General features: G+C 68.3%; 42 protein-coding genes. 20 read left to right on the top strand and 22 right to left on the bottom strand.

Annotated elements, in window-relative coordinates:
• Window positions 1-241: 241 nt before the first annotated feature.
• The 3 genes from rpmG to ACW7G2_RS12665 all read right to left on the bottom strand — a co-directional run bounded on the left by rpmG (window position 242) and on the right by ACW7G2_RS12665 (window position 2,705).
• On the bottom strand, window positions 242-406 hold the full coding sequence (gene rpmG / locus ACW7G2_RS12675) for a 50S ribosomal protein L33 (protein WP_343259313.1): 165 nt from the start codon (window positions 404-406) through the stop codon (window positions 242-244).
• A gap of 13 nt (window positions 407-419) precedes the next feature.
• Window positions 420-656 carry a 50S ribosomal protein L28 gene (gene rpmB, locus ACW7G2_RS12670; protein WP_343259312.1) on the bottom strand — a complete coding sequence of 79 codons (237 nt, stop codon included), beginning with the start codon at window positions 654-656 and terminating at the stop codon, window positions 420-422.
• A gap of 300 nt (window positions 657-956) precedes the next feature.
• On the bottom strand, window positions 957-2,705 hold the full coding sequence (locus ACW7G2_RS12665) for a DUF885 domain-containing protein (RefSeq protein WP_456976339.1): 1,749 nt from the start codon (window positions 2,703-2,705) through the stop codon (window positions 957-959).
• Between the two features lie 383 nt (window positions 2,706-3,088).
• On the opposite strand from ACW7G2_RS12665, the gene ACW7G2_RS12660 reads away from it, so the two are divergent.
• The 3 genes from ACW7G2_RS12660 to ACW7G2_RS12650 all read left to right on the top strand — a co-directional run bounded on the left by ACW7G2_RS12660 (window position 3,089) and on the right by ACW7G2_RS12650 (window position 9,199).
• Window positions 3,089-6,226: a TonB-dependent receptor domain-containing protein gene (locus ACW7G2_RS12660; RefSeq protein WP_456976337.1), complete on the top strand. Its 3,138-nt coding sequence runs from the start codon at window positions 3,089-3,091 to the stop codon at window positions 6,224-6,226.
• Window positions 6,227-6,305: 79 nt separating this feature from the next.
• Window positions 6,306-7,901, top strand: coding sequence for an alkaline phosphatase D family protein (locus ACW7G2_RS12655; RefSeq protein ID WP_456976335.1), 1,596 nt, complete (start codon window positions 6,306-6,308; stop codon window positions 7,899-7,901).
• The gene (locus ACW7G2_RS12650) at window positions 7,901-9,199 is read left to right on the top strand and encodes a ComEC/Rec2 family competence protein (RefSeq protein WP_456976333.1); all 1,299 of its coding nucleotides are present in this window, start codon (window positions 7,901-7,903) and stop codon (window positions 9,197-9,199) included. Before ACW7G2_RS12655 ends, ACW7G2_RS12650 begins: the two co-directional genes overlap by 1 nt.
• A 32-nt stretch (window positions 9,200-9,231) precedes the next feature.
• Here ACW7G2_RS12650 and ACW7G2_RS12645 read toward each other — a convergent pair whose 3' ends face one another.
• From ACW7G2_RS12645 to ACW7G2_RS12630, 4 genes are all read right to left on the bottom strand, one after another.
• Window positions 9,232-10,164, bottom strand: a complete 933-nt coding sequence (locus ACW7G2_RS12645; protein ID WP_456976331.1) for a ParB/RepB/Spo0J family partition protein — start codon at window positions 10,162-10,164, stop codon at window positions 9,232-9,234.
• Entirely contained in the window at window positions 10,161-10,949 is a 789-nt protein-coding gene (locus ACW7G2_RS12640) for a ParA family protein (RefSeq protein WP_456976329.1), read from the bottom strand. Before ACW7G2_RS12640 ends, ACW7G2_RS12645 begins: the two co-directional genes overlap by 4 nt.
• A gap of 107 nt (window positions 10,950-11,056) precedes the next feature.
• Entirely contained in the window at window positions 11,057-11,698 is a 642-nt protein-coding gene (gene rsmG / locus ACW7G2_RS12635) for a 16S rRNA (guanine(527)-N(7))-methyltransferase RsmG (protein WP_456976327.1), read from the bottom strand.
• Between the two features lie 25 nt (window positions 11,699-11,723).
• Window positions 11,724-12,314, bottom strand: a complete 591-nt coding sequence (locus tag ACW7G2_RS12630; RefSeq protein ID WP_456976325.1) for a 4'-phosphopantetheinyl transferase family protein — start codon at window positions 12,312-12,314, stop codon at window positions 11,724-11,726.
• A gap of 86 nt (window positions 12,315-12,400) precedes the next feature.
• Between ACW7G2_RS12630 and ACW7G2_RS12625 the strand changes: the two genes are divergently transcribed.
• Complete coding sequence (locus ACW7G2_RS12625; protein ID WP_456976323.1) at window positions 12,401-13,786, top strand: AMP-binding protein; 1,386 nt, start codon at window positions 12,401-12,403, stop codon at window positions 13,784-13,786.
• 40 nt (window positions 13,787-13,826) lie between these two features.
• Here the strand turns inward: ACW7G2_RS12625 and serA are convergent, their stop codons facing one another.
• Window positions 13,827-15,062 (bottom strand): phosphoglycerate dehydrogenase, encoded by a 1,236-nt coding sequence (serA, locus tag ACW7G2_RS12620; RefSeq protein ID WP_456976321.1) that lies wholly within the window; start codon window positions 15,060-15,062, stop codon window positions 13,827-13,829.
• A 97-nt stretch (window positions 15,063-15,159) separates the two neighbouring features.
• On the opposite strand from serA, the gene ACW7G2_RS12615 reads away from it, so the two are divergent.
• A complete protein-coding gene (locus tag ACW7G2_RS12615) occupies window positions 15,160-16,545 on the top strand; it encodes an FAD-binding oxidoreductase (RefSeq protein ID WP_456976319.1) in 1,386 nt (461 codons plus the stop codon).
• 235 nt (window positions 16,546-16,780) lie between these two features.
• On the opposite strand, the gene xth is transcribed toward ACW7G2_RS12615, so the two are convergent.
• Window positions 16,781-17,551: an exodeoxyribonuclease III gene (gene xth / locus ACW7G2_RS12610; RefSeq protein ID WP_456976317.1), complete on the bottom strand. Its 771-nt coding sequence runs from the start codon at window positions 17,549-17,551 to the stop codon at window positions 16,781-16,783.
• 119 nt (window positions 17,552-17,670) lie between these two features.
• On the opposite strand from xth, the gene ACW7G2_RS12605 reads away from it, so the two are divergent.
• Window positions 17,671-18,216 (top strand): gamma carbonic anhydrase family protein, encoded by a 546-nt coding sequence (locus tag ACW7G2_RS12605; RefSeq protein ID WP_456976315.1) that lies wholly within the window; start codon window positions 17,671-17,673, stop codon window positions 18,214-18,216.
• A gap of 3 nt (window positions 18,217-18,219) precedes the next feature.
• Here ACW7G2_RS12605 and aroE read toward each other — a convergent pair whose 3' ends face one another.
• From aroE to ACW7G2_RS12590, 3 genes are read right to left on the bottom strand one after another with little or no spacing between them, the layout of a single operon-like run.
• Window positions 18,220-19,086: a shikimate dehydrogenase gene (gene aroE / locus ACW7G2_RS12600; RefSeq protein ID WP_456976313.1), complete on the bottom strand. Its 867-nt coding sequence runs from the start codon at window positions 19,084-19,086 to the stop codon at window positions 18,220-18,222.
• 48 nt (window positions 19,087-19,134) lie between these two features.
• The gene (hemB, locus tag ACW7G2_RS12595) at window positions 19,135-20,127 is read right to left on the bottom strand and encodes a porphobilinogen synthase (RefSeq protein WP_456976311.1); all 993 of its coding nucleotides are present in this window, start codon (window positions 20,125-20,127) and stop codon (window positions 19,135-19,137) included.
• 50 nt (window positions 20,128-20,177) lie between these two features.
• Window positions 20,178-21,203, bottom strand: coding sequence for a chorismate transformation enzyme, FkbO/Hyg5 family (locus ACW7G2_RS12590; RefSeq protein ID WP_456976309.1), 1,026 nt, complete (start codon window positions 21,201-21,203; stop codon window positions 20,178-20,180).
• A gap of 107 nt (window positions 21,204-21,310) precedes the next feature.
• Here ACW7G2_RS12590 and ACW7G2_RS12585 point away from each other — a divergent pair, with 107 nt between their 5' ends.
• The 10 genes from ACW7G2_RS12585 to ACW7G2_RS12540 all read left to right on the top strand — a co-directional run bounded on the left by ACW7G2_RS12585 (window position 21,311) and on the right by ACW7G2_RS12540 (window position 29,313).
• Window positions 21,311-21,580, top strand: a complete 270-nt coding sequence (locus tag ACW7G2_RS12585; RefSeq protein ID WP_456976307.1) for a phosphopantetheine-binding protein — start codon at window positions 21,311-21,313, stop codon at window positions 21,578-21,580.
• On the top strand, window positions 21,577-22,305 hold the full coding sequence (locus tag ACW7G2_RS12580) for a ketosynthase (protein WP_456976305.1): 729 nt from the start codon (window positions 21,577-21,579) through the stop codon (window positions 22,303-22,305). The genes ACW7G2_RS12585 and ACW7G2_RS12580 overlap by 4 nt, the downstream gene beginning before the upstream one ends.
• 69 nt (window positions 22,306-22,374) lie before the next feature.
• Entirely contained in the window at window positions 22,375-23,148 is a 774-nt protein-coding gene (locus ACW7G2_RS12575; RefSeq protein ID WP_456976303.1) for a lysophospholipid acyltransferase family protein, read from the top strand.
• Between the two features lie 76 nt (window positions 23,149-23,224).
• Entirely contained in the window at window positions 23,225-23,557 is a 333-nt protein-coding gene (locus ACW7G2_RS12570; RefSeq protein ID WP_456976301.1) for a hypothetical protein, read from the top strand.
• The gene (locus ACW7G2_RS12565; protein ID WP_456976299.1) at window positions 23,554-24,558 is read left to right on the top strand and encodes an LpxL/LpxP family acyltransferase; all 1,005 of its coding nucleotides are present in this window, start codon (window positions 23,554-23,556) and stop codon (window positions 24,556-24,558) included. The genes ACW7G2_RS12570 and ACW7G2_RS12565 overlap by 4 nt, the downstream gene beginning before the upstream one ends.
• A complete protein-coding gene (locus ACW7G2_RS12560; RefSeq protein ID WP_456976297.1) occupies window positions 24,536-25,135 on the top strand; it encodes a LolA-related protein in 600 nt (199 codons plus the stop codon). Before ACW7G2_RS12565 ends, ACW7G2_RS12560 begins: the two co-directional genes overlap by 23 nt.
• Complete coding sequence (locus ACW7G2_RS12555; RefSeq protein WP_456976295.1) at window positions 25,135-27,522, top strand: MMPL family transporter; 2,388 nt, start codon at window positions 25,135-25,137, stop codon at window positions 27,520-27,522. Before ACW7G2_RS12560 ends, ACW7G2_RS12555 begins: the two co-directional genes overlap by 1 nt.
• Complete coding sequence (locus ACW7G2_RS12550; protein WP_456976293.1) at window positions 27,519-27,962, top strand: phosphotransferase; 444 nt, start codon at window positions 27,519-27,521, stop codon at window positions 27,960-27,962. The genes ACW7G2_RS12555 and ACW7G2_RS12550 overlap by 4 nt, the downstream gene beginning before the upstream one ends.
• A 70-nt stretch (window positions 27,963-28,032) precedes the next feature.
• Window positions 28,033-28,770, top strand: coding sequence for a 3-oxoacyl-ACP reductase FabG (gene fabG, locus ACW7G2_RS12545; RefSeq protein WP_456976291.1), 738 nt, complete (start codon window positions 28,033-28,035; stop codon window positions 28,768-28,770).
• A gap of 99 nt (window positions 28,771-28,869) precedes the next feature.
• Complete coding sequence (locus tag ACW7G2_RS12540) at window positions 28,870-29,313, top strand: hypothetical protein (protein ID WP_456976289.1); 444 nt, start codon at window positions 28,870-28,872, stop codon at window positions 29,311-29,313.
• 155 nt (window positions 29,314-29,468) lie between these two features.
• Here ACW7G2_RS12540 and ACW7G2_RS12535 read toward each other — a convergent pair whose 3' ends face one another.
• The 9 genes from ACW7G2_RS12535 to ACW7G2_RS12495 form a co-directional block, all read right to left on the bottom strand.
• Window positions 29,469-29,978, bottom strand: a complete 510-nt coding sequence (locus ACW7G2_RS12535) for an REP-associated tyrosine transposase (protein WP_456976287.1) — start codon at window positions 29,976-29,978, stop codon at window positions 29,469-29,471.
• Window positions 29,979-30,313: 335 nt separating this feature from the next.
• A complete protein-coding gene (locus ACW7G2_RS12530; protein WP_456976285.1) occupies window positions 30,314-31,573 on the bottom strand; it encodes a cation:proton antiporter in 1,260 nt (419 codons plus the stop codon).
• Between the two features lie 39 nt (window positions 31,574-31,612).
• Window positions 31,613-33,244, bottom strand: coding sequence for an NAD(P)/FAD-dependent oxidoreductase (locus ACW7G2_RS12525; RefSeq protein WP_456976283.1), 1,632 nt, complete (start codon window positions 33,242-33,244; stop codon window positions 31,613-31,615).
• A 4-nt stretch (window positions 33,245-33,248) separates the two neighbouring features.
• Window positions 33,249-34,073, bottom strand: coding sequence for a glycosyltransferase family 2 protein (locus ACW7G2_RS12520; protein ID WP_456976281.1), 825 nt, complete (start codon window positions 34,071-34,073; stop codon window positions 33,249-33,251).
• Window positions 34,066-34,845, bottom strand: a complete 780-nt coding sequence (locus ACW7G2_RS12515) for a beta-ketoacyl synthase chain length factor (RefSeq protein ID WP_456976279.1) — start codon at window positions 34,843-34,845, stop codon at window positions 34,066-34,068. Before ACW7G2_RS12515 ends, ACW7G2_RS12520 begins: the two co-directional genes overlap by 8 nt.
• A complete protein-coding gene (locus tag ACW7G2_RS12510) occupies window positions 34,842-36,041 on the bottom strand; it encodes a beta-ketoacyl-[acyl-carrier-protein] synthase family protein (protein ID WP_456976277.1) in 1,200 nt (399 codons plus the stop codon). The genes ACW7G2_RS12515 and ACW7G2_RS12510 overlap by 4 nt, the downstream gene beginning before the upstream one ends.
• A 72-nt stretch (window positions 36,042-36,113) precedes the next feature.
• Window positions 36,114-36,647, bottom strand: a complete 534-nt coding sequence (locus tag ACW7G2_RS12505; protein WP_456976275.1) for a hypothetical protein — start codon at window positions 36,645-36,647, stop codon at window positions 36,114-36,116.
• A gap of 101 nt (window positions 36,648-36,748) precedes the next feature.
• Window positions 36,749-37,120, bottom strand: a complete 372-nt coding sequence (locus ACW7G2_RS12500; protein ID WP_456976273.1) for a hypothetical protein — start codon at window positions 37,118-37,120, stop codon at window positions 36,749-36,751.
• A gap of 237 nt (window positions 37,121-37,357) precedes the next feature.
• On the bottom strand, window positions 37,358-38,632 hold the full coding sequence (locus ACW7G2_RS12495; RefSeq protein WP_456976271.1) for a serine hydrolase domain-containing protein: 1,275 nt from the start codon (window positions 38,630-38,632) through the stop codon (window positions 37,358-37,360).
• Between the two features lie 138 nt (window positions 38,633-38,770).
• Between ACW7G2_RS12495 and ACW7G2_RS12490 the strand changes: the two genes are divergently transcribed.
• Window positions 38,771-39,442 carry an SDR family oxidoreductase gene (locus ACW7G2_RS12490; RefSeq protein WP_456976269.1) on the top strand — a complete coding sequence of 224 codons (672 nt, stop codon included), beginning with the start codon at window positions 38,771-38,773 and terminating at the stop codon, window positions 39,440-39,442.
• 225 nt (window positions 39,443-39,667) lie between these two features.
• Here the strand turns inward: ACW7G2_RS12490 and ACW7G2_RS12485 are convergent, their stop codons facing one another.
• Window positions 39,668-41,692 carry a M3 family metallopeptidase gene (locus tag ACW7G2_RS12485; protein ID WP_456976267.1) on the bottom strand — a complete coding sequence of 675 codons (2,025 nt, stop codon included), beginning with the start codon at window positions 41,690-41,692 and terminating at the stop codon, window positions 39,668-39,670.
• A gap of 269 nt (window positions 41,693-41,961) precedes the next feature.
• Here ACW7G2_RS12485 and ACW7G2_RS12480 point away from each other — a divergent pair, with 269 nt between their 5' ends.
• From ACW7G2_RS12480 to ACW7G2_RS12470, 3 genes are all read left to right on the top strand, one after another.
• Window positions 41,962-44,631: a bifunctional diguanylate cyclase/phosphodiesterase gene (locus ACW7G2_RS12480; protein WP_456976265.1), complete on the top strand. Its 2,670-nt coding sequence runs from the start codon at window positions 41,962-41,964 to the stop codon at window positions 44,629-44,631.
• 81 nt (window positions 44,632-44,712) lie between these two features.
• On the top strand, window positions 44,713-45,150 hold the full coding sequence (locus ACW7G2_RS12475; protein ID WP_456976263.1) for a PepSY domain-containing protein: 438 nt from the start codon (window positions 44,713-44,715) through the stop codon (window positions 45,148-45,150).
• Between the two features lie 220 nt (window positions 45,151-45,370).
• Entirely contained in the window at window positions 45,371-46,492 is a 1,122-nt protein-coding gene (locus ACW7G2_RS12470) for an AI-2E family transporter (protein WP_456976261.1), read from the top strand.
• Window positions 46,493-46,767: the final 275 nt, after the last annotated feature.

Genomic DNA, 46,767 nt, shown 5'->3' with positions numbered 1-46,767 from the left:
CGCCGCGACTTGATGGGCCCCGCCGTGGGCGGCAGGCTCTTTTCGGCGAATGTCCCCCGGCCTCCGCCTGCGGCGGAGGCCTCCTCCTTGATTTCTCCGAAAAGACCTGCCACCCACGGCGGGGCTCGGCTTCGGAGGGCAAAGGCGGGGGGCAAAAGGCGCGGCGAAGGCCACAAAAAAGCCCGCCTTGCGGCGGGCTTTTCTGGTCAGGCTGGCGGTGCGTCAGGCGCACCGGCCTTGATCACTTGATCTTGCCTTCCTTGTACATCACGTGCTTGCGGACAACCGGATCGTACTTCTTCATTTCCAGCTTGCCCGGGGTGTTCTTCTTGCTCTTGTCGGTGGTGTAGAAATGACCGGTACCGGCCGACGAATTCATGCGGATCTTGTCGCGCTTGGAAGCCATGTTTCGATCCTCCTCAGATCTTTTCGCCGCGCCTGCGCAGGTCGGCCAGGACGGTGTCGATGCCGTTCTTGTCGATCGTACGCAGACCCTTGGTGGAAACGCGCAGCTTCACCCAGCGGTTCTCGGAAGCAACCCAGAAGCGGCGCTCATGGAGGTTGGGCAGGAAAGTGCGGCGGGTTTTGTTCATTGCGTGCGAGACGTTGTTGCCGGTCGTCGTACGCTTGCCGGTGACTTGGCAGACTCGTGACATGAAGCACCTCGGTGGGTCGCGGAATATTCCGCATGGGGGCTCCCCTTGGCCAGGGAAGCGTCGGCCCCGCCGGCTGTGCGGATATCCACTCAGCGGCGCGCGATTCGGGAACGTTGCCGCGGTTGCGGCGGGCTGTGCGGGCTGACCCCCGAAATCGCGCTTCCGGAGGACTACCGTGCCGATCTGGTGGATCAGCGGGACACAGTGAGCCGAGCATTATCACCCGGCAGGCTCCCACAGGCAAGCTTTTGCCCCTGTAGGAGCGCGCCATGCGCGCGTGGCGCGCTCCTACAGGAGCTGTCAGGGAGCTTGGGCAGCAGCTTTGCTTTCGGCGATGAAGCTGCGGATCTGCTCTTCCAGGACCGGCAGCGGTACGGAGCCCAGGCTCAGCACGGCGTGGTGGAAGGCGGGCAGGTTGAAGTCCGCGCCGAGTTCCGCCTCGGCCTCGTGGCGCAGCTCCCAGATCTTCAGCTCGCCCAGCTTGTAGCTCAGCGCCTGCGCGGGCCAAGAGATATAGCGGTCCACCTCGGTGGTCACTTCGTGCTCGGACAGCGCGGTGTTGTCGCGCAAGAACGCCAGTGCCTGGTCACGGCTCCAGCCCAGGTGATGCACGCCGGTGTCGATCACCAGCCGCGCTGCGCGCCACATCTCATAGGTCAGGCGGCCAAAGTCCTGGTAGGGCGTCTCGTAGATGCCCATTTCCTTGCCCAGCTTCTCCACGTACAGGCCCCAGCCCTCGCCGTAGGCGGAGATGTAGCTGTTGCGGCGGAACTCGGGCTGTTCGTCCTGCTCCTGCGCCAGGGCTCCCTGAAACGCGTGGCCCGGCTCCGCCTCGTGCACGGTCAGCGCCGGCAGGTTGTACAGCGGGCGCGAGGGCAGGTCGTAGGTGTTGAGCCAGTAGGTGCCGCGGCCACCGCGGCCGGCGGTCCAGAACGGGGCGATGTCGTCAGGCACCGGGATGATGGTGAAGCGCCCGCGGGGCAGCGGATCGAAGAAACGGCCGATCACCCCGTCCACGCGCTTGGCAATCCAGGCGGCGTGGTTCAGCAGCTCCTGCGCGCTGGTGGCGTAGAACTGCGGGTCAGTGCGCAGGAAATGCAGGAAGGCGTCGAAGTCACCCTCGAAGCCGGTCCCGGCAATCACTTTATCCATTTCAGCGCGGATCCGGGCGACTTCCGCCAAACCGATGTCGTGGATCTCCTGCGGCGAGAGGTCCAAGGTGGTGTATTCACGGATCTGGGCGCGGTAGAACTCCTCGCCGCCCGGCATGGCCTCGGCTGCCAGGGTGGTGCGCGCCTGGGGTACGTATTCCTCGCGGAAAAAGGTCAGCAGGGTGCGGAAGCCGGGGATCACCGCGTCGGCAATTGCGGCACGGCCTTCGGCACGCAACGCTTCCTGCTCGGCGGCGGGGATCGACGCGGGCATGTTGCGGTACGGTTCCCAGAGCGCCGCCTGTTCCGCATCCTCAAGGTCGGCCACGGCCGCGATCGACACGTCGCGGCCATCCAGCACCGCCCGCGGCACGCTGAAACCGCGCGCCAAGCCGGAACGCATGTTGGCAATCTGCTGATCGAAATAGCGCGGCACGTCGCGCAGGCGCGCGGCGTAGACCTGATAGTCGCGGGCGCTGTCGAACCGGCCGCGGGTCATGAAGCCCAGGCTGGACCAGAACGAGCTGTCCGAGTTGAACGGCATTTCATAGGCGCCCAGGCGGATGTTGGCCGCCATCGCCTCCAGCTGCGGCCGGTATACGGCCAGGTTCACCCGGTTCTGTTCCGACAGGGCGGTGGCATCAATGGTTTTCAGCTCGGCCAGCACGCTCTCCCACATCTGCAGGCGGCGGGCCTGGGCCTCGGCGCTGACGTCGGAAAGGGTGCTGCTGGACGGATCGGCGTCGACATCATTGCCGCGGCCGAACTCGGCCTGGCGCCAGTCCCATTCTTTCTCGTAGATGGCCTGGAAGGCGGCATCGGCGGCGGAGGGTTGCGCCCATGCTGCGGGTGCAACCAGGCACAGGGCAAACAGGCAGGCGGTGAAGAATCGGGTCACGTTGCGGTCCGTTGGATGTTGCGGATCGCACATCATCGCATCCATGGCGCGGCAGAGCCCCGGCCCGGAAGTCCCGGCAATCCGCACGTTCCGTGGCAAAGGAGTTTTCAGCGCAGTAGTGGTGGCCGCGAGACAGTCGGGAGGGCCACGAGATGTGGGCGTCAATGCATTGTCATATTGGACGAGGATGATTGCCGGGTCGCTTTCCAGCGCGGGAGCTGGAAGCGGTCGGGGAGAGCAGGTGCGGGAGGGGGCGAACGCCGCCACCGCTGGAATGCCGGCATCAGGGATAGGCCGCCTTTTCCCGAGTGTGGTGCAGGCGCATGAGGCGCGCAGCTCTGTCGCACAGATCCCACCCCATGAATCAACCAGAGCCAGAACCCATGTCTGTATTGAAGAAAACTGTGCTGTCCGGCGCAGTGCTGCTTGCCCTGTGTGTTCAAGTCCAGGCGTTTGCCAACGAAGTTCATCCGAGCCAGGCCCTGCAGGAGGGCAGCCAGGCCGCGGCTACGGGCACCGTACATGGCCGCGTATACGATCCGGCGACGGGCGAGTACCTGCGCAATGCACGGGTGATGGTCGGCGGTCGCCAGGTCGCCACTTCCGGCGACCGCGGCGAGTTCCGCATCAGTGGGGTGTCGACGGGCAAGCGGGTGATGACGGTGGAGTTCACCGGTTTCAGCCCGGTGCAGCAGGAAGTGGATGTCCGTGCAGGCGAAACCAGCGAAGTCCTGTTCGAAATGTTCACCACGATCAGCGGCGGAGCGGATGCCGTATCGCTGGACGCAGTGCGAGTGGTTGGCGTGCGCGAGGGCGACGCCCGCGCGATCATGGAGCAGCGCGCCTCCATGAACATCACCAACACCCTGTCGGCCGACAGCTTCGGCGAGATCGGTGACGGCAACCCGGGTGAGTTCCTGAAGTACATGCCCGGCGTGGACTTCGACGTGGTGGCGGACGACGCCCCGCGCAACATTTCCCTGCGCGGGCTGCCTGCCAAGTACACCGGTGTGACCGTCAACGGCGTGAGCCTGGCAAGCGTCGATGCCAACCCCAGTTCGGGATCGCGGACCTTCAGCTTCGAGCAGATAGCACTTTCGGGCGTGGAGTCCATCTCCATCTACAAGACCACCAGCGCCGATATGGATGCGAATGCGCCGGCCGGCACCATCGATATCCGGACCCGGCGGGCGTTCGACCGCACGGGCCGCAACATTACCGTCAAGCTCGGCGCCACCACCCACTCCAACATGTGGGACAGCTTCGAATCGGGGCCGATGGAAGGCGGCTATGACCGGAAGTTCCTGCCGGTGGGTGAAATCAACTGGTCGGACGTGTTCCTCGATGGCCGCCTGGGCGTCGCCGCCGGAGTTGGCAATACCACCAACTACGTCGAGCACGAGCAGGTCACTGCCGGGCGCAACTACGTGCCGACCGCACTCAGCCCGGAGAATTATGCGGTGACCTCGATCTCGGCCAACAACTACGGGCGCGAATACAACCGCCGGGTTGCCCAGATGGCACTGGATTTCAAGGCCTCCGATGACCTGATCCTGTCACTGATGGCGTCGGCCAGCCGCGGCGACATCGAGCCCAGCGTCATCAATCCGGCGTTCACCACATATGCCCGGTCACGCGGCGTGATCGGCGACCCCTCGCTCGACTTCACCACCCAGGCCGGCGCCGACCAGAACACGCTCAACGTCAACCACACCTTCAACTACAAGGTCGGCTATACCCGCAATTTCATCCCCAGCTTCGAGTGGAATACCGAGCGCTTCAAGCTTGACGGCAACCTGTTCTCCTCCAGCTCCAACAGCCGCTACAACGCCAACAAGAAGGGCCAGGTCTATGACCTGCTCAACCCGGTGACGTCGACCGGGAATTTCTCCGCATCGCGCGAGAACTGGATGACCCAGGACTGGGACATCCGCCAGGTCGATGGTCCGGACTGGTCTGATCCGGACAGCTTCAACCTTGGCGCATACGGTGGTTCAAACCGCCCGGTCGTGCGTGCCGACCATGGCAGCAGCGGTGAACTGGAGTATCGCGGCGGCGCCCTGAATTTCTCGTTCTACCAGGACATCGGCGATGTAGCGCTGACATGGAAAACCGGCGCCAAAGTGGTCCGTGCAGCCTATGAATACGGGAACAGTTCCGAGGCGAAGCACTGGACCTACGACGGTCCGCTGGACAATGCGGGGTTCTTGCGCGCGATACAGAGCGCAAACCAGTTCTCCGCGGGCGATACGGGGATGCACGTCAACCCTCTGGGCGGTGACCACCTGTACGTGCACAGCCTGACCAAGATCTACCAGATGATGCAGGCCAACCCGGAGCAATGGGCGCACACCATCACGCCGACCAACTGGTACAACGCGCACGTGGCCAATGACCGGAAGATGGACGAGAACATCGATTCGCTCTACTTCATGGGCACGGCCGAGTTCACCGACCGCCTCCAGGCCCAGGCCGGCCTGCGCTGGGAGCGGACAAGCAGCACCAGCTACGATGTTGACCCGCTCAGCGTGGACGAGGTTGTTGCCGCCGGCTTCGACGTATCTCCGTCCACCGGGCGCGCCACCACCATCGAAGGGCTGGAATACCAGTACCTCACCAACCCCAGGGTCGAGCGCAAGGGCAGCTACAGCGAGTTCTTTCCCAGCGCATCGGTCAAGTACGGCTTCACCGACAGCCTCGACCTGATCGCCGGGTATGCCAAAACCATCTACCGCCCCGAGGTAAGCGACCTTGCCGGGGTGTGGTCAATCAACTACGAGGCGGAGGACGGTCCTGTCCTCAACGCCCCCAGCCCGTCCCTGCGGCCCGAATACTCGGACAACTTCTCGGTCCGTCTGGTGAAGTATTTCGAGCCGGTCGGACTGGTCTCGGTGAACTGGTACCGCAACCAGGTTACCGACCTGATCAGCAGCGTGTCGATGACCCCGGAAGAGTTCGGTTACGACGGCACTGATCCCGTCGTCCTGGTCAATACCAAGACGAACATGGAAGACGAGATCAACATCAGCGGCTGGGAGTTCGAGTTCAACCACGCCATGGACTACCTGCCCGGCGCTCTGAAGGGTCTGACGCTGCGTGGCTCATACACCCGCAGCAGCCCAGACGTGGTGTTGCCGCGCGTGGCCACGCAGGTCGCCAACCTGGGCATGGGCTGGCAGTACGGGCGCACGCGGCTGAACCTCAACACCGTCTGGAGCGACGAGAAGGACCGCGGTCTGACCAACAACATCGTCAACGCGTTCGGAGAAACCATCAACCAGAAGCAGCCGTTCGACGACTACCTGGAGGTCAACCTGTCGGGCAGCTACACCATCATTCCCAAGACCCGCGACAACTTCATGGGTCTGGATTTCTACTTCAGCGCCAACAACCTGTTCGACCAGAACCGGCATACCGTCTATTCCAATGGTGAAACCGGTCTCTCCGAGAAGGGCCACCACAGCCAGATCTACATCCACAGCGGGCGACGGGTGGCGTTCGGCTTCCGCGGCCGTTTCTGAGGCCCGCCAGGGCCTCAATCGGTCATTGGAAAGGGCCGGCATCGCGCCGGCTCGTACAACCTTCTCGAGGAGTTGAAACATGGGTACCCGCTTCACGATCGACCGGCGCAAGTTCCTGGTGGGCGCCGGCAGCCTGGCCATCCTTGCTGGCCTGCAGCCCGCACGCCTGTGGGCCGCGCCGGCCTTCCAGTCCTATCCGTTCGCGCTCGGGGTGGCGTCAGGCGATCCGCATCCAGATGGGTTCCTGATCTGGACGCGGCTGGCGCCCGAGCCATTGGCCGAGAACGCCGGCATGCCGATGTTGGCCGTGCCGGTGCGCTGGGAGGTGTCGGAGGACGAGCAGTTCAACCGGGTGGTCCGCAGCGGGGAAGCACTGGCCCGTCCGGAGCTCGGCCATAGCGTGCATATCGAGGTGGAAGGCCTGCGCCCGCATCGCCCGTACTGGTACCGCTTCCATGTGGCGGGGCAGGCAACCAGTCCGGTCGGCAGGGTGCGCACGGCGCCGGAGGCAGGCACCGCGGTCGAGCGCCTGCGCATAGGCGTGGCCGGCTGCCAGCATTGGGAAGCTGGTCTTTACACCGCCTATCGCCACCTCAGCGAGGAACCGGAGCTGGATGCGGTCTTCCATTACGGTGACTACATCTATGAGGGCAAGGGCAGAGCTGGCAGCACGATCGTCGATGCAGCCGGCAATCCCATCGTGCGCCAGCACGCTGGGGACGAGATCCACACCCTGCATGACTACCGGCGCCGCTACGCCCAGTACAAGACCGATCCCGATCTGCAAGCCGCCCACGCGGCGACGGCGTTCCTGTCGAGCTGGGACGACCATGAGATCGATAACAACTGGGCTGGCGGTGACGATCAGGATGGCACCCCGCCGGAGATTTTCGCCCTGCGCCGACACGCCGCGATGCAGGCCTGGTACGAAAACATGCCGGTGCGCCGCGCGCAGTTCCCGGGGCTGGGCAGCCTGACCATGCATCGCCGCCTTGATTACGGGCAGCTGCTGCGCGTGCATGTGATGGACACACGCCAGTACCGCACCAAGCAGCGCTGCGATGCGACGATGGAGCGGTTGCAGCGTCCGTGCCGTTCGCCGGGTGAGGCCCGTGATGAGCAGATCATCGGCCAGGCCCAGGAACGCTGGCTGGCGCAGGGCCTGGACGGCGCCTTTCGCTGGAACCTGCTGGCCCAGCAGGTGATGATGATGCCCTATCGGTATCCGGACAGCCGCCCTGCCGGGCCGTTGAACACCGATTCCTGGAGTGGATATCCGCATGCGCGGCAGCGGGTGATCGACCTGCTCGCCCAGCACGGCCAGGGCAGTGTCATCGTCGCCACGGGCGACGTGCACAAGCATCACGTCGGCGTCGTGCCTTCGTCTCCGGACGACCTGCTCAGCACGCCGGTCGCGACCGAGTTCGTCACCACCTCGATCTCCTCGGGAGGCGATGGCAGTGACATTCCCGACACCTGGGGAAATGTGCTGGCGGAAAATCCGCACAACGTGCTGCTCAACGACCGCCGTGGTTACCAGGTATTCGACATCGGCCCGGAGCAGTGGCGTACCGACGTGGTTGCCATAGATCGCGTGTCCGCCCCAGGCGGAAGCAAGCGGGTCATTGCCCGCCTGGTGACCGAGCGCGGCCGGCCCGGCGCGGAGCCCGCATGATGGCCCCCCATCAAGCGCCGCGGTGCCGGTGGGAGTGGCTGTGGCCCGTCCTGCTGGCTTTGATGGTGCCCGCTGCCGCCGTCGCTGCCGGCCTGGAGGAGACCGCGGGCAGCAACGTCGTGGGCCAGCCGTTGCCCGCGTGGTCGCCTGGCGAGCTGGACATCCACCACATCAACACCGGGCGTGGCGACGCGCTGCTGTTCGTGTTCCCGGATGGCACCAGCCTGATGAAGGATGCCAGCGGGAAGACCGTCGAGAAAGCGCCCTTCTCGCTGCCGACGAAACCGGACACCTCGCGCCCACCCGGGGAGTGGGTGGCCCGCTACATCCGGCGCGCTTTGCCGGAGGGCGTCGAAGGCCTGGACTATGCGTTGATCTCGCATTTCCATGGCGACCACATGGGTGCCATCGATGCCGGTTCACCGTTGACCGCGACAGGCGGCGGGTACCGGCTCAGCGGCGTTACCCAGGTTGCCGAACTGGTCCCGATCGCCACGCTGATCGACCGTGGGTGGCCGGATTACAGCTATCCGAAGCCGATTGCGACTCCTACGATGGACAATTACCGCCGCTTCGTTGACTGGCAGGTCCGCAACCGCGGCCTGCAGGTGGATCGGTTCCAGCCTGGTGCCGGCGACCAGATCCGGCTGCTGCATGACCCGGCTGCTTATCCCCAGTTCGAGCTGCGCAACCTCTATGCCAATGGCGAGGTCTGGACCGGCCTGGACAGCGGCACGCGCAGCCTGTTCCCGCCGCTGGAGCACCTTGCTCCCGGCGACTATCCGAACGAGAACAAGCTCAGCATCGCCTTCCGCATCAGCTATGGCAGCTTTGATTACTTCTCCGGCGGCGACCTGTCCTCGATCGACGAGGAAACTGCCGCCGCTCCCGCGCCGTGGCTGGACGTGGAGCCGGCGGTGGCGCTGGCCAGCGGTCCCGTCGACGTCATGAAGGCCAACCACCACGGCAGCTGGGACGCCAACAGCATTCCGTTCCTCGCCGCGCTGCGGCCCCGGGCGATCGTGGTGACCGCCCGCGCCGATGGCCATCCAGCCATCAACACCTACCGGCGCATGACCTCGCGCAAGGTGTGGCCCGGCGAGCGCGACATCTTCATCACCGCCGTGTCGCCGGCGACCGCCAGCACCACCTACGGCGTGGAAAGTGCCGCCAGCACGCACGGGCATGTGGTCGTTCGGGTGGAGAAGGGAGGGGGACGGTATCGGATCTTCGTCCTCGACGACGAAAGCGAGGACATGACGGTCAAGGCCGTATCCGGGCCGTATTCCTCGCGCTGATCCGTGGCTGGGGGCGGCGCTGCCCCAGCCTCTCAGCCGGCGCGTTTGCGCAGCCGCTCCAGCACGCCGTCCAGGGTGTCCAGGTCGGCATAGTGGATGACCAGTCGGCCCCTGCCGCCGCGGCCGTGGGCGATGCTGACCTTGGCGCCCAGCGTCTCGGCCAGTTCGTTTTCCAACGTGGCGATATCGGCCTGCTGCGGGCGTGGCTTGGCGCTGGTGCGACCGTGCTTGCCGGGGACGCGGCCCTCGGCGAACTGCTGGGCGCGATGCTCCACCTCGCGCACCGACCAGCCGTGTTCGGCGGCTTCGGCGGCCAGCTTGCTGGCCAGCTCCGGCGCCAGGGTGAGCAGAGCGCGGGCATGGCCCATTTCCAGCCGCCGCTCCTGCAGCAGCTTGCGGATCGCCGGCGGCAGTTCCAGCAGGCGCAGCAGGTTGGAGACTGCCGCGCGCGAGCGCCCCACCGCCGCGGCGGCCTGGGCATGGGTGAGCATGAATTCCTCGATCAGCCGCGCCAGCGCCTCGGCTTCTTCCAGCGGATTGAGGTCTTCGCGCTGGATGTTCTCGATCAGCGCCATCGCCACCACGGTGCGATCGTCGACCTCGCGCACCACCGCCGGTATCTCGGTCAGTCCGGCCCGGCGCGAGGCGCGCCAGCGGCGCTCGCCAGCGATGATTTCCCAGGTGCGGCCGCTGCCCGAGCGGATCTCACGCACTACGATCGGCTGGATCACGCCCTGGGCCTTGATCGACTCGGCCAGTTCGTCCAGCTTGTCCTCGCTCATGGTCCGGCGCGGCTGGTATTTGCCTGGCGCCAGCGCGTCGATCGGCAGGTTCTGCAGGGTGTCGCCGGGACCGGCTTCCAGTACCGGGGCGGTTTCGGCCGCCTTGGTCCCGAGCAATGCCTCCAGGCCGCGTCCCAGTCCGCGCTTCTTGGCAGGCGCCTTTTTAGCCGTGGGAGCGGTCATGCCGCTTTCTCCTTCTGTTCGCGCTCGCGCTGGCGGCGGATGATCTCGCCGGCCAGCCCGAGGTAGGCGATCGCTCCGCGTGATGAACGGTCGTAGCCGACGATGCTCTGCCCGTGGCTGGGCGCTTCGGCCAGGCGCACGTTGCGCGGCACGATGGTGCGGAACACCTTGTCGCCAAAATGTTCGACCAGCTCGTTGGACACGGCGTTGGTCAGGTTGTTGCGCACATCGAACATGGTCCGCAGCACGCCTTCGATTTCCAGCCCCGGGTTGAGCCGCGAGCGCACCGCCTCGATGGTCTCCATCAGCGCGCTGATCCCTTCCAGCGCGTAGTACTCGCACTGCATGGGCACCAGCACCGAATCGGCGGCGGTGAGCGCGTTGAGGGTGAGCAGCGACAGCGCCGGGGGGCAGTCGATGATGATGTAGTCGTAGCGGGGCCGCAGCGGGCCGAGCGCCTGCTTGAGCCGCTGTTCGCGGTTCTCGGCTGCCATCAGCTCGATCTCGGCGGCGGTCAGGTCGGTGTTGCCGGGCAGCAGGTCATAGCCCTCGGCCGTCTCGCTGATCGCATCTTCGGCATGCAGCTCGCCCAGCAGCACATCACAGGTGGAAGCCTGCAGGTCGCGCTTGTCCACGCCGCTGCCCATGGTGGCGTTGCCCTGGGCGTCCAGGTCCACCAGCAGCACCCGCTTCGGGATGCCGGCAAGCGCGGCCGCCAGGTTGACCGCGGTGGTGGTCTTCCCGACGCCACCCTTCTGGTTGGCAATGGCAATGATGCGGGCCATGGGCTCCCCGGTCCGATGTATGGATCCGGACCGCAGGATGGCGGGCCGGTCGATCATTATGCCCAAGTGCCGCGGCGACGTAAGGGACGCGTTGTCCGGCTCCCGTCTCAGCCCGGTGCGTGGACCACCACCAGATGCCGTTCCGCGGCCAGGCCCGGGACCTGGAGCGGGGTGATGTCGCCTGCTCTCCAGCCTTCGGGCAGGGCGGCGATTTCCTCGTCCGGGCGCACGCCCTTGAGGGCCAGCAGGCGGCCGCCGGGACGCAGCAGGTGGCCGCCGACGGCAACGATGTCGGCCAGGGTGGCCAGGGCACGTGCGGTGATGGCGTCGAACTGTCCCGGCATGTCGAGGGCTTCGGCACGGCATTCGTGCACGGTCGCGTTGGACAGGCCCAGGGTGCGCACCGCCTGGCGTATGAAGCGGGCCTTCTTGCCGTTCGATTCCACCAGTTCCACCTGCAGCGAGGGCCGTGCCAGTGCCAGCGGGATCCCTGGCAGGCCTGCGCCTGCGCCCAGGTCTGCCAGCCTGCCCACGCCGTCCAGGTGCGGGGCCAATACCAGCGAGTCGAGCAGGTGCAGGGTCACCATCTCGTGCGGGTCGCGGATGGCGGTGAGGTTGTAGGTCCGGTTCCAGCGCACCAGCAGGGCCAGATAATCCAGCAGCGGCTGTGCCAGTGCCGGGTCCATGCCCAGCGTCGCCAGGCCGGAGTCCAGCGAATCGCGCAGGGCGGGGTCGAAGGTGTTGGTCATCGCCCTATTGTAGGAGCCGGCGGCCTTACAGCGTCCGGTGCCAGGCCAGGGTCGCCAGATAATTGGGGGCGGGCTCGAAGGCCTGCAGAGTCCAATCGCCTGGCGCGCCCAGTTCCGGGTCGCAGTCCAGCAGCACCAGTCGATCATCGCGCTCGCCGAATTCGAGCCGGTGCAGGCCGAAAGCGATGCCGCGGCCGTGGGCCTTGAGCATGGCTTCCTTGGCACACCAGATACGCACGAACACCGCTTCACGCAGCGGGCCGGACAGGCGTTGCAGCCAGTCGGCCTCCGACGGGCTGAAGTAGCGCCGGGCCAGCTCCAGGGCCCGCGGCCGCGGGCGTGCCCACTCCAGGTCGCAGCCCAGGCGCACGCCATGGCCAAGCGCCATCAACAGCCCTTCGCCGCTGTGGCTCCAGCTGGTGTCGTGTCCTTCGTGGGCGGGGCCGAGGCACGGCCGGCCCCGCGGGTCGCGGTCCAGCTGCAGCTCATCGGCAGCCAGGCGCAGCTCATCCTGCAGCCAGGTGCGCACGATCGGTTCGGCGGCTTCGCCACGGCGGTAAGGCCGCCAGGCGCAGCGGACGCGTTCGAACTTGATCTGGCCTGCAGTCAGGGACATGAAGGGGAATTGGGGAGATTGGGGGTGCGGCAGCGTAAGCTATCGCCGTTTCGGCGTGGGTACGCCGCAGGTCCAACAGCATAGACATGTCCGCAGTCATCGACGATCCCGCGCGTTCCGGTTCCGCCGGCACCAAGCTGCCCCTGGTCTCCGGCGTCCCCGCGCGCCTGCTGGCGCTGGTGGCCGGCCAACCGGTCAACCTGGGGGAGTTCCTCGATCAGGTGCGCGCAGTTGCGGCGCTGCTGCCCGAGGCTGGCCATGCGGTGAACCTGTGCGAGGACCGCTACCGCTTCCTGGTGGCATTCTGCGCGGTGGCACTGCGGGGGCAGACCACGCTGATGCCACCCTCGCGAACTCCGGCTGCGATTGAGCAGGTGCGGCAGCGGTATCCGGACAGCTATTGCATCGGTGATGGCCATGCGTGCGGCTGCGGACCCCTGGAGGCGGGGCACTACATGCGCCTGCCCGATTCGCTGCCGCGCCAGCATGGACCATTGCCGCTGATCGACGCCGATGCCGTGGTGGCGATCGGCTTCACCTCCGGCAGCACCGGCGAGCCCGAAGCCAATGCCAAGACCTGGGGCTCGTTCGTTCGCAGCAGCGGCCAGAACGTGGCGGCGCTGGAGGGCTTGTGGCCGGCCGGCGCCCAGCCGCACGTGGTGGCCACGGTCCCACCGCAGCACATGTATGGCATGGAGATGTCGGTGCTGCTGCCCTTGCTTGGCGGAGCGGCGGTGCATGCCGGGCGCCCGTTTTTCCCGGCCGACATCGCTGCGGCGCTGAGCCAGCTGCCGGGTCACCGGGTGCTGGTGACCACCCCGGTGCACCTGCGCGCGCTGGTCGAATCCGGTGCCGCTCTGCCGCCGCTGTGCGGCATCGTCAGCGCCACGGCGCCGATGCCTCCCGAGTTGGCGGCTGCTGCCGAGGCATGCTTCCGCACCGAGGTGCGGGAGCTGTTCGGTTCCACCGAAACCTGCATCATTGCCCGCCGCCGCACCTCCCGGGAGCAGACCTGGACGCTGCTGCCCGGTGTACGCCTGCAGCCCAGGCCGGACGGCACTCTGGTACAGGCGCCACACCTGGCCCACCCCGTGGTCCTTGCCGACCTGGTGGAACTGCATGGGGCGGACCGTTTCAGCCTGCGTGGTCGTCGCGCAGACCTGCTCGAGGTGGCCGGCAAGCGTGCTTCGCTCGGGGAACTGACCCGGCAGCTGCTGGCCATTCCCGGAGTGCATGACGGTGTGGTGCTGCAGCTGGACGAGACAGGCTCGGGAGGGGTTCGGCGGATCGCCGCGGTTGCCGTGGCACCGGAGCTTGACGAGCGCGCCATCCTGGACGCGCTGCGGCGCGTGGTGGATCCGGTCTTCCTGCCGCGGCGCCTGCGCCTGGTCCCTGCGCTGCCGCGCAACGAGACCGGAAAGCTGCCGCGGACGGCGTTGCTGCAGCTGCTTGCGGCAGAGACTGCGGAATGAGCTGCGCCGAACCCGGGCGCGGGCGGGCCCGGCTTTTACCTCAGTAAAGCACCCGCGTGCGCAGGGTGCCGGGAATCGCGGCCAGCGCCGCGCGCAGTTCGGCGGCCTGCTCCTCGCTGGCGCTCACGTCGATCACCACGTAACCCACCTTGGCATCGGTACGCAGGTACTGGCCGTCAATGTTGATCCCGCGCCCGCTGAATACCTCGTTCGCCTGTGACAGTACGCCGGGCACGTTGCGGTGGATGTGCAGGATCCTGCGGCTGCCCTCATGGCCGGGCAGGGCCACCTCGGGGAAGTTCACCGCCGACAGGGTGGAGCCGTTGTCGCTGTAGCGGAGCAGCTTGGCTGCCACCTCCACGCCAATGTTGTCCTGCGCCTCCAGGGTGCTGCCGCCCACGTGCGGGGTGAGCAGTACGTTGTCCAGCCCGCGCAGCGGGGATTCGAACTGTTCGTCCTGGCCTTTTGGCTCGACCGGGAACACATCCACGGCCGCCCCGCCCAGTTGGCCGCTGCGCAGCGCTTCGGCCAGCGCATCCACGTCGACCACGGTGCCGCGCGAGGCGTTGAGCAGATGCGCGCCCGGGCGCATGCGCGCAATCTGCGCCGCCCCAAGGAGGTGGCGGGTGCCTGGGGTCTCAGGCACGTGCAAGCTCACCACGTCGCTGCGGGCCAGCAGGTCGTCGAAGCCGGCCGCTGCGCGCGCGTTGCCCAGCGCCAGCTTGGTCTCGATGTCATGGAACAGCACCTGCATGCCCAGTGATTCGGCCATCAGGCCCACCTGGGTGCCGATGTGGCCATAGCCCACGATGCCCAGCGTCTTGCCGCGCACCTCGTGGCTGCCGTCGGCGTTCTTCGACCAGCCGCCGCGGTGGCATTCGGCGTTACGGCGCGGGATGCCGCGCATCAGCATGATGGTCTGGCCGATGACCAGCTCGGCCACGCTGCGGGTATTTGAATACGGCGCATTGAACACCGGGATGCCGGCCAGCTGCGCCGCTTCCAGGTCCACCTGGTTGGTGCCGATGCAAAAGCAGCCGATCGCGATCAGCTTGCGCGCGTGCGCCAACACCTCGGCGTCGAGCTGGGTGCGCGAGCGGATGCCGACCAGGTGGGCGCTGGAAATCGCCTCGTTCAGTGCATCGCCCGACAGGGACTTGTCGCGGCAGTCGACCAGGCTGTAGCCGGCGCCATGGAAGGCGTCGACGGCGCTTTGGCTGACGCCCTCCAGCAGCAGCACGCGGATGTCCTGTCTGGGGAAGGAAGTCTTGGCCATCGTCGGAAAAGCACCGCAGCGGGACAGGGGATGCACTATGCTTGCGCCGACGCTGCACCGCAACATCCGGCAGAGCCGGGGGAGCCGACGAGTCCTGATGAACGCTTCGATTGTTGACAGCCTGCGCCTTGCGGTTCCCGGCCTGCCGGTGAAAACCGAGGCGGCGGACCTGGAGCATTACGGGCGTGACTGGACCCGTCACTGGCCACCGGCCCCCCTGGCAATCGCCCTGCCCGACAGCGTGGAGCAGGTGCAGGCCGTGGTGCGCTGGGCCAATGAGCAGCACGTGGCCATCGTGCCCTCCGGCGGGCGCACCGGACTGTCCGGTGGCGCGGTGGCGGCCAACGGCGAGCTGGTGGTGAGCCTGGAACGCATGAACCGCGTGCTCGGCTTCGATGCGGTCGATCGCACGCTCACCGTGCAGCCAGGCGCGGTGCTGCAGGCGGTGCAGGACGCCGCGCGCGGACATGGCCTGACCTATCCGGTGGATTTCGGCGCGCGGGGCTCCTGCACCATCGGCGGCAATATCGCCACCAATGCCGGCGGCATCCGCGTGATCCGTCATGGCAATACCCGCGACTGGATCGCCGGACTGAAGCTGGTGACTGGCAGCGGAGAACTGCTCGAGCTCGGCCGCAGCCTGGTCAAGGACGCCAGCGGCTACGACCTGCGCCAGCTGCTGATCGGCTCGGAGGGGACGCTCGGCATCGTGGTCGAGGCCACGCTCAGGCTTACCGATCCGCCGCCCCAGGCGCAGACCATGCTGCTGGCGGTGCCGTCGTTTGACGTGCTGATGGACGTGTTCGCCCTGTTCCGTTCGCAGCTGAAGCTGCAGGCTTTTGAATTCCTCACCGATCGCGGCCTGCACCACGTGCTGGAACACGGCGGAACGAATCCCTTTGACGTCGTGCACCCCTGGTACGTGCTGACCGAATACGACGCCGCGGCGGAGTCCGACGAGGCCGCTGCCCTGGCCGTGTTCGAACAGGCGGCGGAGCGCGGCTGGGTGCTGGATGGCGTGATCGCTGCCAGCCATGAACAGGCAAGCCAGCTGTGGCGCCTGCGCGAGGGCATCACCGAAGCGACCGCACGCTGGCGCCCGTACAAGAACGACGTCTCGGTGCGGGTGGCGGCCATGCCCGCGTTCCTGGCCGAGGCCCAGGCCCTGCTGGGCGAGGCCTATCCGGATTTCGACGTGGTCTGGTTCGGCCACATCGGCGACGGCAACCTGCACATCAACGTGCTCCAGCCCGAGGGCCTGGCCGACGATGAATTCATGCGCCGCTGTGCCCACGTGACCGAGCTGCTGGCCGGGCTGCTGCAGCGCCATGGCGGCAGCATCTCGGCCGAACACGGGGTGGGCCTGTTGAAGCAGCCCTACCTCGGCAGCAGCCGCAGCGCCGCCGAAGTGGCGCTCATGCGCGGCATTCGCAGTGCCTTCGATCCGAATGGACTAATGAATCCCGGCAAGATCTTCGACTGACACCCAACCGACGCACCCCTCCTGTAGGAGCGCGTCGTACGCGCGAAGCCGCGTGACGTTGGTCGGCGCCGAACCATTGGAGGTGTGTGCCAAACCGGCGCCGGCGCGCAGGCTCCGGACGCCGCGCGGCAGCGGGGTCTCCATCTTGAATCAGGTGTCACGCGGCTTCGCGCGCATGGCGCGCTCCTACAGAAGCCCGACAGCACGCCCCGCTCCGGGGCCGTGCGCCACGGAATCAGGCGATCTGCACCCATGCCGGGGCGTGGTCGCTGGGGCGCTCCCAGGTGCGGGTGTCGCGGTCGATGCCGGAAGCCACGGCGCGATCCTTGAGAGCGTCCGACACCAGGGTCAGGTCGATGCGCAGGCCCATGTCGCGACGGAAGGCCGCCTGGCGGTAGTCCCACCAGCTGAAGATCCCGCCTTCGTCATGGTGCAGGCGGAACGCATCGTGCAGGCCCAGGTCCAGCAGGCGCTTGAGATGGGCGCGCTCGGCGGTGGAAGTGAGGATGTGCCCGTCGTTCCACACTTCTGGATCGTGCACGTCGCGGTCATCGGGCGCGATATTGAAGTCGCCCATCACCACGGCTTCCGGATGCGCCTTCAGCTCGGCGGCCACCCAGTCGTGCACCGCGTCCAGCCAACGCATCTTGTAGGCGTACTTGTCGGTGCCCACGTCCTGGCCGTTGACCACGTACAGGTTGATGATGCGGATGCCGTTGACCGTGGCGGCGATCACGCGCTTCTGGTCGTCCTCGAAGCCGGGGATGCCCATCTGCACATCGGTGATTTCATGGCCGCGGGTCAGGATCGCCACGCCGTTGTAGGTCTTCTGGCCGTGGAACACGTTGCGATAGCCGAGCTCGTCCAGCACCGCCGCCGGGAAACGCTCGTCGTCGAGCTTGGTTTCCTGCAGGCCGACCACATCGGGCACGGACTCCTGCAACCAGCGCTCCAGGTGCGGCAGGCGCACGTTGAGGGAGTTCACGTTCCAGCTGGCGATCTTCACAGGCGTTCCTTGGTGCAGGGGATCAGGGATTGTAGGCAACCGCGGCAAAGAGCACCTCAGCCGACCAGCCTGCGCAGCCGGGGTGCCAGCCCGGCTGCCGGAGCGGTTACCCTGTGGCGATGAACATCAGACCCTATCGAGACAAGGTTCCGGCGCTCGGCGAGCGCGTCTATATTGATCCGGCCGCGACGGTGATCGGCGACGTGGCCCTGGCCGACGACGTGTCGATCTGGCCCGGCACCGTGATCCGCGGCGACGTGAACCACGTGCGCATCGGCGCACGCACCAACATCCAGGACGGCAGCGTGATCCACGTCAGCCATGCCGGCCCGCACACGCGCCTGGATGGCTACCCGACCATCATCGGCGCCGACGTGACCGTCGGCCACAAGGCCGTGGTGCATGCGTGCAGCATCGGTGACGGCTCGCTGGTGGGCATGGGCGCGCTGATCCTGGATGGCGCGGTGATTGGAAAGCACGCCTTCGTCGGCGCCGGTGCGCTGGTGGCGCCGGGCAAGACGGTCGGCGAGGGCGAGCTGTGGGTCGGCAGTCCGGCGCGCCGGGTGCGCAAGCTCAGCGATGCCGAGATCGAAGGCCTGATCTACAGCGCCGGACACTACGTGCGGTTGAAGGACGAATACCTCGCCGGCTTCGCCGCGGGCTGAGCCTCAGTCGGCGGTGGCCAGGCTCGCCTGGCGCCCGCGCAGGCTGGCGTACACCTCGTCGGTCTGCGGGCGTACGTCATGCCAGTAGAAGAAGCTTTCCGCGGCCTGCTCGACCAGCATGCCCAGCCCGTCGACGGCGTGCAGCGCCCGCGCTGCACGGGCCCAGGCCAGGAACGGCGTTGCCGCTTCGCCGTAGTTGAGGTCCACCGCCGCCGCGCGGTTGGCCACCAGTGACATCGGCAGCGGCGGCAGTCCCGAGCCCCGCGCGGCCGAGGTGGCCTGGATGATCAGGGTGAAATCGCCCAGCTTGCCCAGGTCGTCCATGTAGCGCGCATGCGTCCGGTCCGGCTCGCCCATGGCATCGACCAGGGCGTCGGCCCGTTCCGGGGTGCGGTTGACCACGTACAGCTCGCCGATGCCGGCATCCAGCAGGGCCGGGGCCACGCCGCGCGCTGCACCGCCCGCACCGATCAGCAGCGTCCGACGGCCGCGCAGGTCCAGGCCGTGACGGTCGGTGAGGTCGCGCACCAGGCCGCGGCCATCGGTGTTCAGCCCGTGCCAGCCGCCGTCGCGGCGGACCAGGGTGTTGACCGCGCCGCTGCGCTGGGCGTGTTCGCCCAGGCTGTCGCACTGGTCAATGGCCAGCTGCTTGAGCGGCAGGGTGATGTTGGCACCGGCGCCCCCTTCCTCGGCGAACCGGGCCAGCAGCTCCGGGAACTGCTCCGGCAGCGCTTCGATGGCGCTGTAATCCATCTGGATCCCGCGATCGCGGGCAAAGGCCGCGTGGATGGTCGGTGACAGCGTGTGGGCGACGGGATGGCCGAACAGCGCGTAGCGGGGCGCGAGATCGGGATCGGGATGCGTGCTCATGGCGGACCTCCCTGAGGTGGTCCAGCCAGTCTACTCCCGCCGGTGGGGTCAGGCGTCTTCGCGCAGCCAGCGGGCCGCGTCGGGGGCGAAGTAGGTGAGCACGCCATCCGCGCCGGCGCGCTTGAAGGCCACCAGGGCCTCCATGGCGCAGGCGCGCTCGTCCAGCCAGCCGTTGGCGGCGGCGGCCTTGAGCATCGCGTACTCGCCGCTGACCTGGTAGGCGAAGGTCGGCATGCCAAAGGTGTCACGCACCCGGCGGATCACGTCCAAGTATGGCATGCCGGGCTTGACCATCACCATGTCCGCGCCTTCCTGCAGGTCCAGCTCCACTTCGCGCAGCGCTTCCTCGCCGTTGGCGGGGTCCATCTGGTAGGTGGTCTTGTCGGCCTTGCCCAGCGCCGCCGACGATCCGACCGCGTCGCGGAACGGGCCGTAGAAGGCGCTGGCGTACTTGGCCGAGTAGGCCATGATCCGGGTGTGGATGTGGCCCCCGGCCTCCAGCGCATCGCGGATGGCGCCGATGCGCCCGTCCATCATGTCGCTGGGCGCCACCACGTCGGCACCGGCCTGGGCGTGGGAAAGCGCCTGCTTGACCAGCACTTCGACAGTCTCGTCGTTGAGCACGTAGCCGGTGTCGTCCAGCAGGCCGTCCTGGCCGTGGGCGGTATACGGGTCCAGGGCGGCGTCGGTGATCAGACCCAGCTCCGGGAAGCGCTGCTTGAGTGCCCGCAGCGCGCGCTGCACCAGTCCCTCAGGATCCCAGGCAGCGGCGGCGTCGAGCGATTTGGCTTCCGGCGCGGTGACCGGGAACAGGGCCAGCGCGGGGATCTTCAGTTCGCAGGCCTGCTCGCCCAGGCGCAGCAGTTCGTCGATCGATACCCGCTCCACGCCGGGCATGGAAGGCACCGGCGCGCGTCCGTCGAGCTCGTGCACGAACACCGGCCAGATCAGGTCGTTGGTGGTCAGCACGTGCTCACGCATGAGCCGGCGGGAAAAGTCATCGCGGCGCATCCGCCGCGGACGGATCGGGAGTCTGTTCATCCATCCATTCTACGCCGCGGCGCCTGTACAGGCCGGGCGCGGGCCCGGGTTCAGCCGTGTACGCCGTCGATTTCCACGATCAGCTCGCGCCGGCAGATGACGGCGTGCAGCACGATGTGCGGCACCCGGTCACCGAAACGCTCGTCCAGGGCGCGGGCCACCACCGGCAGGTCTTCGCGATCGCGCACGTACACCTTCAACCGGGTGCCTGCGCCAAAGCGCGCCGGCAGCTCCGGGCGGCCGCGCCGGGCGGAGGCCAGCAGCGCATCGAAGTTGGCGAAGGTCTCCTCCAGCTGGGCCAGCAGCTCGCCTTCGTGCTGCGAAGCGTGGCCCACGATGGCCGCAGTACCCGAGAGCAGCAACGGGATGTCGGCGCCTGCGGCCGGCAGCATGGCCCGGGCAAAGCTGGGCGGCTGCGGGCCGTACTGGCGCGGGTAGCAGTAGGCGTTGATCTGGCGCGGGTTTTCCACTGGCGTGCCCGGCTCGGCCGCCGAGAGCCAGTACATCTGCAGGATCCGTGTGTCGTCGCAGCGGCCGATGCCGGTTGCTGCGGGCAGCCGGTCGGGATCGAAGCTGCCCATTCCGTCGGCGCGGCCCAGGCAGAACTGGCGATAGCGCTCGTCATCACCGTCGCCAAGGGTGATCGCGTCCAGGTAGTTCCAGATCCGCAGCATGTGCGGTGTGGCGCCCGCTTGCAGGTGGCTGCCCAGGGTCTGGTAGCCGCGGCGTGCGGCTTCATTGATCCCGATGCCGGCCTCGTCCACCTCGATCACGCCGAACGAGAGCCGTCCGTCGGTGGCCCAGGCGATCTCGCCGTCACGGCCGTAGCGGACGGGGGCGTCCGTGCGCCAGACTTCCAGCGGCGCCTCACCCCACGGTTCCAGTGGAATGCGCAGGTAGCGCGGATCGTCGCTGTGCGGTGCCTGGCTGCCGAAACCGAACACGGCCAGCACGCCGGGTTCGGCCAACAGCGCGTCCGCCGCCTGTCCGTAAACGTAGTCCACGCGCAGCCGTGCGCCGTGTCCGCCTGTTTCCTGCTGCGCATCACGCGCTGACTGCACTTGCTGGTTCAACATTCTTCTGCTTGCTGCTCGCCGTCTGGTTCGGCCCATGCCATCATTCCGGGCGCGCATCATAGCGCGACGCTGCTTTCAGTCCCTGACCTTCGAACCCGGAAATGAGCATGTCCAACCAGGCCCCAGCCGAACGTGAACTGGCCGAACTGCTGGTCGAGAGCCTGAACCTTGAGGACGTGCAGCCCGGCGAAATCGATCCCGACGCGCCGCTGTTCAACGCCGGGCTGGGGCTGGATTCGATCGACGCGCTGGAGCTGTCGCTGGCGATCAGCAAGCGCTACGGCTTCCAGCTGCGCTCGGACAACGAGGAAAACCTGCGCATCTTCGCCTCGCTGCGGGCGCTGGCCGAGCACGTGCAGCAGCATCGGGCTGGTTGAACGCCGTCCAGCCTGCGGCCGTTGAACCGGCCGCCAATCCTGTGATCCTCGCTGTCGAAGTTGCCCTGGTGGTGTGTTACGGCGTGCTTGCGCACCTGTCCAGCGCCCGCGACAGCCATCTGCTGGCGCTGGCCGCGCTGCTGGCCCTGGTGCTGATGATGCTGGCTTCGCCACTGGCAGCGCGGCGCATCTGGGCGTGGATTTCGCTGCCGCTGTTGGCGGCTGCATGTTGGGTGGTGTACCGGGCTGGCCTTGCGCCCGTGCCCCTGCTGCTGGTGCCGGTGGCCTTCATCGGCCTGGTGGCGTGGATGTTCGGGCGCACCCTGGTGCCGGGGCGGGTTCCGCTGATCACCCGCATCGCCAGCATTGTTGAAGATGTCCCGGATGCGGCCGACGCGCCGGCACTGGAGGCCTATACCCGCTGGCTCACCACGGCCTGGGCGGTGCTGCTGGTGGTGCTGGGCGTGGTCAACCTGGTGTTGGCGATGATCGCCACCCCGGAGGGACTGCTGGCGCGGCTGGGCGTCGCGGCGCCGGTCACGATCACCCACGTGCAGTGGTCGTGGTTCGCCAATCTATTCAATTACGGCATCGTCGCCGGGTTCTTCATCCTCGAGTTCCAGCTGCGCAAGCTGCGATTCCCCGGCCGGTTTCCCAGCTTCTTCCGGTTCCTGCGCCAGATGGGCGGGCTGGGACCTGCGTTCTGGCGCGATCAGCTGCGCTGAGGTGGTGCGACTTGCAGCGGCGGGTGCCACGTGGTGCCATGACGCTCCGTACGAGGCAGGGAAGTGCCCATGAGTCATGGAGTTGAAGCTGCTGAAGGCCAATCGGCGCTGCCGCGCTGGGGCTGGGCGGCGCTCAACCTGCTGCAGTTCGTCTTCACCCTGGCCTGGACCATGGGGTGCGTGAGCCTGGCGCTGCTGGTGTACGCGCTCACCGGGGGGCGGCGCAGGGTGCCGCTGCGGATGGCCTCGTGGCTGTGGGCGTCCGGGCTGCTGCGCGCGTCGGGCGGCAGGTTCGAAGTTGAAGGGCTGGAGCGGGTCGACTGGTCGCAGCCCTATGTGCTGGTGGCCAACCACCAGTCGGTGCTCGATATCTGCGCGCTGTTCCGGGCGGTGCCGGTGCCGCTGCGGTTCCTCTTGAAGCAGGAAATGACCCGGGTGCCGTTCGTCAACTGGTACGCGAAGGCCATGGGGATGGTGTTCATCCCCCGCGACGACCGTCGCGGGGCAACGCAGGCCCTGCGCCGGTCGGCGGAGTTGGTCCGCTCGGGCGCGGTCCTGTGCATCTTCCCGGAGGGCACCCGCAGCCGCGACGGCACGTTCGGGCGGTTCAAGCCCGGGGCGTTCCAGGTGGCGATTGAATCGGGTGCCAGGGTGCTGCCGGTGGCGCTGGAAGGCACCGGAGCCGTGCTGCCGCCGGATGGCGCATTCCGCGCGCGCCCGGGCCTGATCCGGGTCCGCTTCGGTACTCCGCTGGAGCTGCATGCCGACGGCGGGCCGCTGGACCGCCAGCAGCTGGCGGCCCGCGCCCAGGACGCGGTGGAAGGGCTGCTGCGCGACGGCTGATCCGCCGGACCTGCGCGGTCGGGGGGGAGGCGCGCATTGGTATGCTTCCGCTGATGTCCCGCTGCTTTCCGCCCGCATGCTGCTGACCATTCCGCACGACCATCCTTCCCTGCCGGGGCATTTCCCCGGGCGCCCGGTGGTGCCCGGCGTCGTGGTGCTGGAGCGGGTATTGGCAGCAATCGAGGCGGAACACGGCCCGCTGCCGGCGCTGCGCCTGCCGCAGGTGAAGTTCCAGCGCCCGCTGCTGCCCGGCGAACAGGCGCGCATCCATCTTGAACAATCCGCCCCGGGGCGCTGGCGTTTCCAGGTGCTGTGCGGCGAGGCGGTGGTGGCCAGCGGAGCCGTGGCCAACGATGCCGTGACCGGTGCTGCTGTGACCAGCGGTGACGTGGTGGCGGACGCCGGATGAGCGCGGAATGGAAGCGTCGCCGCGAGGGCGGTGGCCGGCTGGCCGTGCGCCTGATCCTGGCCGTGGCCAAGGGGGGCGGTCGCGGGTTCACCCGCCTGTTCCTGGTGCCGATCACACTGTATTTCATGCTGCGGCGGCCGGCGGAGCGGCGTGACTCGCGTGCCTATCTCAGCCGGGTGTTCGGCCGCCCGGCGCGCCTGCATGAAGTGGCGCGCCACATCCACACCTTCGCCTCCACCATCCTTGATCGCAGCTTCCTGCTGAGCGAGGACTTCCGGCGCTTCCAAGTCAACGTGCACGGCATTGAAAAGCTCCAGCAGCGGGTCGAACACGGGCGCGGGGTGCTGCTGTTCGGCTCGCACCTGGGCAGCTTCGAGTCGTTGCGGGTGCTGGCCCGCCAGCGGCCTGATTACAAAATCCGGGTGGTGCTGGACAAGGCCCACAGCGCCGCCGTGACCCAACTGCTGGATGAGCTCAATCCCGAGGTGGCCGCCACGGTCATCGACGCCGGGCAGCCAGGACCGACGATCATGCTGCAGATCCAGCAGGCGCTGCAGGAAGGCGCCATCGTGGCCCTGCTGGTTGATCGCGCGCAGCCGGGAGGCGCGGTGGAGCAGGTGCCTTTCCTCGGTGATCCGGCGGGGTTCCCGCTGGCGCCATGGCAGATCGCCGCCGTGCTCAAGGTGCCGGTGGTGCTGGCGTTCGGCCTGTATCGCGGTGGCAACCGCTACGATCTGGTGTTCGAGTCGTTCAGCGACGGCATCGACCTGCCACGGCGCGAACGGGCTGCCGCGATTCCGGCGCTCATCCGGCGTTACGCCGAGCGGCTGGAACATCATGTGCGCGATGCACCCTGGAACTGGTTCAATTTCTACGACTTCTGGAAGGATGACGATGCTGGCAGCGACCCGGAAAGCACCCAGGCCGGCGATCCTCGCCGCCGCAACGCTGGCGTGCCTGTTGGCACCGGCGTGGGCAATGGCCCAGGCGGTCAAGGCTGATCCGATCGACAGTGGCCAGATCCTGCGCCAGATGGCGCAGCCGACCGCGGCGGTGAGCACCCCGTTCGTGGAACTGCGCGAGTCGGAACTGCTGGATGCGCCGCTGAAGATCAGCGGTGAATACCGCCGCTTGGAAGGCAACTCCCTGGTGCGCGAGGTCCGTTCGCCCTACGCCGAAACCACCACGTTGAAGGACGGCCGCGCCACCGTGGAGCGCGCCGGACGCTCACCGCGCAGCTTCTCGCTCGCGCGCGCGCCGGAGCTGGCCGGACTGCAGGACACCTTCGGCGCGCTGTTGGCCGGTGACCGCGAGGTGCTGGAAGAAAACTTCGCGGTCGGGGCCTGGGGGGCCGTCGATGGCTGGACCATGACCATGGCCCCGCGCGACCGCGCCCTGGCCCGGCGCGTCCAGGGCATCACCCTGTTCGGCGCGAACGACGAGCTGCGCTGCATTGAAACCCTGGGCACCGATGACAGCCTGCAGCGGACCCTGCTGGGCAGCGCCGCGGTGGCGGCGGCCGAGGTGGACACTGCGGAAGGCTTCGAGCGCCTGTGCCGTTCCGGCGCCAGCGACTGATGTCCCCGCGGCTGCGGCTTGTCCTCGCCCTGTGCTGGTTGGGGCTGCTGGTGGTGTCCGCGCTGCTGGTATCGCGACACCTGCACCTGAGCGGTGACCTGCGCGCCTTCATGCCGGCGCCGGACACGCCAGAGCAGAAGCTGCTGATTGACGAGCTGGGAGATGGGCCGGGTGCGCGGCTGCTGCTGCTGGCGATCGGCGGCGCTGATCCGGAAACGCTGGCGATGCAGTCGCGCGCGCTGCAGGCCGCGCTGGATGGCGATGCCCGCATCGAGCTGGTGGCCAACGGCAGCGAAGCCGAGGCGGGGCTGGATGCGATCCCCGAGCGCCTGCGTCCCTACCGCTACCTGCTCAGTCCCGGTCTGGATGAGCGCCCGCTGGATGAGACGGTGCTGCGCGAGGCGCTCGAGGACCGGCTGCAGGACCTGGGCTCGCCGGCGGGCGCGCTGGTGGAGCCGCTGCTGCCATTTGATCCAACGCTGGAAATCGCCACCCTGGCCGAGGCCTGGGAGCCGGCGGGGGCGCCGCAGCGGATCGACGGGGTGTGGTTCACCCGCGTGGGTGACGAGGCCCTGCTGCTGGTGCGCACGCGCGATGCCGGCTTCGATCCGTCCGCGCAGGGCGGCGTGGTCCAGGCCATCAATGACGCGTTCGCCGAGGTGAGCGCTGACACGGCCACCTCGCTGGTGATGACCGGGCCGGGCGTGTTCTCGGTGGAGATCGGTGCCCGCACCGCGCGCGAGGCGGCGCGGATCGGGATCATTGGCAGCATCGGGCTGGTGCTGCTGTACGGGCTTGCGTACCGCAGCGGGCGGCTGTTGCTGCTGGGCGTGCTGCCGCTGGCCAGCGCCGCGCTGGCCGGGATTGCCGCCGTGGCCGCCATGTACGGCGGCATGCATGGCATCACCTTGGCGTTCGGGTTCACCCTGATCGGGGTGGCCCAGGATTATCCCGTGCACCTGTTCAGCCACCTGCGGCCGGACGAGCCGCCGCGGGCCACCGTGCGCGCGCTGTGGCGCACCCTGCTGACCGGCGTGGTGTCCACCTGCATCGCCTATCTCACCTTCTTCTTCTCCGGCGTGGACGGGCTGCAGCAGCTGGCGGTATTCACCATCGTCGGCCTGTTCACCGCCGCCCTGACCACGCGCTTCCTGCTGCCACCGCTGCTCGATCCGCGCCCGGTGGACGCCGCTGACAGCCGCTGGGCGCGCTCGCTTGCCGGTGCCATCGATGCCATCCCGCGGCCGCAACCGCGGGTCGGTGCCGGGCTGATGGCGGCGCTGGCCGTGGCCGCCATCGCAGTGACCGTGCTGGCCCCCGGTCCGTTCTGGGAAAACGACCTGTCCCGCCTGACCCCCGTGCCCGAAGAGGGCCTGGCCGAAGACGGCCGCCTGCGCGGCGAGCTGGGCGCGCCCGACGTGCGCTACCTGCTGGCGGTCGACGGAGCGGATCCGGAACACGCGTTGCAGGCCTCCGAGCGCGTTTTGCCGGCCCTGGAGCAACTGGTGGAAGAAGGCGCCATCAGCGGTTACGAAATCGCCGCCCGCTACCTGCCCAGTGCCGCTACCCAGCAGGCGCGCCAGGCCCGGCTGCCTGCAAGCGCTGCGCTGCGCACCGACCTGGAAGCCGCCACGGCGGGCAGTCCCTTCCGTGCGGGCGTGTTCGCCCCGTTTCTTGCCGACGTTGAAACTGCGCGCACCGCAGCGCCGCTCCGCCCCGGTGATCTGGCCGGCACGCCGCTGGAGGCGGTGGTGTCCAGCCTGCTGGTGCAGACGGAAGACGGCCGCACGACCGCGCTGGCCACCCTGGGCGGGCTGGAGGATCCAGTCGCCGTGGCCGCCCGGCTCGAGGCGGCAGGCGCACGCCTGCTGGACCTCAAGGAGACTTCGGAATCCCTGGTCCAGACCTGGCGCGGCCGCGTGCTGGCAGCGCTGGGCATCGCCGGGCTGCTGCTGACAGCCACGGTATGGATCGCCCTGCGCGCCCCGCGACGCGTTGCCCGGGTGCTGGTGCCAATGGCGTTCACCCTGGTGCTGACCCTGGCGATGCTGCGCGGCTTCGGCGTGGAGCTGACCCTGTTCCATCTGGTGTCACTGGTGCTGGGCGCGGGGCTGGGGCTGGACTACGCGCTGTTCTTCGAGCGCGCCGGCAGCGACCGCCGCGAGCAGCTGCGGACCCTGCACGCGATCGTGGTGTGCGGATCGATGACCGCGCTGGTGTTCGGGCTGCTGGCGCTGTCTTCGATCCCGGTGCTGCGCGCAATCGGGGTGACGGTGGCGATCGGGGTGGTGGGCAACTTCATCCTCGCACTGCTGATCGCCAGGCGGCCTGCCGGGACGGCAGAAGAGGTCGGCGGCGGGGTGGGGCTGATGGAGCGGGGCGCATGATCGGACGCGAAGAAATCCTGGCGATGATTCCCCACCAGGGCGCGATGTGCCTGTGGGACCGGGTGCTGGAGTGGGATGCCGAGTCCATCCGCGTCGAGGCCGGCAACCATCGCAATGCGGACCATCCGCTGCGGGCCGACGGCCGCCTGCGTGCGGTGCACCTGTGCGAATACGGCGCCCAGGCCATGGCCGTCCACGGCGGGCTGCTGGCGCGTGAATCCGGTGGCGTTGCCCCGCCCGGCATGCTGGTGGCCCTGCGCGGGGTGGAACTGCACCTTTCCCGCATTGATGGCCTGGCCGGTGAGCTCGAATGCCATGCCCAGGTACTGGCCCAATCCCCAACGACCCAGCAATACGCCTTCCACATCACCCACGGCGGAACCCTGCTCGCCGAAGGCCGCGCCGCCGTCATGCTGGCTCCGGACGCGCCGCCGGCATAAACCAACGAACCACAACGATCGTCACGCGGCTTCGCGCGCATGGCGCGCTCCTACGGGATAATTGACAGTTATGACTGCACACACAACACAGCGCCGCGCGCTGGTGACCGGCGGCAGCGGCGATATCGGCGGCGCGATCTGCCGGCAGCTCGCCGCTGATGGCCTGCACGTGGTCGTCCACGCCAACGCCAACCTGGCCCGGGCCAATGCGGTGGTTGAAGGGATCACCACGGCTGGCGGCAGCGCCGAGGCCGTCGCCTTCGACCTGACCGACGGCGAAGCCGCCACCGCCTGCATCGAAGGCCTGCTTGAGGCCGGCCCCATCCAGGTGCTGGTCAACAACGCCGGCATCCACGATGACGCCCCCCTGGCCGGGATGAGCGACAGCCAGTGGCGGCGGGTGATCGACGTGTCCGTGCACGGCTTCTTCCACGCGACCCGGCCGCTGCTGCTGCCGATGGCGCGCAAGCGCTGGGGCCGGATCGTCAGCGTGTCCAGCGTTGCTGCGGTGACCGGAAACCGCGGCCAGGTGAATTACGCCGCGGCCAAGGCGGCTTTGCACGGGGCCACGAAATCGCTGGCCCGGGAGATGGCCTCGCGCGGGATCACCGCCAACGTGGTGGCGCCGGGAGTCATCGAGGGCAGCATGGCGAAAGACGCGTTTCCCCCGGAGCTGGTGAAGCAGATCGTCCCTGCCGCCCGCGTCGGCCGGCCGGAGGAAGTCGCCGCGCTGGTGGCCTTTCTGTGCTCGGATGCCGCCGGCTACGTGAACGGACAGGTCATCGGCGTCAACGGCGGGATGGGATGAGCGCCCGCATGCACACGCGCTTCAGGCCCCGGCGCGGATAATCGACCCGCAGATCCGGCCGCCGAAGGGGGTGGCCGGCCGCTTGAAGAGGATTTCGCCATGCGCACCCTGCGTCCGTTGCTCCTGATCCTGCTTGCGCTGGCCTTGGCCGGCTGTGCCACTTCGCACATGCTTACCGGCACGCCCCGCGCGCCGATCGATCCCGCCCAGGTGCGCATCTACCACGGTCCGCCACCGGCAGGTTACGAGGAAATTGCCGTCCTGCAGACCCGCAGCGGGGGGCTGACCTACGGCGAGCAGAACAAGATCGACTCGGTGCTGCGCAAGCTGCGCGAAGAGGCCGCCAAACTTGGCGCCAACGGCGTCCTGCTCCAGGGCACCGCCGACGACTATGGCAACAGCGGCGTCAGCGTCGGTGCCGGCGGCGGTCGCATCGGCGGGCGCGGTTACGGCGGCCTGGGCGTAGGCGTCAACATCAGCCCCTCCCAGGTCCACGCCACCGGCATCGCCATTCACGTGCCCAACCCGCCGCGCGGGAACTGACCACCCCCACCAGCCCGTGCATCGCTGTAGGAGCGCGCCATGCGCGCGAAACCGCGTGACGGATCGCCACGCGGTTTTCCTTCGGCTACAAACGTGGTTACCGACGCCCCGCCGCGACCCCGGAATTCACGCGGCTTCGCGCGCGTGGCGCGCTCCTACAGGGGGCTGGGGTCGGGATCCGACATCCAGACAGCGTTCCAGAACGGGTAGTCGCCGATGCGCTGGACGAGACCTGCGCGCAGCGGATTCGCGACGATGTAGCGTGCGACCGACCGCAGGTCCTCGCCGGAGCGGATGGCGTGATCGTGATACGCGCGGGTCCACAGCGGACCGGTCCGTCCCAATGCCCGGTTGACCCGGCGCGCGCTGCCGGATTTGAGCCCGCCGACGGCAACGTGGAGCGGCTGGTCTCCATCCAGTTGCAGCAGGCAATGGACGTGGTCCGGCATGACCACCCATGCCAGCACGCTGCCGTCGGAGATCGCAATCGAATCGTGCAGGCAGGCGGAGACAACGCGGGCGGCCTGGAAGTCTTCGAACAGCGGCTCGCGCCCGTGGGTGGTGAAGGTCAGGTGCCAGGCCTGCCCGGAGTGGTCCCCGGTGCGGCCCGACCGCAACGCAGCGTGACCCGGACGGGGTTTGGTTCGGAGCGTGGATGTATTCATGGCTCCATCCTTGCCAAGCGATCATGCCTGCGCCATCGGCAAACCGGCTGCAAGCCAGTAGGTGAACGCTGCGTCCCCCCGTAGGAGCGCGCCACGCGCGCGAAGCCGCGTGAATCACGGTTCGCGGATCATTTGTGGGTGGTGCGCGCTAACCGGAGCCCCACCGCGTGGATCTACGTCACGCAGAGGTTCCTCCGGCCACAACATTGCCACCGACATCCCGGCGCGCCCCGGAATTCACGCGGTTTCGCGCGCGTGGCGCGCTCCTACGGGGGCGGGTGGCGGTCATGCGTGTGCGGGCGCCCGCAGGGGCATTCGATATCAGCGGCGGGGTATTACGTCTGCGGGGTCGAGGCCCGGACGGGGAGGGGTTTGGCGGGGCGGCGGGCCATGAACAGGCCCAGCAGCGGGCCGGTCATGACGGTGGTCAAGATGGCCATCACCAGCAGCAGGGTGAAGGCCTGCTGGCCGATCACGCCGGCGTCCAAGCCGATCTTGATGACGATCAACTCCATCAGCGCACGCGCGTTCATCAGCGAGCCGACCGCCATGCTGTCGCGCCAGCCCAGGCCGGCCAGGCGCGCGCCAGCGGCGCCGCCGGCGATCTTGCCGACCACCGCCGCGGCCATGATCAGCCCCAGCGCGCCCAGCCCCGCGCCCACGAAGGCATCGCCGGTGGTGTTGAGGCCTGCCAGGGCGAAGAAGATCGGCATCAGCACGATGATCGCCACGTGCTCGATGCGCTCCATCAGGGTCCGCAGCAGGCGATCATCGCGCGGCAGGCAGGCGCCGAACAGGAACGCGCCGAACACCGCGTGCAGCTGCAGCCAGTCGGTCACCGCCGCGCAGGCGAACAGGCCGACGAACAGCGCCGCCAGCACCATCCCGCCCGGCACGCTGTCCGCCGCATGGCGCGCCAGCAGCCGTGCGTACAGCGGGCGCAGCAGGCCGAAGACCACCGCGCACAGCACCGCCAGCCCGATGATGATCCGGAAGAAGCCGGCGTAGCCCGCGCCCGCCCCGATCAGCGCCACCACCAGGGCCAGCAGGATCCACGCCAGCACATCGGCGATCGCCGCGGCGCTCAGCGACAGCTGGCCCAGCCGGGTGTGGGTGATGTTCCGCTCCTTGAGGATCCGCGCCAGGATCGGAAACGCGGTGATCGCCATTGCCGAGGCCATGAACAGCGCGAACGGCCAGAACCCCACCCCCTCCGGCGCCAGCGTCGGATGCAGCGCCGGCGAGATCGCAATCCCCAGCGCCATCGGCACCAGCACGCTCAGCACCCCCACCCAGCCCGCGGCCTTGAACTGCGCGCGCATCCCTTCCGGCGGCGTACGCAGCTCCACACCCACGATGAACATGAAAAGCACCAGCCCCAGCGTGGCCAGCGACGACAGCGCTGACAGCGACTCCGGCGCGAACAGCTGGCCATGGAACTGCGGAAACAGCGCTCCGAATACGATCGGCCCGAGGATGATGCCCGCCGCCATTTCGCCGATCACCGGCGGCTGGCCTACGAAGCGCAGCAGCAGCCCGCACACGCGTGCGGTGGCGATGATCACGACCAGTTGCAGCAGCAGCGGGTTTTCCATCAGGAAGGGTGGCCGATAAGAAGGAGAGGAGCGCGCCGCTCAGGCGCTGGCGGCGTACCAGTGTGGTTCCAGGGAAACAGGCGCTTCGCCATCGGTGTCGGCCAGTGCCTCCAGAGCGTGCGCGCCGATGTCCGCATGGTCGCCGCGCGCCCGCTGCAGGATCTCCCCGGCCAGCCAGCGCATCCGCTCCACGTTGGCATGCATGCGCGCGTCGAACGTGGCGTCGTCCAGCTTGTCGGACAGGGCGCGGTTGAGCTCATGGAACCAGCCGATGCGGGCCTGGTCGAGCAGTCGGGCATGCTCCTCGTCCAGCCCCGTTGCGGCGTTACGCTCGCCCCACTCGCGCAGCAGCGGCTGCATTGCCTCGTTGAGCGCGCGCGCGGCCTGCAGCGGCTTGCGCAGGCGGTGGAAGGTGGCCAGATCGGTGATCCGGCCGGAGAAGAACAGCGGCGCCAGCAGCGCCCAGTAGTAGGTGTAGTCCCAGATCACCTTCACCGGCATCACCCGCGCATCGCCGAACAGCGCGTACTGGCCCTGGTAGATCGGCAGCATGCTGTCGTAGAACGAGCGGTACAGCTGCTGGTAGATCCCGGCCCACGGCGACACGGACCCGCCCGCGCGATCCCGCGCCACCAGGTCGCAGATATAGGTGTTGGCGAACGCGATGAAGTCGCTGCCGGGCGAATAGAACGGGTCCAGGAACAGCCCCGCATCGCCGGTGATCGCCCAGCGGTCGCTGGAAAACAGCTGCCGGCAGCCATGGGAAAAGTGGCGCAGGAACAGGAAATCCTTGACCGCGTGCGCGCCCGAATCGAGGCTGGCGGCCACCCGCGGCTGGTGCCGGCGCAGCCACTGCATGGCCTTGTCGTGGGTGTTCATGGTTTCCAGCGGATGCATCTTCGCGTCGCACACAATCCCCACCGAGTGCGCGCCGGAAGCCAGCGGGATCAGCCAGAACCAGTAGCCCGGCCCGCACATGTGGTTGGTGGAGCGCCAGCGTTCGGGCGGGTCGCAGCGCTGCAGCCAGTCCGCATCTGCGGACCAGTCGGCGGGATCTACGATCCCATCCACCCGCCACCACACCGCATTGGCGTCATGGTCATTGGTCTCGGCCAGGCCCAGCTTGCGCTTCAGCAGCCCGGCGCGGCCGGAGGCGTCCACCAGCCAGCGCGCGGAGAACGTGTGTTTGCCGCCATCTGCGGAAAAGCCGACCTCATGCTGCGTCTCCCCTTCCCCGATGGAAATCGAGCGCACCACCGCGCCATCGCGAAAATCGATGTCCAGCCCGCGCACGCGTTCGCCGAGGAAATTCTCGAAGCGGCCGCGGTCGATCTGCCATGACGGCGTCGGCAGCAGGCTGCTCACGCCCAGCTCGGTGCAGGCATCCACGTCGCTGCGGCCGTCGGAAAAGAAGAAGCGGAAGCCGAACTTGCGGATCTGCTGCTCGTCCAGGTGCCCGCGCAGGCCCAACACGCTGGAAAAATAGCGCGCGCCGATCTCCACCGTCGACTCGCCCACCTTGTGCGCCGCCTCGGCCACCGGATGCGTACGGCGCTCGAGGATGCTGATCCGCAGCGCCGGGTCCTGCTGGCGCAGTTGCAGGGCCAGGGTCAGCCCTGCCAGGCCTCCGCCCAGAATCAGAATGTCTGTGTCCGGAGAAGCCTGGTCCATGGTGTCAGCCTGTTGGCGTTGAGGGGCGCGGTGCGGGGGTCGGGCTGAACTCGCCCGCAGGCTCGTCGATCACCGGTCGCGTCCTGCGCGTGCGCCGGTACTCGCCGAACATATTGCCGTGGCCGAAAACCTGCAACACAACGTGCGAAGTGATCAGCCGCAGATCGTGCCAAAGCCTGAAGTGACTCTGGCGGAACTGGTGTTCGGCATCCGCATAGCGGGTGTCCACCGGCAGCGCCACCACGCCCAGCCCCAGCTGGCGGGCGGAGGAGATCAGCATCTGCGCCTCGAACACGAACCCTTCGCCGGGCACGTCCTGCATCGCGCAGGCGGCGGCCGGGTACAGGCGCTGGCCGCTCTGCGTGTCGACCACGCGGAAGCCGCACGCCCAGCTGATGCCCCAGTCGCCGAAGTCGTTGCCGATCCGCCGGTACCAGGGCTGGCAGCCGCGCTTGCGCAGGCGCGCGCCGACGATCACGCAGCCGGGGTGGCGGTTGAACGCATCGATCATGCGCGGCAGGTCATTCGCCGAATGCTGGCCATCACCGTCCATCGTTGCCACCGCCGTCGCGCCCTGGCGCAGTGCTTCGGCAAACCCGTCGCGCAGGCTCGCGCCTTTGCCCATCCTCTGGGGGTGGCGCAGCACGGTGACGGGCAGGTCGGCGATCAGGTCGGAGGTGCCATCGTCGGAACCGTCATCGACCACGATCACCCGCGGGCAGTGCGCCAGTGCATCCTCAACCACTGCGCGGATCTGCAGCGCCTCGTTGAGCGCCGGGATCACCACCGCGACGTCCTTGGCGCGCAGTCTGGCGTTGCCGCTATCCATGAGCCAGCTCCACCCGCAGCACGCTGCCCGGGCCGGCCTGCAGCAGCGCCAGGTCGCCCTTGGTGGCCAGGGCGTCGAACAGCGGCAGCATCGGGGCCATGGCGTTGCCTGCAGCCAGCGTGGCCAGCCGGCCTTCGGCAGCCTCGGGCGCGCCTTGGATAAAGCTCGCCCGCAGGCGGGTGCCGCCCGCGCCGCGCGAGAGCACCAGCGCCCCGCCCAGCAGTCCTTCGCTCGGCGCCATCGTTCCCAGCGGGCCGGTCGCGCCGATGTCATAGGCTGCCAGCAGCACCGCCTCGTCGCCGCCGGCCAGCTGCGCCAGCGCCTCCAGCAGTCCCTGGGCGAAGGTCGCCGGACCGGCGCTGATCGCGGTGGCGGCGGCCATGCAGCCAACGCCGATGGTCCAGTAGCCGGCAGCGGCGTTGTGCACCGAGTTGTGGAACCGGGTGGGCGAGATCGCGCGCGGATCGTCGGCCAGGGTGGCGGCCATGTAATCGGTGATGGCCAGGTCGCCGTGGGTGGAGGCGAACACCGATGCCAGCGCCTTCGGGTCGCGCCCGGCGTCCTGGCAGGCGGCCAGCGCCACCTCCAGCGCCACCGCCACGGTGGCCGGCGCGCGCCGGCGCTCGTTGGCGGCCAGCAGCTGTGGCGATGGCTTGCGCGGGGCATCCTCCACCGCGGGACCGCCGCCGACGAAATCCCGCGCGGCCTGCCACGACGGCAGTCCGCCGGTCCAGAAGCCGACGCCGTCGATCCTCGCCTCCAGCGCCGTCATTGCGCCACCGCCTTGCCAAACACCAGCGAGCAGTTGTTGCCGCCAAAGCCGAATGAGTTGTTCATCGCGTAGCTGATGTCGCCGCGCGCGTTGTCCAGCCGCAGCTGCGGCCCGCAGGCCGGGTCCAGCGCCAGGCTGTTGAGGGTGCCGGGCAGCAGTCCGTCGTCCAGCGCGATCAGCGCGAACACCGACTCCACGATGCCGGCCGCGCCCAGCGTGTGCCCGGTCCAGCCCTTGGTGGAACCGGCGTGCAGGCCCGGGCCGAACATAGCCGCCACCGCCTTCGCCTCGACCGTGTCGTTGGCCGGCGTCGCGGTGCCGTGCAGGTTGAGATAGCCGACCTGGTCGGCTTCGATTCCTGCGCGCTTGAGCGCGTCGGCCATCGCCATCCGCGCCCCGAGACCCTCGGGATGGGGCGCGGACATGTGGTGGGCGTCGCTGGATTCGCCGTAGCCGCGCAGCTGCAGCCCGGGCTCGCCCTCTTCGCAGCGCTCCAGCAGGGCATAGCCGCCAGCCTCGCCCAGCGACAGTCCGTCGCGCGCGGGGTCGAACGGCCGCGCCGGCTGCGTCGACACCAGTCCCAGCGAGTTGAAGCCGAACAACACGCTGCCGCACAGGGTGTCGATGCCGCCCACCAGTGCGGCGTCAGCCAACCCCGAGTGGATCAGCCGTGCAGCCTGGGCGAACACCTTGGCGCTCGATGAGCAGGCCGTGGCCACGGTCATGCACGGTCCGCGCAGGCCGGTCGCCTCCTGCACGAACCCGCCCAGCGAATGTGGCGTGTGTACATGCGCTCGCGCCAGGTCCGCGGGAAAGGCGCCGTCGTCAAGCCGGGCATAGGCTTCTTCGGTTGCGCCAATGCTGGAAGTTGAGGTGCCGAGCACCAGAGCCACACGCTCCGCGCCATGGCGGTCGACGGCCGCGGCCACGGCCTCCAGCATCCCGTCCTGCTGCAGGGCCAGCCAGGCCAAACGGTTGTTGCGGCATTCCCACTGGGCAAACCGGGCGGGCAGCGCCTCGTCTTCAAGCCCGCTTACGCGGCCGATCCAGGCGTCCAGCGGATCGGGTCCGAAATCGTTGCGGCGCAGGCCGCTGCGGCGCTCGTCCAGCGCCTGTGCCTGTGCGGCACGTCCGCGGCCAAGCGCGGTGGTTGCGGTATAGGCGCGGATCGCCAGCGCCGGAATCGGGGAGAGCATCGGGCGCGCAGGCCTCCTTGTTCACTGGCCGCGAGTATAGGCGGCAGTGGTCAGGCACTGGTGACGCCCCGTTCACAGCGTGCGGATGGTGTCCCCGCCCGCCTTGTCCAGACTGTCCTTCGCCGCGTCGCGCTGTTCTGCATTGAAGGCGTGGACCACCACTGCCGAGCGGCCTTCCGCCAGCGCATCGCGCACCTTCTGGATATACGGGTCGTGATCGGGTCGCAGCGACACCAGCCCCCCGGCCATCAGGCCGAACACGCCGCCGTAACCGATGATGAGCGCCGCGGCGAAGCCGGGCGAGCTGGTCACCAGCTCCAGGCCGCTTGCGTACAGCACTGCAAACACCAGTGCGCCGAGCACCAGCCCGGCCACTCCCAGCTTGGCGTGGGCGGTGATGATTGTGCGGACGATGCCGCGACCTTCCGGCTCCATCTTGCGGCCCGGGTGAAGGTCGTGGCGGGTAATCACCTGCACCTGCGACGGGCGCAGGCGGAGCGCCTTGCGCAGCCTGCGTGCACAGCCGCGTGCGTTGCTCTCGCTGTCGAAGATGGCTGCAACCTTGCTGTCCGAGACTTCTCCCGTAAGGGGCGACAGAGCGTTCATGGGCGGGGGCCGCGTTGGGGTACGGTCCCTATCCTCGCGCCGTAGCCATCAAAGCACTGTGACAGTACCGCGCTGCGTACAGCCGGTTCTGAGGCGGACCCTCAGCGGATCCAGCCGCTCAGCTCGTCGCGGCTGAGCAGGCCGTCGCCGTCCACGTCGACGCCGTTGAATTCCTGCCTCAGGGTGTCGTTTGCGCTCGCCTCGCGGCGGCTGATGAAGCCGTCCGCGTCGGTGTCGAGCGTTTCGAAATCAATGCTGTAGTCACTTGAGAGCAGCGTGGTGGGCTCGAACGAGCGGATGATCACCTGCTGCCCGCCCGCCTCGCCGAAGGTGACCATGCCGGTTTGGCGCTCGGCGCGGTCCGGCCGCGTGGTCGGTTCGTCAGGTACTGGCAGCGGCGCGGTTTGCACCTGCGCGCCCGCCAGGGCGGGCGCCAGCAGGGCAAGGAGCAGGAAGGATTCGGATAGCTTCATGATCTGGTGTCCAGATATGGGGTTGAGCCGAGGTTACCGCCCCCAGACCCCACACGAAATCCACGCACGCCTTTTGTAGGAGCGCGCCATGCGCGCGAAGCCGCGTGACCTCCGCTGTGGTCCTGCTGCATCGTCCACGAATTTGCTCCGGGATCCCCGCCGGCCTTTCAGACAGTGCGGCGGCAGAAAGGGTGCGGGATTGCGGGTGTCACGCGGCTTCGCGCGCATGGCGCGCTCCTACAAGGGGTCCTGGGCGAGGGATTCTTCGATGGCGGTGAAGGCGGAGGTGCTGCCGGGCGGGGCGTCGGTCATGCCGGTGGCGTAGTAGACAACGCCGTTGCCGCCTTCCATGTCCACCCACAGTCCGGACAGCAGGCCGTAGGCGTTGCCGGCGTGGCCCACGCGGCGTACGCCGTCGCCGAACGGATCGTCGCGGCAGCCGTCATGGAGGGTGGCCAGGGTCTGGGTGGACAGGCCGTAGCTGCAGTAGAAACCTTCCTGCGCATGCCCGCCCGCGTCGGGCTCCACGGTGTCGCCGCCCGTGGAAGCCAGCGACCACTGCGGCCGCAGCATGGTCTGCACCGATTCTTCGCTGAGCAGGCGCACGCCGTCCACGCTGCCCTGTCCCAGCAGCAGCCGTCCGATCTTCGCCAGGTCCGTGGCCGAAATGCGCATGCCGCCCTGCGGCCCGAACAGCGCACCGTTGGCGCCGGGGCGCCACAGGTCCAGGTTGCAGCTGCCGTCGGCTGCGCGGGCCACCGGACAGGCGGGGCGCGTGCCCTGGTTGTTGTCGGCGCTGGGCGTGCGGTCGCTGCGGTACTGGACCACCGCGCTGGCCACGGTGTCGTCATCGCAGGCGGCCCAGCCATAGCAGCCGGCCAGGCCGAGCGGATCAAACACCAGCCGCTTCATCAGCAGGTCGAAGCGCTCTCCGGTGGCGTTCTCCATGAGCGTCGCTACCAGCGGGAAGTTGAGGTTGGTGTACTGGAACCAGGTGCCGGGGGCGTGCTCTTCGTTCCAGGCGCGCGGGTCATCCAGCAGGTCCTTAAGCTGGCCGTCCAGCGGAGTCTGCCAGTAGCCCGCGTCGTCGGTCAGGCCGCTGGTGTGCGACAGCAGCTGGCGCAGGCTGATCGGCGCATCGGGAAACCGGGGATGGCGCAGCTCCCAGCCGAGCCCTTCCGACACGTCGGCATCCAGGTCCAGCAGGCCGTCTTCGACCAGTTGCATCACCCCGATCGCGACCACCAGCTTGGAGATCGAAGCCATCCGCGTGGGCGAGTCGGCGGTGACCTCGCGGCCGGTGGCCAGGTCGGCCATGCCCTGGGCGTGGGATGCAGTGACGCCGTCAAGGTCGAAGGCGACCCGCACCGCGGCCACCGGCTCTGCGGGGGTTCCGGACGCGTCGTCGGTGGCAAAGGCAGTCCCACCGGCGCACAGCAGCGCGGCCAGCAGGGCGCTTCCTGCAGTCAGCTTGCGCGAAATCAGCCTGCAGGAGGTCAGCTTGTTCAACATAGTGCGTCCGGCGTATTCGTTCAGGTAGCCGGAGCCTAGAACATTTCAGCTTCGCTGTGGCGAGCCGGGCCGTTGCTCACGCTTGAAGATCGCCCACAGCGCCGCCATCCCTTGCAGACGACTTTTCCGGAGAACCCCATGCAGACCATCCTTGTCACCGGCGCCAACCGCGGCATCGGTCTGGCCCTGGTGCAGCGTTACCGCGAGCGCGGCGATCAGGTCATTGCCGTCTGCCGCACCAGCAGCGCAGCGCTCGAAGCCACCGGCGCCCGGATCGAGGCCGGCGTAGATGTGTCTGACGACGCAGCGGTGGCAGGACTGGCCGAGCGTTTGAAAGGTGAATCGCTCGATGTGGTGGTGCTCAACGCCGGCATCCTCACCCGCCAGTCCTATGGCGAAATCGACGCGGCCGGCTTCCAGGCCATGCGCGATCAGTTCGAAATCAACGCGCTCGGGCCGCTGCGGGTGCTGCAGGCGCTGGATGCCAACCTGGCGCGGGGCAGCAAGGTCGGCATCATCACCAGCCGCATGGGCTCGATGGGCGACAACAGCTCCGGCGGCCGCTACGGCTATCGCGCGTCCAAGGCCGCGGTGAACGCCATCGGCCGGTCGCTGGCCGTGGACCTGGAGGAGCGCGGCATTGCCGTGCAGCTGCTGCATCCGGGCTTCGTCGCCACCGAGATGGTGGGCGGGCGCGGCGAGGTGGCTCCGGAGCACGCCGCCGCCCAGCTGGTCGAGCGCCTGGACGAGCTGGACCTGGAAGCGTCCGGCACCTTCCGCCACGCCAACGGCAGCCAGCTCCCCTGGTGAGCGCTCGGGCCGCGTGGCCGCGCCGGGTTTGAAGGATCCCAGCCTCTCCGTAGGAGCGCGCCATGCGCGCGAAGCCGCGTGACACCTGGCACCGGGATGGGGCTTCGGTTACGACGTCGTCACCGAAGCCCCATCCAGTGTGCAGAATTCACGCGGCTTCGCGCGCATGGCGCGCTCCTACATTCGAGTTGGGCGTCCCGAATCCGGGCCGCGCGGCCCAGGTCGTTACGCGGTCATGCCGCTGTGGCGCAGCAGGGCTTCGATCTGCGGCTCGCGGCCGCGGAAGGCGGTGAAGTTTTCCAGCGCCGGGCGGCTGCCGCCCCGCGCCAGGATCTCGCGGCGGAAGCGCGCGCCGGTCTCGGCCAGCGCCTCTGGCGCCTCCTCGAACGCCGCATAGGCATCCGCGCTCAGCACCTCGGCCCACTTGTAGCTGTAGTAGCCGGCCGCGTAACCGCCGGCAAAGATGTGGCCGAACTGGTGCGGGAAGCGGTGCCAGGACGGCGGGCGGATCACCGCCACCTCGTCGCGCACCTGCTCCAGCAGGGCCATCACTTCCGCAGCGCGGGCTTCGGCGCCGCTGTGCAGCAGCATGTCGAACAGGGCGAACTCCAGCTGGCGCACGGTCTGCAGCCCGCTGTGGAAGTTCTTCGCCGCCAGCATCCGGTCGAACAGCTCGCGCGGCAGCGGCTCGCCGCTGTCCACGTGCGCGCTCATCGCCCGCACCCGCGGCCATTCCCAGCAGAAGTTCTCCATGAACTGGCTGGGCAGCTCCACCGCATCCCATTCCACCCCGTTGATGCCTGCCACCGGCAGCTCGCCTACTTCGGTCAGCAGCTGGTGCAGGCCGTGTCCCATCTCGTGGAACAGGGTCACCACTTCATCGTGACTGAGCGTGGCCGGCTTGCCGTCCACCCCCTTGCCGAAGTTGCAGACCAGGTACACCACCGGGGTCTGGTCGCCATCGGCACGCTGGCGGCGGTTGCGGCAGTCGTTCATCCACGCGCCGCCGCGCTTGCCGGTGCGCGCATGTGGATCCAGGTAGAACTGGCCCACCAGGCCGCCGTCGCCGTTGAGCAGGCGGTAGAAGCGCACGTCCTCGTGCCACGTGGGCGCCTGGTCCTGCTCCACCCGCAGGCCGTACAGGTCGTGAATCAGGCCGAACAGCCCGTCCAGCACCTTGGGCTCGGTGAAGTACTGCTTCACCTCCAGCGCCGAATAGGCATAGCGCGCCTGGCGCAGCTTCTCGCTGGCCCAGGCCAGGTCCCACGGCTGCACGGTGTCCAGGCCCAGCTCGTCGCGGGCGAACTCATCAAGCTCGGCGCGATCGCGCCTGGCGTGGGGCAGGGCCTTGCCGGCCAGCTCGCGCAGGAAGGCAAGTACGTCATCCGGGGCGTCCGCCATCTTGGTGGCCAGCGACACCTCGGCGTAACTGGCAAAGCCGAGCAGCCTGGCCAACTCCGTGCGCAGCGCCAGGGTGCGCTCGATCAGGCCGGAGTTGTCCAGCTCCGCCGGACCCGCCTCGGAGGCCCGCACCCCGTAGGCCCGGTACAGCGTTTCGCGCAGCTGGCGGCTGTCGGCATAGGTCTGCACCGGCAGGTAGCAGGGCATGTGCAGGGTCAGCTTCCAGCCGTTGCGGCCGTCCTCGCGCGCTGCGCCGCGACAGGCATTGAGCACATCGGCCGGCACGCCGGCCAGCTCGGCTTCGTCCTGCACGTACAGGGCGAAATCGTCGGTGGCATCCAGCAGGTTTTCCGAGTACCGGGCCGACAGCGCGGCCAGCTCTTCCTGCAGCTGGGCAAAGCGCGCGCGCTGGCTTTCTTCCAGCTCGGCGCCGCCAAGGCGGAAGTCACGCAGCGCGTTTTCCACCGCCGTCCTGCGCGCCTGGTCGAAGCTGGCGAATTCCGGCGCCGTGGCCAGCGCCCGGTACTGGGCGTACAGCGCCTGGTCCTGCGCCAGCGCGCTGAAAAAGCGGGTCACCCGCGGCAGGGCGGCGTTGTAGGCCTCGCGCAGCTCCGGCGTGTTCATCACCGCCTGCAGGTGCCCCACCACGCCCCAGGCGCGGCCGAGCCGCTCGGTGGCGTCCTCCAGCGGCGTGATGAACCCCTCCCACGTCACCGGCGCCACCGTGCGGGCATGCTCCACCGCCGCCTCGGCCTCGGCCAGCAGCGCGTCCATGGCGGGGGCCACGTGTGCCGGCGTGATCGCGTCGAAACGGGGCAGTCCGGAGAAATCGAGCAGGGGATTGGTCATGGGGGGGGTACCGATGGGGAAACAGACCCGTCATTCTAACGGGCCGCCCCGCCCGCCCATCGCCGGGAGCCCGCCGGCCGGACAGCCGGCAGGACCGATCGCAGGACTGATCCCAGGACTGAATCGCAGGACCAACGGCAGGCCCGTTTTCAGATGTCCCATGCCATGATCGACCCGAATCCACCCAGCCAGATGCCTGCCGGGCCGTCGCTGTCACCGTCGCCTGCGGGCGATGACCGGTCGCCAGCCGTTCGCAAGAAGCCGAATCCATGTCCACCCAGGTGCCCCAGACCGTCCCCGCGCAGGGTGCCGAGAAAACCGGCCCGCATCAGCGCTACGGATTGTTCCATGCGCTGCCGCCGCTGGGGTGGGCGCTGCTGGTGCTGCTGGTCGGTCTGGCGGGGACCGGAGCCATCGCCCACCACGAATGGCGCGACGCGCAGGCGCGCGCGGAGGCCATGCACGCCTCGCTGGCCGATGCCGCGCGGGGCCGCGTGCGCGAGCCGCTGGAAGGCGCCGCCGTCGCCTTGCGTGCCATGCAGACCGTGTTCCTCTCGCAGGGCGAAATGAGCCAGACCGCCTTCGCCCATTACCAGCAGAACCTGCGCGCGGTCGGCAACGTGCCCGGATACATCGTCACCGCGTTTGCGCGGCGGATCGATCCGTCCGACGGCAGCGGGCAGCATTACCGCTACGAGCTGCTGTCGCCAATGCATGGCAACGAGGCGCTGCTGTGGTTCGACCTGGCCACCCAGCCGGACAACCTGGCCGCGCTCGAGCTGGCGCGGGACAGCGACCTGCTGTCGATGTCGGCGCCCTTGCAGCTGATCCAGATGGAAGGCGCCGGCCTGGCCGGGCGCGGTATCACCCTGCGCTTGCCGGTGTATTCGCGCGGTCCTTCGCCCATGACGATCGAGCAGCGGCGTGCGCGTGAGATCGGTGCGCTCGCGATCAGCCTCCAGCTCGATCCGCTGGTGCGGACCGGCCTGCAGGGGCGGATCCTCGAGTTCATGCACGTGGCCATCCACGATCCCGACGCTGCCGGGGATGGCCGGGTGTTCGAATCCGGGCCGGCGCCGCAACACGACGTGCCGGCGCTGGTGCGCCAGCTGGAGTTCGGCGGGCGCCGCTGGGAACTGCACCTGCGTCCGCAGGCGGCCCACGCCGAGTTCGAAAAAGCCGTTTCCATCCTCGCCATCGGTTCGCTGATCAGCCTGCTGCTGTCACTGCTGCTGTGGTCGATCGCCTCCACCCACCGCCACGCGCTGGCGCTTGGTCAGGGCATGAGCGCACGCTTCGCCGAGAGCGAGGCGCGGTTCCGGGCCCTCAACGAGCTGCTGCCGGCGCTGGTGCTGCTGGCTGACGGCGAGGGCAACATCACCTACGCCAACCAGTTCGCGCGCAAGCGCCTGGGCGAGGTGGTCGGGCGCCCGCTGGCCTGTGTATTCGCCGATGACGCGCTGGGCAACGAGCTGGCCGATGATCCGGATGGCCAGTCCAGCTGGGAAGACCGCGAAGCCGAGCTGGCCGCGCCGGCCGGGGGGTTCTGGGCCTCGGTATCGCTGGCCCCGGTGGTGGTTGATGGCCAGCGCCACCGGCTGCTGGCCGCCAGCGACATCAGCGAACAGCGCGAGCTGGCCGCACGGCTGGGCTATCAGGCCACCCACGACGCCCTGACCGAGCTGTGGAACCGGCGCGAATTCGAGCGCCGCCTGGCCCGCGCGCTGGAGCGCCAGCGGGTGGATCCCGAGGGCGGCCGCTTCGCCCTGCTGTACTTCGACCTCGACCAGTTCAAGGTGATCAACGACCTGTCCGGCCACCGCGCCGGTGACCAGCTGCTGGTGGAACTGGTGATGACGCTCAGCCGCGAGCTGCGCGAGGGCGACCTGATTGCGCGCCTGGGCGGCGACGAATTCGGCCTGCTTGCCTACGGCGTGGGCGAGGCCGAAGCCCTGGTGCTGGCCGAACGCCTACGCCGCAGCATCGACAGCGTGCGCTTCATCTGGAAGGGCCGCACCCACTCGGTCAGTGCAAGCATCGGCGTGGTGGTACTCGACCATCCCGGCGCCACGCTGCAGGACGTCATGGCCTGGGCCGACAGCGCCTGCTACCTGGCCAAGGAGAACGGGCGCAACCGCGTGCACCTCTACCGCGAGGATGACGAAACCACCCGCCGCCACGGCGAGATGGAATGGGTGCACCGGCTGGCCAGCGCGCTGGAAGAGGACCGGCTGGTGCTCGACTACCAGGAGGTGGTGCCGCTCAGCCCGGATGCCGCGGAAGGCCCGTATATCGAGCTGCTGCTGCGCCTGCGGGAAAAGAACGGGCAGTTGGTGCCGCCGGGCACCTTCCTGCCTGCCGCCGAGCGCTATGGATTGATGCCGGCGGTGGACCGCTGGGTGATCCGCACGGCGCTGTCCAACTTCAGCCGCCTGCACCCGTCGGGCGAGGGCCTGGAAACCTGCGCCATCAACCTGTCCGGTGCCACGGTGGACGATGAGGATATCGCCGATTTCATCCTCGGCTGCCTGGCCGAATACGGGGTTCCGGCGGAAGCGGTGTGCCTGGAGATTACTGAAACAGTTGCCGTGCGCAGCCTGCTGAAAGTGGCCAAGGTGATCGAGCGTCTGCGTGCGGCCGGGTGCAGGATCGCGCTGGATGATTTCGGCGCCGGCATGTCGTCGTTCGGCTATCTGAAGAACCTGCCGGTGGACGTGATCAAGATCGATGGCAGCTTCATCCGCGAGATCGACAAGGACCTCATGAGCCGGACCATCGTCAGTGCGATCGTGCAGATCGGCCACCAGCGCGGGCTGAAGGTCGTGGCCGAATGGGTCGATGACGACGCCATCCGCGAAGTGCTGTGGATGCTGGGCGTGGACTACGGCCAGGGCTTCGTGCTGAGCATGCCCCAGCGGGTGGTGTTCCAACGCGACTGACAGGCGCTTGTCGGGGCTTCACCGGGTGTTAGCGGCCCGCCGCACACGATGTGGGCGTCCCCCGCACCCAGGAGCACTGACATGAAGCATGCAACCATCCGTACGGGCGTATTCGCCGCTGCTCTGGCATTTGCCGGCGCCGCCTGCGCGGGCGATCCCGGTCAGGACGGCATGAGCGAGCGCGAAGTGCGCGATGCGCTGACCGCAGCCGGCTACACCGATATCGATGACGTCGAGCGCGACGATGGCGTGTGGGAGGCCGATGCCCGGCGTTCGGACGGACGCCGGATCGATGTGCGGGTGGATCCGCGCACCGGCACCATCTATCCCGACGACGGCCAGACCTCGCTGACCGAAGATGAGGTGCGCGCCAGTCTTTCGGCCGCCGGCTACGAGCGCATCCGCGACGTGCGGTTCGATGACGGCATGTGGGAGGCGGATGCCCACCACGATGGCGTCGAATACGACCTGTACATGGATCCGGCCACTGCCGAGGTCGTGAGCCGGAAACGGGATTGAGCGTGGCATCCCGAATTCATCGGACTCCGCCGGATCTCCGCCGACCAGATGTGAATACCCCATCGTAGGAGCGCGCCACGCGCGCGAAACCGCGTGACATTGATCCGCGCCGCGCACCCCCGGACACCACGCCCTGTCCGACGCTCCGCCGCGAACCATGATTCACGCGGTTTCGCGCGCGTGGCGCGCTCCTACATGGGGGCATGCCAGAATGTGGTGCATGGATCAGACCACGCCCCGTGCGTCCGGAAATGCCCCGGAAACAGCCCCCCAGCCACGTCAGCGCCGCATCCTCGTGCGCGACCGTCTGCAAGCCATCGTCTACGGCGCCCTGCTGGCGGTGATCATCGGCTGGGTGCTCTACATCGGCCGGCCGGTGTTCGTGCCCATGGTCTTCGGCGTCCTCGTGGCCTACATCATCATCGGCCTCTCGCGCGGTCTGCGCCGCGTGCCCACCGTCGGCCGCTGGCTGCCGCCGTGGCTGTGCTACGTCGCCTCGATCGCCTCCATCCTGGCGGTGATCGGCGCCGGCGTTCTGCTGGTGGTCAACAACGTGGGCCGGGTGGTGCAGCTGGCGCCGGACTACGAGGAATCGCTGCTGCAGATGATCCAGCGCGGGGCCGAGCTGGTCGGCATCGAGAGCGCGCCCACCTGGAACGCCCTGCGCGTGCAGATCCTGGAACAGATCAGCACCCAGGCGGTGATCGGCACCACCGTGGTTTCGGTGACCGCGGTGATGGCCACCATGGCGGTGGTGTTGCTGTACGTGACCTTCCTGCTGGTTGAAAAGCGTGTGTTCCCGCAGAAGCTGCGCAACCTCTCGGATGATCCGCAGGATGTCTCACGCATCCGCCAGGTGCTCGACAGCATCAGCACGCGCACCGGGCAATACCTTGCGCTCAAGACCCTGGTCAGCGTGATCCTGGGCGTGATCAGCTGGGCGATCATGGCCATCTTCGGGGTGGAATTCGCCGGCTTCTGGGCGGTGCTGATCACCGTGCTCAACTACGTGCCCTACATCGGCTCGTTCCTGGGCGTGCTGTTCCCGGTGGCCTGGGCGATCGTGCAGTTCGGCGATATCGGCACCGTCATCACCCTGCTGATCCTGCTCTCCAGCGCACAGTTCGTGATCGGCAACTTCCTTGATCCGTGGCTGCTGGGCAACTCGCTCAACCTCAGCCCGTTCGTGATCCTGGCCAGCCTCACCATCTGGGGCGCGCTATGGGGCATCCCCGGCGCCTTCCTCGCGGTGCCGATCACCTCGGTGCTGGCCATCGTGCTGTCCGAATTCAGCGGCACCCGCCCCATCGCCGTCCTCATGTCCCGCAGCGGCGATTTGTAGGAGCGCGCCACGCGCGCGAAACCGCGTGACGTCTGGCGGCGCGGTGTGGCCCCGGACACCGCGCCGTGTCCGACGGATTCCCGCACGCCATGATTCACGCGGCTTCGCGCCTGTGAGGCGCTCCTACGAGGTGGGGTTGGCCGTATGGGTCGAATAGCGATTCGCCCGGTAGGAGCGCGCCATGCGCGCGAAGCCGCGTGACGTCTGGCAGCGCGGCGTGGCCCCGGTCACCGCGCCGTGTCCGACGGATTCCCGCACGCCATGATTCACGCGGC

The sequence above is a fragment of the Luteimonas sp. A277 genome (assembly GCF_054052045.1).
Note: the sequence above shows the minus strand (reverse complement) of the source record. Positions and strands in the feature narration are given on the sequence as shown.

Bases quoted from the DNA above. Each gene is read 5' to 3' on its own strand.
- ACW7G2_RS12500 (WP_456976273.1), bottom strand. From the start codon at position 37,120: ATGAAGCTATCCGAATCCTTCCTGCTCCTTGCCCTGCTGGCGCCCGCC.
- ACW7G2_RS12530 (WP_456976285.1), bottom strand. From the start codon at position 31,573: ATGGAAAACCCGCTGCTGCTGCAACTGGTCGTGATCATCGCCACCGCA.
- ACW7G2_RS12645 (WP_456976331.1), bottom strand. From the start codon at position 10,164: ATGACCGCTCCCACGGCTAAAAAGGCGCCTGCCAAGAAGCGCGGACTG.
- hemB (WP_456976311.1), bottom strand. From the start codon at position 20,127: ATGAACAGACTCCCGATCCGTCCGCGGCGGATGCGCCGCGATGACTTT.
- ACW7G2_RS12615 (WP_456976319.1), top strand. From the start codon at position 15,160: ATGAACGCTTCGATTGTTGACAGCCTGCGCCTTGCGGTTCCCGGCCTG.
- ACW7G2_RS12535 (WP_456976287.1), bottom strand. From the start codon at position 29,978: ATGAATACATCCACGCTCCGAACCAAACCCCGTCCGGGTCACGCTGCG.
- ACW7G2_RS12630 (WP_456976325.1), bottom strand. From the start codon at position 12,314: ATGTCCCTGACTGCAGGCCAGATCAAGTTCGAACGCGTCCGCTGCGCC.
- rpmG (WP_343259313.1), bottom strand. From the start codon at position 406: ATGGCTTCCAAGCGCGACAAGATCCGCATGAATTCGTCGGCCGGTACC.
- ACW7G2_RS12490 (WP_456976269.1), top strand. From the start codon at position 38,771: ATGCAGACCATCCTTGTCACCGGCGCCAACCGCGGCATCGGTCTGGCC.
- ACW7G2_RS12575 (WP_456976303.1), top strand. From the start codon at position 22,375: ATGAGTCATGGAGTTGAAGCTGCTGAAGGCCAATCGGCGCTGCCGCGC.
- ACW7G2_RS12505 (WP_456976275.1), bottom strand. From the start codon at position 36,647: ATGAACGCTCTGTCGCCCCTTACGGGAGAAGTCTCGGACAGCAAGGTT.
- ACW7G2_RS12660 (WP_456976337.1), top strand. From the start codon at position 3,089: ATGTCTGTATTGAAGAAAACTGTGCTGTCCGGCGCAGTGCTGCTTGCC.
- ACW7G2_RS12555 (WP_456976295.1), top strand. From the start codon at position 25,135: ATGTCCCCGCGGCTGCGGCTTGTCCTCGCCCTGTGCTGGTTGGGGCTG.
- ACW7G2_RS12475 (WP_456976263.1), top strand. From the start codon at position 44,713: ATGAAGCATGCAACCATCCGTACGGGCGTATTCGCCGCTGCTCTGGCA.
- ACW7G2_RS12515 (WP_456976279.1), bottom strand. From the start codon at position 34,845: ATGACGGCGCTGGAGGCGAGGATCGACGGCGTCGGCTTCTGGACCGGC.
- fabG (WP_456976291.1), top strand. From the start codon at position 28,033: ATGACTGCACACACAACACAGCGCCGCGCGCTGGTGACCGGCGGCAGC.
- rsmG (WP_456976327.1), bottom strand. From the start codon at position 11,698: ATGACCAACACCTTCGACCCCGCCCTGCGCGATTCGCTGGACTCCGGC.
- ACW7G2_RS12590 (WP_456976309.1), bottom strand. From the start codon at position 21,203: ATGTTGAACCAGCAAGTGCAGTCAGCGCGTGATGCGCAGCAGGAAACA.
- ACW7G2_RS12650 (WP_456976333.1), top strand. From the start codon at position 7,901: ATGGCCCCCCATCAAGCGCCGCGGTGCCGGTGGGAGTGGCTGTGGCCC.
- ACW7G2_RS12625 (WP_456976323.1), top strand. From the start codon at position 12,401: ATGTCCGCAGTCATCGACGATCCCGCGCGTTCCGGTTCCGCCGGCACC.
- ACW7G2_RS12470 (WP_456976261.1), top strand. From the start codon at position 45,371: ATGGATCAGACCACGCCCCGTGCGTCCGGAAATGCCCCGGAAACAGCC.
- ACW7G2_RS12585 (WP_456976307.1), top strand. From the start codon at position 21,311: ATGTCCAACCAGGCCCCAGCCGAACGTGAACTGGCCGAACTGCTGGTC.
- ACW7G2_RS12540 (WP_456976289.1), top strand. From the start codon at position 28,870: ATGCGCACCCTGCGTCCGTTGCTCCTGATCCTGCTTGCGCTGGCCTTG.
- ACW7G2_RS12640 (WP_456976329.1), bottom strand. From the start codon at position 10,949: ATGGCCCGCATCATTGCCATTGCCAACCAGAAGGGTGGCGTCGGGAAG.
- ACW7G2_RS12480 (WP_456976265.1), top strand. From the start codon at position 41,962: ATGTCCACCCAGGTGCCCCAGACCGTCCCCGCGCAGGGTGCCGAGAAA.
- rpmB (WP_343259312.1), bottom strand. From the start codon at position 656: ATGTCACGAGTCTGCCAAGTCACCGGCAAGCGTACGACGACCGGCAAC.
- serA (WP_456976321.1), bottom strand. From the start codon at position 15,062: ATGGCCAAGACTTCCTTCCCCAGACAGGACATCCGCGTGCTGCTGCTG.
- ACW7G2_RS12525 (WP_456976283.1), bottom strand. From the start codon at position 33,244: ATGGACCAGGCTTCTCCGGACACAGACATTCTGATTCTGGGCGGAGGC.
- ACW7G2_RS12560 (WP_456976297.1), top strand. From the start codon at position 24,536: ATGGCCCAGGCGGTCAAGGCTGATCCGATCGACAGTGGCCAGATCCTG.
- ACW7G2_RS12570 (WP_456976301.1), top strand. From the start codon at position 23,225: ATGCTGCTGACCATTCCGCACGACCATCCTTCCCTGCCGGGGCATTTC.
- ACW7G2_RS12495 (WP_456976271.1), bottom strand. From the start codon at position 38,632: ATGTTGAACAAGCTGACCTCCTGCAGGCTGATTTCGCGCAAGCTGACT.
- ACW7G2_RS12565 (WP_456976299.1), top strand. From the start codon at position 23,554: ATGAGCGCGGAATGGAAGCGTCGCCGCGAGGGCGGTGGCCGGCTGGCC.
- aroE (WP_456976313.1), bottom strand. From the start codon at position 19,086: ATGAGCACGCATCCCGATCCCGATCTCGCGCCCCGCTACGCGCTGTTC.
- ACW7G2_RS12485 (WP_456976267.1), bottom strand. From the start codon at position 41,692: ATGACCAATCCCCTGCTCGATTTCTCCGGACTGCCCCGTTTCGACGCG.
- ACW7G2_RS12655 (WP_456976335.1), top strand. From the start codon at position 6,306: ATGGGTACCCGCTTCACGATCGACCGGCGCAAGTTCCTGGTGGGCGCC.
- ACW7G2_RS12550 (WP_456976293.1), top strand. From the start codon at position 27,519: ATGATCGGACGCGAAGAAATCCTGGCGATGATTCCCCACCAGGGCGCG.
- ACW7G2_RS12605 (WP_456976315.1), top strand. From the start codon at position 17,671: ATGAACATCAGACCCTATCGAGACAAGGTTCCGGCGCTCGGCGAGCGC.
- ACW7G2_RS12520 (WP_456976281.1), bottom strand. From the start codon at position 34,073: ATGGATAGCGGCAACGCCAGACTGCGCGCCAAGGACGTCGCGGTGGTG.
- ACW7G2_RS12510 (WP_456976277.1), bottom strand. From the start codon at position 36,041: ATGCTCTCCCCGATTCCGGCGCTGGCGATCCGCGCCTATACCGCAACC.